At 71.7% G+C, this 56,823-nt stretch carries 54 protein-coding genes (2 of these 54 running past the window's edge); 22 read left to right on the top strand and 32 right to left on the bottom strand.

The annotated features are described in order from the left end of the window. The 3 genes in view from LDL48_RS11655 to LDL48_RS11645 are tightly spaced (at most 31 nt apart) and all read right to left on the bottom strand, a layout consistent with a single transcriptional unit that may run on beyond the window. Positions 1–199, bottom strand: partial view of a nuclear transport factor 2 family protein gene (locus LDL48_RS11655; RefSeq protein ID WP_225255068.1) — the start only. 209 nt of this gene lie to the left of the window's left edge; the window shows 199 of its 408 coding nt (coding positions 1–199); the start codon lies at positions 197–199; its stop codon lies beyond the left edge, outside the window. Beyond that, positions 184–1,476, bottom strand: coding sequence for an O-antigen ligase family protein (locus LDL48_RS11650; protein ID WP_225255067.1), 1,293 nt, complete (start codon positions 1,474–1,476; stop codon positions 184–186). The genes LDL48_RS11655 and LDL48_RS11650 overlap by 16 nt, the downstream gene beginning before the upstream one ends. Before the next feature lie 31 nt (positions 1,477–1,507). Then, entirely contained in the window at positions 1,508–2,122 is a 615-nt protein-coding gene (locus tag LDL48_RS11645) for a GNAT family N-acetyltransferase (protein WP_225255066.1), read from the bottom strand. Between the two features lie 76 nt (positions 2,123–2,198). Here LDL48_RS11645 and LDL48_RS11640 point away from each other — a divergent pair, with 76 nt between their 5' ends. Both LDL48_RS11640 and LDL48_RS11635 read left to right on the top strand, forming a co-directional pair. Continuing rightward, positions 2,199–2,786, top strand: coding sequence for a TetR/AcrR family transcriptional regulator (locus LDL48_RS11640; protein ID WP_225255065.1), 588 nt, complete (start codon positions 2,199–2,201; stop codon positions 2,784–2,786). Between the two features lie 10 nt (positions 2,787–2,796). Further along, positions 2,797–3,468 carry a lysophospholipid acyltransferase family protein gene (locus tag LDL48_RS11635; protein WP_225255064.1) on the top strand — a complete coding sequence of 224 codons (672 nt, stop codon included), beginning with the start codon at positions 2,797–2,799 and terminating at the stop codon, positions 3,466–3,468. 81 nt (positions 3,469–3,549) lie between these two features. Here the strand turns inward: LDL48_RS11635 and LDL48_RS11630 are convergent, their stop codons facing one another. Continuing rightward, complete coding sequence (locus LDL48_RS11630; protein ID WP_225255063.1) at positions 3,550–4,212, bottom strand: response regulator; 663 nt, start codon at positions 4,210–4,212, stop codon at positions 3,550–3,552. Then, entirely contained in the window at positions 4,209–5,324 is a 1,116-nt protein-coding gene (locus LDL48_RS11625) for a sensor histidine kinase (RefSeq protein WP_225255062.1), read from the bottom strand. The genes LDL48_RS11630 and LDL48_RS11625 overlap by 4 nt, the downstream gene beginning before the upstream one ends. Before the next feature lie 215 nt (positions 5,325–5,539). Between LDL48_RS11625 and LDL48_RS11620 the strand changes: the two genes are divergently transcribed. After that, a complete protein-coding gene (locus LDL48_RS11620; protein WP_225255061.1) occupies positions 5,540–5,959 on the top strand; it encodes a DUF6223 family protein in 420 nt (139 codons plus the stop codon). A gap of 14 nt (positions 5,960–5,973) precedes the next feature. On the opposite strand, the gene LDL48_RS11615 is transcribed toward LDL48_RS11620, so the two are convergent. After that, entirely contained in the window at positions 5,974–7,683 is a 1,710-nt protein-coding gene (locus LDL48_RS11615) for a serine/threonine-protein kinase (RefSeq protein ID WP_225255060.1), read from the bottom strand. Between the two features lie 133 nt (positions 7,684–7,816). Beyond that, positions 7,817–8,608: a DUF6010 family protein gene (locus tag LDL48_RS11610; protein WP_225255059.1), complete on the bottom strand. Its 792-nt coding sequence runs from the start codon at positions 8,606–8,608 to the stop codon at positions 7,817–7,819. A 109-nt stretch (positions 8,609–8,717) separates the two neighbouring features. On the opposite strand from LDL48_RS11610, the gene LDL48_RS11605 reads away from it, so the two are divergent. Next, positions 8,718–9,863: a sensor histidine kinase gene (locus LDL48_RS11605; protein WP_225255058.1), complete on the top strand. Its 1,146-nt coding sequence runs from the start codon at positions 8,718–8,720 to the stop codon at positions 9,861–9,863. Beyond that, positions 9,860–10,465, top strand: a complete 606-nt coding sequence (locus LDL48_RS11600; RefSeq protein WP_225255057.1) for a response regulator transcription factor — start codon at positions 9,860–9,862, stop codon at positions 10,463–10,465. Before LDL48_RS11605 ends, LDL48_RS11600 begins: the two co-directional genes overlap by 4 nt. A gap of 54 nt (positions 10,466–10,519) precedes the next feature. On the opposite strand, the gene LDL48_RS11595 is transcribed toward LDL48_RS11600, so the two are convergent. Both LDL48_RS11595 and LDL48_RS11590 read right to left on the bottom strand, forming a co-directional pair. Next, on the bottom strand, positions 10,520–10,882 hold the full coding sequence (locus LDL48_RS11595) for a YybH family protein (RefSeq protein WP_225255056.1): 363 nt from the start codon (positions 10,880–10,882) through the stop codon (positions 10,520–10,522). Continuing rightward, complete coding sequence (locus LDL48_RS11590; RefSeq protein ID WP_225255055.1) at positions 10,879–12,078, bottom strand: serine hydrolase domain-containing protein; 1,200 nt, start codon at positions 12,076–12,078, stop codon at positions 10,879–10,881. The genes LDL48_RS11595 and LDL48_RS11590 overlap by 4 nt, the downstream gene beginning before the upstream one ends. A 152-nt stretch (positions 12,079–12,230) precedes the next feature. Here LDL48_RS11590 and LDL48_RS11585 point away from each other — a divergent pair, with 152 nt between their 5' ends. The 4 genes from LDL48_RS11585 (at position 12,231) to LDL48_RS11570 (ending at position 13,895) form a co-directional block, all read left to right on the top strand. Further along, positions 12,231–12,701, top strand: coding sequence for a hypothetical protein (locus tag LDL48_RS11585; protein ID WP_225255054.1), 471 nt, complete (start codon positions 12,231–12,233; stop codon positions 12,699–12,701). Between the two features lie 76 nt (positions 12,702–12,777). Further along, entirely contained in the window at positions 12,778–13,191 is a 414-nt protein-coding gene (locus LDL48_RS11580; protein WP_225255053.1) for a hypothetical protein, read from the top strand. A 1-nt stretch (position 13,192) separates the two neighbouring features. Then, complete coding sequence (locus tag LDL48_RS11575) at positions 13,193–13,468, top strand: DUF3817 domain-containing protein (protein ID WP_225255052.1); 276 nt, start codon at positions 13,193–13,195, stop codon at positions 13,466–13,468. 49 nt (positions 13,469–13,517) lie between these two features. Then, a complete protein-coding gene (locus tag LDL48_RS11570) occupies positions 13,518–13,895 on the top strand; it encodes a VOC family protein (RefSeq protein ID WP_225255051.1) in 378 nt (125 codons plus the stop codon). On the opposite strand, the gene LDL48_RS11565 is transcribed toward LDL48_RS11570, so the two are convergent. Beyond that, a complete protein-coding gene (locus LDL48_RS11565) occupies positions 13,864–14,355 on the bottom strand; it encodes a VanZ family protein (protein ID WP_225255050.1) in 492 nt (163 codons plus the stop codon). The two genes, LDL48_RS11570 and LDL48_RS11565, sit on opposite strands and share 32 nt — an antisense overlap. A 74-nt stretch (positions 14,356–14,429) precedes the next feature. Between LDL48_RS11565 and LDL48_RS11560 the strand changes: the two genes are divergently transcribed. Next, complete coding sequence (locus tag LDL48_RS11560; protein WP_225255049.1) at positions 14,430–15,176, top strand: class I SAM-dependent methyltransferase; 747 nt, start codon at positions 14,430–14,432, stop codon at positions 15,174–15,176. A gap of 7 nt (positions 15,177–15,183) precedes the next feature. Here LDL48_RS11560 and LDL48_RS11555 read toward each other — a convergent pair whose 3' ends face one another. Continuing rightward, the gene (locus LDL48_RS11555) at positions 15,184–15,540 is read right to left on the bottom strand and encodes an STAS domain-containing protein (RefSeq protein WP_225255048.1); all 357 of its coding nucleotides are present in this window, start codon (positions 15,538–15,540) and stop codon (positions 15,184–15,186) included. A 284-nt stretch (positions 15,541–15,824) separates the two neighbouring features. On the opposite strand from LDL48_RS11555, the gene LDL48_RS11550 reads away from it, so the two are divergent. Continuing rightward, positions 15,825–16,820, top strand: coding sequence for an AraC family transcriptional regulator (locus LDL48_RS11550; RefSeq protein WP_225255047.1), 996 nt, complete (start codon positions 15,825–15,827; stop codon positions 16,818–16,820). A 29-nt stretch (positions 16,821–16,849) separates the two neighbouring features. Here LDL48_RS11550 and LDL48_RS11545 read toward each other — a convergent pair whose 3' ends face one another. Beyond that, positions 16,850–17,218, bottom strand: a complete 369-nt coding sequence (locus tag LDL48_RS11545) for a hypothetical protein (RefSeq protein WP_225255046.1) — start codon at positions 17,216–17,218, stop codon at positions 16,850–16,852. A 318-nt stretch (positions 17,219–17,536) separates the two neighbouring features. Here LDL48_RS11545 and LDL48_RS11540 point away from each other — a divergent pair, with 318 nt between their 5' ends. Further along, positions 17,537–17,827: a hypothetical protein gene (locus LDL48_RS11540; protein ID WP_225255045.1), complete on the top strand. Its 291-nt coding sequence runs from the start codon at positions 17,537–17,539 to the stop codon at positions 17,825–17,827. Between the two features lie 18 nt (positions 17,828–17,845). Here LDL48_RS11540 and LDL48_RS11535 read toward each other — a convergent pair whose 3' ends face one another. Next, on the bottom strand, positions 17,846–18,328 hold the full coding sequence (locus LDL48_RS11535; protein WP_225255044.1) for a GNAT family N-acetyltransferase: 483 nt from the start codon (positions 18,326–18,328) through the stop codon (positions 17,846–17,848). Between the two features lie 49 nt (positions 18,329–18,377). Here LDL48_RS11535 and LDL48_RS11530 point away from each other — a divergent pair, with 49 nt between their 5' ends. Then, a complete protein-coding gene (locus LDL48_RS11530; protein ID WP_225255043.1) occupies positions 18,378–18,959 on the top strand; it encodes a TetR/AcrR family transcriptional regulator in 582 nt (193 codons plus the stop codon). Here the strand turns inward: LDL48_RS11530 and LDL48_RS11525 are convergent. The 5 genes from LDL48_RS11525 to LDL48_RS11505 form a co-directional block, all read right to left on the bottom strand. Beyond that, positions 18,946–20,511: a molybdopterin-dependent oxidoreductase gene (locus LDL48_RS11525; RefSeq protein WP_225255042.1), complete on the bottom strand. Its 1,566-nt coding sequence runs from the start codon at positions 20,509–20,511 to the stop codon at positions 18,946–18,948. The two genes, LDL48_RS11530 and LDL48_RS11525, sit on opposite strands and share 14 nt — an antisense overlap. A 1-nt stretch (position 20,512) precedes the next feature. Then, positions 20,513–21,148, bottom strand: a complete 636-nt coding sequence (locus LDL48_RS11520) for a fasciclin domain-containing protein (RefSeq protein WP_225255041.1) — start codon at positions 21,146–21,148, stop codon at positions 20,513–20,515. A 68-nt stretch (positions 21,149–21,216) separates the two neighbouring features. Continuing rightward, positions 21,217–21,960: an anti-sigma factor gene (locus LDL48_RS11515; protein ID WP_225255040.1), complete on the bottom strand. Its 744-nt coding sequence runs from the start codon at positions 21,958–21,960 to the stop codon at positions 21,217–21,219. Beyond that, positions 21,957–22,568: an ECF RNA polymerase sigma factor SigK gene (gene sigK / locus LDL48_RS11510; protein WP_225255039.1), complete on the bottom strand. Its 612-nt coding sequence runs from the start codon at positions 22,566–22,568 to the stop codon at positions 21,957–21,959. Before sigK ends, LDL48_RS11515 begins: the two co-directional genes overlap by 4 nt. Before the next feature lie 119 nt (positions 22,569–22,687). Beyond that, positions 22,688–23,584, bottom strand: a complete 897-nt coding sequence (locus tag LDL48_RS11505) for a Gfo/Idh/MocA family protein (protein WP_225255038.1) — start codon at positions 23,582–23,584, stop codon at positions 22,688–22,690. 77 nt (positions 23,585–23,661) lie between these two features. On the opposite strand from LDL48_RS11505, the gene LDL48_RS11500 reads away from it, so the two are divergent. Beyond that, positions 23,662–24,027 carry a hypothetical protein gene (locus LDL48_RS11500; protein ID WP_225255037.1) on the top strand — a complete coding sequence of 122 codons (366 nt, stop codon included), beginning with the start codon at positions 23,662–23,664 and terminating at the stop codon, positions 24,025–24,027. Further along, positions 24,020–24,442, top strand: a complete 423-nt coding sequence (locus LDL48_RS11495) for a hypothetical protein (protein WP_225255036.1) — start codon at positions 24,020–24,022, stop codon at positions 24,440–24,442. The genes LDL48_RS11500 and LDL48_RS11495 overlap by 8 nt, the downstream gene beginning before the upstream one ends. Here the strand turns inward: LDL48_RS11495 and LDL48_RS11490 are convergent, their stop codons facing one another. The 8 genes from LDL48_RS11490 to LDL48_RS11455 form a co-directional block, all read right to left on the bottom strand. Continuing rightward, complete coding sequence (locus LDL48_RS11490; protein ID WP_225255035.1) at positions 24,443–25,897, bottom strand: glutathionylspermidine synthase family protein; 1,455 nt, start codon at positions 25,895–25,897, stop codon at positions 24,443–24,445. A gap of 4 nt (positions 25,898–25,901) precedes the next feature. Next, the gene (locus LDL48_RS11485; RefSeq protein ID WP_225255034.1) at positions 25,902–26,315 is read right to left on the bottom strand and encodes a hypothetical protein; all 414 of its coding nucleotides are present in this window, start codon (positions 26,313–26,315) and stop codon (positions 25,902–25,904) included. A 70-nt stretch (positions 26,316–26,385) separates the two neighbouring features. Continuing rightward, the gene (gene fabG / locus LDL48_RS11480) at positions 26,386–27,144 is read right to left on the bottom strand and encodes a 3-oxoacyl-ACP reductase FabG (RefSeq protein ID WP_225255033.1); all 759 of its coding nucleotides are present in this window, start codon (positions 27,142–27,144) and stop codon (positions 26,386–26,388) included. Positions 27,145–27,190: 46 nt separating this feature from the next. Then, complete coding sequence (locus LDL48_RS11475; RefSeq protein ID WP_225255032.1) at positions 27,191–28,837, bottom strand: alpha-amylase family protein; 1,647 nt, start codon at positions 28,835–28,837, stop codon at positions 27,191–27,193. Further along, positions 28,818–29,681: an MFS transporter permease gene (locus LDL48_RS11470; RefSeq protein ID WP_225255103.1), complete on the bottom strand. Its 864-nt coding sequence runs from the start codon at positions 29,679–29,681 to the stop codon at positions 28,818–28,820. Before LDL48_RS11470 ends, LDL48_RS11475 begins: the two co-directional genes overlap by 20 nt. A gap of 143 nt (positions 29,682–29,824) precedes the next feature. Then, on the bottom strand, positions 29,825–30,262 hold the full coding sequence (locus LDL48_RS11465) for a hypothetical protein (protein ID WP_225255031.1): 438 nt from the start codon (positions 30,260–30,262) through the stop codon (positions 29,825–29,827). Positions 30,263–30,311: 49 nt separating this feature from the next. Then, entirely contained in the window at positions 30,312–31,337 is a 1,026-nt protein-coding gene (locus tag LDL48_RS11460; RefSeq protein WP_225255030.1) for a hypothetical protein, read from the bottom strand. Further along, entirely contained in the window at positions 31,334–31,681 is a 348-nt protein-coding gene (locus LDL48_RS11455; RefSeq protein ID WP_225255029.1) for a PadR family transcriptional regulator, read from the bottom strand. The genes LDL48_RS11460 and LDL48_RS11455 overlap by 4 nt, the downstream gene beginning before the upstream one ends. A gap of 97 nt (positions 31,682–31,778) precedes the next feature. Here LDL48_RS11455 and LDL48_RS11450 point away from each other — a divergent pair, with 97 nt between their 5' ends. Beyond that, on the top strand, positions 31,779–32,435 hold the full coding sequence (locus tag LDL48_RS11450; protein ID WP_225255028.1) for a DedA family protein: 657 nt from the start codon (positions 31,779–31,781) through the stop codon (positions 32,433–32,435). A gap of 1,136 nt (positions 32,436–33,571) precedes the next feature. Here the strand turns inward: LDL48_RS11450 and LDL48_RS11445 are convergent. Next, positions 33,572–34,825 (bottom strand): chitinase, encoded by a 1,254-nt coding sequence (locus LDL48_RS11445; RefSeq protein ID WP_225255027.1) that lies wholly within the window; start codon positions 34,823–34,825, stop codon positions 33,572–33,574. Positions 34,826–34,966: 141 nt separating this feature from the next. Then, positions 34,967–36,361, bottom strand: a complete 1,395-nt coding sequence (locus LDL48_RS11440; RefSeq protein ID WP_225255026.1) for a carbohydrate-binding protein — start codon at positions 36,359–36,361, stop codon at positions 34,967–34,969. A 158-nt stretch (positions 36,362–36,519) separates the two neighbouring features. Here LDL48_RS11440 and LDL48_RS11435 point away from each other — a divergent pair, with 158 nt between their 5' ends. Then, complete coding sequence (locus tag LDL48_RS11435) at positions 36,520–37,677, top strand: carboxylate-amine ligase (protein ID WP_225255025.1); 1,158 nt, start codon at positions 36,520–36,522, stop codon at positions 37,675–37,677. 32 nt (positions 37,678–37,709) lie between these two features. Next, positions 37,710–39,053, top strand: a complete 1,344-nt coding sequence (locus tag LDL48_RS11430) for an FAD-dependent oxidoreductase (protein ID WP_372472098.1) — start codon at positions 37,710–37,712, stop codon at positions 39,051–39,053. 45 nt (positions 39,054–39,098) lie between these two features. On the opposite strand, the gene LDL48_RS11425 is transcribed toward LDL48_RS11430, so the two are convergent. From LDL48_RS11425 to LDL48_RS11415, 3 genes are all read right to left on the bottom strand, one after another. After that, positions 39,099–40,775 carry an RICIN domain-containing protein gene (locus tag LDL48_RS11425; protein ID WP_225255023.1) on the bottom strand — a complete coding sequence of 559 codons (1,677 nt, stop codon included), beginning with the start codon at positions 40,773–40,775 and terminating at the stop codon, positions 39,099–39,101. Between the two features lie 114 nt (positions 40,776–40,889). Continuing rightward, entirely contained in the window at positions 40,890–41,306 is a 417-nt protein-coding gene (locus LDL48_RS11420) for a hypothetical protein (protein ID WP_225255022.1), read from the bottom strand. Between the two features lie 42 nt (positions 41,307–41,348). Further along, the gene (locus tag LDL48_RS11415) at positions 41,349–51,314 is read right to left on the bottom strand and encodes an RHS repeat-associated core domain-containing protein (RefSeq protein WP_225255021.1); all 9,966 of its coding nucleotides are present in this window, start codon (positions 51,312–51,314) and stop codon (positions 41,349–41,351) included. A gap of 276 nt (positions 51,315–51,590) precedes the next feature. Between LDL48_RS11415 and LDL48_RS11410 the strand changes: the two genes are divergently transcribed. Beyond that, complete coding sequence (locus tag LDL48_RS11410; RefSeq protein WP_225255020.1) at positions 51,591–53,693, top strand: polysaccharide deacetylase family protein; 2,103 nt, start codon at positions 51,591–51,593, stop codon at positions 53,691–53,693. Here the strand turns inward: LDL48_RS11410 and LDL48_RS11405 are convergent. After that, a complete protein-coding gene (locus LDL48_RS11405) occupies positions 53,662–54,498 on the bottom strand; it encodes an Fpg/Nei family DNA glycosylase (protein ID WP_225255019.1) in 837 nt (278 codons plus the stop codon). The two genes, LDL48_RS11410 and LDL48_RS11405, sit on opposite strands and share 32 nt — an antisense overlap. A 130-nt stretch (positions 54,499–54,628) precedes the next feature. On the opposite strand from LDL48_RS11405, the gene LDL48_RS11400 reads away from it, so the two are divergent. The 3 genes from LDL48_RS11400 to ddaH form a co-directional block, all read left to right on the top strand. After that, on the top strand, positions 54,629–55,243 hold the full coding sequence (locus LDL48_RS11400; RefSeq protein WP_225255018.1) for an ATP-dependent Clp protease proteolytic subunit: 615 nt from the start codon (positions 54,629–54,631) through the stop codon (positions 55,241–55,243). Positions 55,244–55,350: 107 nt separating this feature from the next. Next, positions 55,351–56,013 (top strand): hypothetical protein, encoded by a 663-nt coding sequence (locus LDL48_RS11395; protein WP_225255017.1) that lies wholly within the window; start codon positions 55,351–55,353, stop codon positions 56,011–56,013. Between the two features lie 303 nt (positions 56,014–56,316). Then, positions 56,317–56,823, top strand: partial view of a dimethylargininase gene (gene ddaH, locus LDL48_RS11390; protein WP_225255016.1) — the 5' portion only. The gene runs 300 nt beyond the window's last position; only the first 507 of its 807 coding nucleotides appear in the window; its start codon is at positions 56,317–56,319; its stop codon lies beyond the right edge, outside the window.

Below are 56,823 nucleotides of genomic sequence, written 5' to 3'. Positions count from 1 at the left end.
CGGTCACCTCGATGTGGATGTCCGGGAAGCGGGCGAAGATCATCGCCCAGTTGCGGCGCACCGCGTCCGCGCCGTGCACCGAGCGGGCCGGATGCGCGGGCCACCCGCTCACCACGTCGTCGGCGAACGTGCGGACCACGGCGTCGAGGTCGTGCGCGTTGATCGCGTCGATCAGCTGCTTGATCACCGGCCGTTCCATGCCGACGACGCTAGCGGCGCGGCGGCGCCCGGAACTGGGCCAGTTTGTACCACCTGGCGGTCCCGGTTGACCGGTCCGTCGATGGCGGCGACGGCGAGCCCGATGCTGAAGAACATCAGCGACAGGTTGACGTCGGTGAAGCCGTAGAACGGGGTGATCACCAACGCGATCACCGGCACCACGCTCAACCACCGGCCCGGCGCACTGACCGCCGCGGCCAGGCGCCAGGCGATCACCGAGAAGAAGGCCAGGAAGATCAGCAGGGCGGGGAGGCCGTAGCTGTACATCATCAGCCAGACCTGCCCCTGGGTGCCCAGCGGCTCGGCGGCGTGCGTGGTGTCGGCCATCCGCGGCCCGCCATATCCCAGCAGCGGCGACTGCTGGACCGCCTGGATCGTCTGCACGTAGAGGTCGGCCCGGTCCCGGGTGGAGTCGGTGTTCTCCACCCGGTTGGAGATCAGATCACCGACCGGGATGACCAGCGTGGCGACCCACACCAGGGCGCCCACTGCGCCGATCGAGGCGATCAGCCGTACGTCACCGCGCAGCAGGGCGCGGAGGCCGAGATAGACCAGTCCGGCACCGAGTCCGATGAACATCCCGCGGTTGAGCGTCCAGAACGCCGGGACCAGGGCGAACGGCAGCGAGACGAGAAGCGCGACCCGCAGTACGCCGGTGCGCACCGAACTGAGGTAGGCGACGACGCACGGCACCAGGACGGCGAACCCGGTGCCCCAGTTGTTGGTGTACGGATACGGCGCGGCGGTCCGGTAGTACGGGTTGCGGCTCATCGGGTTGTACTCCGTGGCGTGGCTGTGCACCAACGCCCGGATGCCCCGGTTCTCGGTCATCGACTCGGGGAGCAGGATCTCCACCGGCGTCGTGATCGCGAAGGTCGGCTTGAACACGCCGATCCAGCCCAGCGCGACCATGCCCAGCCAGTAGAAGCAGAGCGGCCCGAGCAGCCGCCGCCACCGGGCACCGTCCCGGGCGGCGTTGTAGACGTACAGGTAGATGACGAACGCGGTGCCCAGGAAACCGAGCCGGAGCGAGAACATGAACAGCTCGCTCGCCTGTTCCAGCCGGGTCACGCTGATCACCACGATGGCCAGCAGGGTCAGCCACAGTGCCGAGCCGGTCGGCAGGCTGATCCGCCCGCGGCTCAACAGCAGCGCTGCGAGCAGCAACCCGAACAGCGGCCAGCCCAGCTGCAGTCCACCCAGGACCCACCACAGTGGCAACCCGCCGAAGATCAGGTACAGCGGCCAGAGTGGCAATGCCGCCTCTCGACCGCCCCGAAGCATTCGGTCAGTTTAGGGAAGCGGGCTCCAAGACCACATCGTCGCTGCGAATACGGGCATGCAGGTGCATGTCGTGCCGGCCGTCGGTGTGCACGGCGGAACATCGCTTGGTCCCCTCCAGGCGGAAGCCGGACGTCTCGGCGACCCGGCAGGAGGCCACGTTGCGGGTGGAGTGTTCCAGCTCCAGGCGGTGGAAGCCGGCCACGCCGAGGCCCCAGTCGCTCAGGGCGGTGAGCGCCCGGGCGCCCACCCGGGCCCCGCGGGCGGCCGGAAGCACCCAGTACGCACACCCGGCGACGCCGTCGTCGAAGTCCATGCCGCGCATCGCGATGCGCCCCAGCACCTCCCCGCCGCCGCGGGTCACCGCCCAGTGCCCGCCCCGCTCCTCGGCCCAGTCCCGGCGGTACTGCTCGAACCAGGCGCGGACGCGGTCCTCGGACGCGGGTTGACGGGTGTGCCAGTGCCGGATCTCCGGGTCCCGGTAGGCGGCCAGGAAGACCGGGGCGTCGGCCGCTTCCCATGGCCGCAGCAGCAGGCCACCGTCGGCGGAGAGGAGCGGCTGCGGGCCGGCGGCGAGGGTGCCGGCCGCGATGGCGGGAGGCGTCGAGAGGGGTGACGTCATCACCCATCCTCTGCTCGGGACGGTCCCGGTCGTCAAGTTGGTAGACACTGTCTACGGAGCCTGGTAGACAGTGTCTATGGTCGGCGACACCGGGTTGCGGGCCCGGCTGGTGCAGGTAGGGGTGGACCTCGTGCGCTCGGACGGGGCGGCGACACTCACCCTGCGGGAGATCGCCAGACGGGCCGGCGTCTCGCACGGCGCCCCCCGCCGCTACTTCCCGACCCACCTGGCCCTGCTGTCCGAGATCGCCCGCACCGGGTTCGCCGACCTGACCGCGCAGATCACCCAGACACTGGCCGACTGCCCGGACGATCCGCGTGCCCGGCTGGCGGCGCTGGCCCGGCGGTATGTCGACTTCGGCTGCCGCGACCGGGGCATGTTCGAGCTGATGTTCCGGCACGACCTGCTGGAGAGCAACCACCTGGGGCTGCGCGACAGCAGCCTGCCCCTGTTCGAGATGGCGGTGGACCTGATCTCGCGCGCCCGGCCCGGCACCGGGACGCCGCCCACCGTGCTGGCCGGTGCACTGTGGACGAACCTGCACGGCATCGTCGAGCTGCGGAACTGGGGCAGCCTCCGGCTGGCCACCGGCACCGACGACGTGGAGCCGCTGCTGCACGCGGCCCTCGAAGCCCACCTCGGTCCGATGCGACCGTCACCCTGAGGAGAACCGCGTGCCGCCGCTGTACACCCTGAGCCACCGCACCGTCGGAAGCATCCTCCGGCGGTGCTGGCGGCCGGCCGTCCACGGCCTGGAGCACGTACCCCGCACCGGAGCGGCGATCCTGGCCGGGAACCACCTCTCGGTGGCCGACGAGTTGTTCCTGGCGGCGGTGGTGCCCCGGCACGTCGCGTTCTGGGCGAAGGCGGAGTACTTCTCGGGGCGCGGCGTCCGCGGCCGGTTCACCCACGCCCTGGTGACCGGTCTGGGCGCGATCAAGGTGGAGCGGGGCGGCGGGCGGGCCGCGCTGACCGCGTTCGACGCCGCAATCCCGGTCCTCGGCGGCGGCGGGCTGATCGCCCTCTACCCCGAGGGCACGCGCTCCCCCGACGGGCGGCTCTACCGCGGCCGCACCGGCATGGTCCGCCTGGCCCAGCGGGCCGAGGTGCCGATCATCCCGGTCGGCGTGCTCGGCACCGACCGGGTCCTGCCCATCGACGCCCGCGTCCCGCGCCCGGGCCGCGTCACCGTCCGGTTCGGCGAGCCGGTGCCGGTCGCCGGCCGGATCGACGGTCCGGCCGACATCCGGGCGGTGACCGACGAGGTGATGGCGCGGATCCGGGCGCTGACCGGCCAGCAGTACGTGCCGCAGTACGCGCCACGCCGTGCGCCCGCACCCCGGTAGCTGTCGAGGGGGGGCTCGACCGTGGTGTACCGCCGAGGCGGGTGGTGGCAGCCGGCCGTCACCTCGGTCGGACACCACGGGTCAGCGGCTGCGCGGCGCCACCAGCCCGGACTCGTACGCGAGGATGACGAGCTGGGCGCGGTCCCGGGCGTGCAGCTTGGCCATCGCCCGGTTCACGTGGGTCTTGGCGGTCAACGGGCTGATCACCATGCGGGCCGCGATCTGCTCGTTGGACAGCCCCTGCGCGACCAGCACCACGGTCTCGCGTTCCCGGTTGGTCAGCCCGGCCAGCCCCGGACCGGCGCCGGTGGGCGACGGCTCGGTGACGTACCGGTCGATCAGCTTGCGGGTGATCGACGGCGCCAGCAGGGCGTCGCCCCGCGCGGCCACGCGGACGGCGTGCAGGAAGTCCTCCGGCACGATGTCCTTCACCAGGAAACCCGCGGCGCCGGCCCGCAGCGCGTTGAAGACGTACTCGTCCAGGCCGTAGTTGGTCAGGATGACCACGTGCACGCCGGCCAGCGCCGGGTCCGCCGCGATGCGCCGGGTCGTCTCGATGCCGTCCAGGACCGGCATCTGGATGTCGATCAGCGCGATGTCCGGCAGGTGTTCCCGGGCGAGCGCCAGACCCTCCCGGCCGTCGGCGGCCTCGGCCACCACCTCGATGTCGTCCTCCACGTCGAGCAGGGCGCGGAAGCCGCTGCGCAGCAACGGCTGATCGTCCACCAACAGGACCCGGATCATGGGGTACGGCCCACCGGCAGTTCGGCCTGGACGGTGAAACCGCCCTCGCCGCGCGGCTCGGCGCGCAGCCGGCCGCCCAGCGCGGCGACCCGTTCCCGCATCCCGAGCAGTCCGACCCCGGGCACCGGCGCGGCATCCGGCGTACCGGTGCCGTCGTCGTCGACCCGGATCGCGAGAGCGTCCGGACCGTAGTCGATCCGCACCGACGCCGTCGCGGCGGAGGCGTGCCGGGCGATGTTGGTGAGCGACTCCTGCACGATCCGGTACGCCGTCCGGTCCACCGCCGCCGGCACCTCGGGCCGCTGTCCCGCGATGGTCAGCGTCGCGTCGAGGCCGGTCGCGCGGACCCGTTCCACCAGTTCCGGCACGTGGTCGAGCCCGTGCGGCGGGGTGCGGTCGTCGCGCAGCGCCTCCAGGGTCGCCCGCAGTTCCCGGGACGCCTCCCGGCCGGCCTCGCGGATCGCCAGCAGCGCGTCGGGCACCGGTTCGCCACGCTTGCGGGCCACGTGGACGGCGGCCTCGGCCTGCACCTTGATGACCGAGATCTGGTGGGTGAGCGAGTCGTGCAGCTCCCGCGCGATGTGCAGCCGCTCCTCGTCGGCGCGCCGCCGCGCGGTCTCCTCCCGGGTGCGCTCGGCCTCGTCGGCCCGCCGCTCGGCCTGGCGCAGCGCCTCCCCCGCGGCACCCGCGGCGATCAGCCAGGCCACTTCCAGGGCGCCCCGGGCCTGCGCGAACGCCTCCGCCACCGGCCAGTCGTGCGGCGACGCCAGCGCGGCCAGCGGGAGGGCGGCCAGCATGGCCACGGACACCGCCACGGTGATCAGGCGGTGTCCCGCCCGGACGGCGGCGTACACCGCGAACAGGAACGCGACGGCGGGCACGTCGAAACCGATCGCCTGGTAGCCCACGGCGCACACCCCGGTCACCGCGAGAACCGTGACCGGAGCCCGGCGGCGCGCCACCAGGGCCAGGCCGGCGGCCGCCAGCAGCAGGTGGCCGAGCAGGTCGAGATCCGGGACCGCGTGGTTCTCGGACCGCCCGGCGATCAGCGTGGTCGCCGCCACGCAGAGGGCGATCACCCCGTCCCGGACACCGGCCCGCCCTGTGCGCATGCGCGCACCTTAGCCCGGATGCCGCCGCCGGCGATTCCTCCCGCCGGACGAGTGGTGGACTGCTGCGTACGCAGTACTTTCCCGATTTCTGCCGCGCCCGCAGCAGCGCGAAGTGCGTCCGTGTGCGGGACGCCCGGCGGTGCGTCCGGCGACATGATCTGACGAAACCACCATGCACGGAACGGGAGAGGGACATGCGAGGGTCACACGCTTCGATGTCGGTCCGACTGCTGGTCGCGGTGGGCGGAGCCGGCCTGCTCGGGGTCGGGCCGGCCGCACCGGCGTCCGCGTACGTCCCGGTCGAGCCGGTCGCCGCCGACGTCCTGGCGATGAGTTCCGGCCGGCTCGGCGCCGGCGCGGCGGGCGTACTCGGGTTGTTCGGCGTGGTCGTCGGCGTTCTGGCGCTGGTCCGTCCGGCGGGTCGTTTCGGCACCGGCTCGGGGCGGCTCGGCGCCGCCGTGGCCCTGCCGGCCGGGCTGATCGCGATGGCCCTCGGCGGGTTGGTCGCGACCACCGCGGAGGGCGGCGTCGGCACCGGGAACGGGCTGGGCGGGGCCGTCGTGGCGCTCGTGGTGGGCCTGATCGCCATCGTCCTGGGTGGGCTGGCGCTGGCCCGTTCCCGCCGTACCGGCTGACCGCCGGTGGGACCTCACAACGGCAGGACCACCGCCGTGGGTACGCCGCCGACACACGTCACGGTCATCCGGATCCGGCCGCCGGTCTTCCGGAACACGATCGCGGCACTCAGCGCGGGCCCGGCGTTCACCCGGTCGACCTGGTACGGATCGCTCGCCGTCCACGACGCCAGCTGCGCCCGGCCGCCCTCGACGCAGCGGGCGATCACCGAGCCGCCGTCGGACGACAGTTCCCGTCCACCCGCCGGCGGCCGGGTCGGCACCACCGGGGCGGTGGTGATCGACGGCTCGGCCGGCGGCCGGATCGTCCCGCCCTCCGGGGCGCCGTCCGGTGACCCGGTGGTGGCGGCGGACGTCCCGGCCCGCGGCGTGCGGTCCGGCCGGTCACCGTCCGGCACCGGCAGCGGCGTCTCCTGCGCCGCCGGGGCCGGCACCCCACCGAACGAGCCGGAACCGTCGGGCTCGCCGGTCGGCTGGCGCGGCACCGTGGGCACGACCGCGGCGCGGTTCCGGTGGTCGCCGGAGTCCACCGGTACGAGCGTCCAGAGCAGCAGTGCCACCACCAGGGCCAGGGCGGATCCGGCCACCGCGAGCACGATCGGCCGCCGCCGTCGCGGGACGGCCGGGACGGCGTCCGGGATCGGGCCGCCCGGCGTCGCGGCGCCGCCGGTCGCCGGGGCGTCCGGCTCCTCGCCGGCCGCGGCCGGAACGGCCGCCAGGTCACCCGCGCTGCGCGGTGCGGCGGCGTCCCCGGCGGCGGGTCCCCGCTCCAGGTTGCCGTCACCACGCCACAGGCTGCGATGGCCGTCGCCGCCACCGTCGGCCGGCGCCACCGCGCCCTGGGCCGGTTCCGCCGGTGTGGCGGTGCGCTCGGCGGGGCTGTCCGCCGGCGCACCGTGCAGTGCCGGTGCGCGGGCCACCCGGGCCAGCACCGCGGACACCTGCGCGGCGCTGGGCCGGCCGCCCGGGTCCTTGCGCAGGCAGCGGTGCACCAGGTCGGTGACGGCCGGTGGCACGCCCGCGAGCTGCGGCAACGGTGCCGGTTCGACGTACACGTGGGCGTCCAGCATCTGGGTGGTGCTCTCGACGCTCCACGGCGACTCGTTCGCGAGCAGCCGGTAGAGCAGCACCCCGAGCGCGTAGACGTCCGAGGCCGGCTCGACCGCGGCGCCCTTCAGCCGCTCCGGGGCCAGGTAGGCGGGCGTACCCAGCAGCACCTCGTCCGGCACCGCCGGTCCGGCCGCCGCGGCGATGCCGAAGTCGACCACCTTCGCCCCGGTCGGCGTGACCATGACGTTCGCCGGTTTGATGTCGCGGTGCACCAGGCCGTCGGCGTGGGCGGCGGCGAGCGCGGACGCGACCTCACCGCAGATCCGGAACACGGCGCGCGGCGGTAGCGGTCCGAAGGCCACCCGCTGGGCCAGGGTGGGGCCGTTGACCAGCTCCATCACGACGTACGGGCGGCAGGCGCCGCTCTCGTTCGACTCGCCGAAGTCGTACACCTGCGCGATGTTCGGATGGGACAGCGTCGCCGCGGCCCGCGCCTCGTCCCGGATGCGGGCCCGCGACTGCGGGTCGCCGGCGAACCGGCCGGCCAGCAGCTTCACCGCGACCGACCGGCCCAGCACCTCGTCCCGGGCACGCCACACCACGGCCATGCCGCCGCTGCCCAGTTCGTTCAACAGCTTGTAGCGGCCGCCGAGCGTCTGCTGCTGCACGTCCACCCGAGGCAGTCTGCCGGTTACCGCGCGAATTCGCACACCCCCATCTCAGCAACCGCGGGACGGGACGGTGAACAGGGCAAATCGCTACCGACATCAATCACCGAACGGGTGACGACCGGACATCCGGCCCCACTCAGGCGACCGCGACGGCCAGCACGCTGATGCCGATCACCGCATCCACCACGGCGCACCACTCCGCGAAACCGCGCGGCACCACGGCGTCGCGCCGGTGATGCCAGACGTCCCAACCGGCGTGCGCCAGCCAGCCCGCGCCGATCAGCGACAGGGCGAGATCGCCGGAGGCGACCGTCGCGGCAAGAACCAACAGGAGGTACGCGCCCAGCCCGCCGAGTTGCGTGATCAGCACCCGGCGCGGGCGCAGCGTGCCCCGGACGGCGCCGATGCTCAGGTAACCGAACGGCAGGACGAGCATCGCGTACGCCGGCACCGGCCGCGGATCCACCATCTGATCCACCGTGACCAGCAGCGCGAACGCGGTCGGCCACCGGTTCAGCACCGCCGCCGCCCCGGACCGGACCGGGCGCGCCCGGTGGGCGGAGTACTCCGCGGCGCGGTGCCACATCGCCAGCAGCATGGCCGGCAGCATCAGCAGATGCCCGGCCGGCAGCACCGCGCCGGCCGGCAGCAGCCCGGCCCACCAGGGCACCAGCAGCACCAGGAACGGCAGGTACATGGCCGCGGTCATCTCCGCCACCGCCCCGCCGCGGTGCCCGCGATGCCACATCCAAACGGCCATCGCGACCGCCATGCCGGTCGCCATGGTGCCGGCCGCGACGTCCGGCCGGGCCAGCAGATCACCGGGTACGAGGTACGCCCACACCGGACCGATCAGCAGCATGCCGAGGACCATCGCGAGCAGCATCTCGCCGGCGTGGCGCAGGAACGTTCGAGTCGAGGTCGTCATGCCCCGAGCGTCGGCCGGTTCCGGCGCAACCGGCACCGGCACACCGTCACGACGGCACCGTGACGATGTCATGGCCGGACCGTGGCCCCGGCACGCCTAGCATCGGGCGATGCAGGCTGAGGAGGGCACCCGGAGGCTGCGCCGGGCGCGGGTGGTCACGCTGGCCGCGCTGACCGCGAACGCCGCCATGGCACTGTTCCTGCCGGCCATCGGCCTGTGGCGCGAACCGGACCCGCGGCGGGTGGCACTCGGCGCCGTGGGCATCACGCTCTTCGTGGCGGCCCAGGCGGCCGTCCTGCACGTCCTGGTCACACCGTGGCTGGGCGCGGGCGCGCGGCGGCGGGCGATCATCGGGCTGGTGGCCGCGTCCGTGCTGTCCGTACCCCTGGTCGGTCCGGTCGGCGGCAGCTGGCCCACCTGGGCCTGGCTGGCCAGCTGCCTGATCGGGGTGCTGCCGGTGCTGGCCCGGCGGCCGGTCGCGGCGCTGGCGTCCGCACTCGTCGCGGCGGTCACCGCGGCGATCGCCGCGGCCAACGGCGACGATCCGGCCGGGCCGGTGCTGATCGCGGTCGGCATCGGCCTGAGCATCGCCCTCCTGAACGCGCTGCCGGTGTGGTTCTGGGACCTGCTGGTGCAGGCCGACCAGGCCCGCGACGCCCAGGCCCGGCTGGCCGCCTCCGAGGAGCGGCTGCGCTTCGCCCGCGACGTGCACGACCTGCTCGGACACCGCCTGTCGGTGATCGCGCTGAAGGCCGAGCTGGCCGAACGGCTCGCGCCGGTGGACGCCGACCGGGCCGGGCGGGAAGCGGCGGAGGTACGCCGGATGGCCGCGTCCGCACTGGCCGAGGTGCGCGAGGTGGTGCACGGCTACCGTCAGGTCGACCTGCGGGCGGAGCTGTCCGCGATCGAACAGGTGCTGCGGTCCTCGGGCGTACGCTGCACGGTCACCGCCCCGGACGGCGACCTCCCGGAACAGGTCGCGGTGCCGCTGGCCGCGGTGCTGCGCGAGGCCACCACGAACGTGTTGCGGCACAGCCGCGCGACCTGGTGCACCATCGGCGTCCGGCACGGCGGGCCCGCGGGCGCGGTGACGATGACCGTGGTCAACGACGGCGTCCTCGCCGGCGGGCCGGACCGGCACAGCTACGGGCTGACCGGACTGGCCGAACGTCTCGCCGAGGCCGGCGGAAACCTGCGCACCACCGCCGGCGACGGCCGGTTCACGGTCGAGGCCGTCGTACGCTCGGACCCGTGATCAGGGTCCTGCTCGCCGACGACGAGGAACTCATCCGGGTGGCGGTGGCCGCGTTGCTCGACCTCGAACCCGACATCGAGGTGGTGGCGCAGGCCCCCGACGGCCACGCCGCGGTCACCGCCGCGCTGGCCCACCGGCCCGACGTCGCGGTGGTGGACCTGCAGATGCCCGCGCTGGACGGCCTGGCGGTGGCCGCCGAACTGGCCCGCGTGCTGCCGTCCTGCGCCGTGGTGATCCTGACCGGTCGCGGGCGGCCCGCGCAGGTGCCGCGGGCGCTGGCCGCCGGCGCACGTGGTTTCCTGCCGAAGGGCTCCCCCGGCGGCGCGCTGGCCGACGTGATCCGTCGCGTCCACGCCGGCGGCCGGTACGTCGACCCGGCCCTCGCGGCGGACGCCCTGAGCCTGCCGGAGTGCCCGCTCAGCCCCCGCGAACTGGACGTGCTCCGGCACGCCGACCCGGACGTCCCGGTGTCCATGGTGGCGCGGCGCCTGCACCTGTCGCCCGGCACGGTGCGCAACCACCTCACCGCCATCGTCACCAAGCTGGGCGTGCACAACCGCGCGGAGGCCGTCGCCCGGGCCCGCGACCACGGCTGGCTCTGACATCGCGGTCCCGCCACCCGGTCGAGCGACCGAGGAGGTGGAACAGCACCCGCGCTAACTCGGCTTGGACTGGTCCATCCACCACTCGGTGAACTGGCGTGCCTGGCCGAGCTGGTCCAGCCGCAGCACCCACATGTTGCTGTACCGCCGGTCCGGATACACCGTCTCGCCCTCGATGACCGCCAGGTCGTCGGTGACGATCAGCGGATGCCACTCGAACGTCCAGGTGCCGGCCTGATCCTTGCGCGCCAGCCACTTGGCCACGATCTCGTCGCGGCCGCGCCACGGGGTGGTGAACGGCTCGGGGAAGTAGGCCGCGTCCTCGGTGAACAGGTCGGCGATCAGCTGTGGGTCGTTGGTGGCCCAGGCCTGCCGGTAGTTGTCGATCCAGGCGGTCACGGCGTCGAGGCTGGTCACTGCTCACCTCCGGGGCGGGACGGGTGGACGTGGTAGGAGAGTTGCTGGAACTCGGTCAGCGCGCCGTTCCAGAGGAAGTCGCTCACCTGGGTCAGCGCGATGCCGATGAGACGTTCGTGCGGGTCGTTGAACCAGTTCGAGCCGTAGCCCCCGGACCAGCCGTACCGGCCGGGGACCGGGGTGACCTCGTCGGGCCGGATCGCGACGCCCATGCCGAGGCCCCAACCGTGACCGCCGAGGAAGTGGCGCCCGCCCTCGACCTGCTCCGGAGTGAGGTGGTTGGTGGTCATCGCCTCGACCGACTTCTCGGACAGCAGGCGGGTGCCGCCGTGCACGCCGCGGTGCAGCAGCATCCGGGCGAAGGCCAGGAACTCGTCCACCGTGGTCACCAGACCGCCGGCGCCGGACGGGAAGGCGGGCGGGCTGCTCCACACCTCGGGCACGGTGTGCGCGTTTTCCACGAGGGTGCCGGTGGCCGGATCGGACATGTACTGCGCGGGTAGCTCGCGGGCGCGCTCGGCGGGCAGCCAGAACCCGGTCTCGCGCATGCCGAGCGGATCGAACAGGCGCTCGCGCAGCACGTCGCCCAGCGGCCGGCCGGCGGCACGGGCCACCAGCACACCGAGCACCAGGCTGCCGGCGTTGTAGTTCCACCGCTCGCCGGGCTGGTAGATCAGCGGCAGCGTGCCGAACCGGCGCATCCACTCGTCGGGATCGTGCGGGGTCCGGGGCTCGGGCGGGCCCAGCGCGAGCCCGAGCTCGTCGGCCCGGAGGTTGACCGGCACCGGCGGATCGACCTCCGGCTCGGTGATCAGGCCGAAGCCGAGCCGGAACGTCAGCAGGTCGTCGACCGTGACCGGGCGGTGCGCCGGGACGGTCTGGTCCAGCGGTGCGCCGGAGCTGACCAGCACGCGCCGGCCGGCCAGCTCGGGGAGCAGGCGCTGCACCGGCTCCTCCAGGTCGAGCAGGTCGTCCTCGACCAGCATCATGGTGACCGCCGCGAGGATCGGCTTGGTCATCGACGTGACGCGGAACGGCGTGTCCCGCCGCATCGGCACGTCCCCGCCCAGCCGGGTCACGCCGATCGCGTCGACCGTCACCTCCTCGTCGCGCGCCACCAGCGTGACGATGCCGGGGAACTCGCCACGGTCCACGCGGGCGGCCATGGCGTCGTGCAGCGATCCGGGAGCAGCCATGGACACAGACTGCCAGCACCCACCGACATTTTCCGACCGGCGCCGCCGGGCCTCCGGACGCTCGCCGGCTACCCGGATCCCCCGGCGGCACGGCCCGGCGACGGTGTCGGTGCCGGCGGCTAAGGTCCGCTCATGACCCGAGAAGGTTCGCCATGACCGACGACTGGCGGCATCTGCCGGCCGCGGCCCGGCCGATCGCCGCGGCCACCGACGCCGCCGTCGCCGCGGCGCTGGCCCACGACTCCGCGGCGCTGGCCGGGGCGGCCGGTGATCTGGCGGCGCTCGATCAGGCGCAGGTGGGCCTGATCCTCGGCACGACGGTGCGGCTGATGCTCGAGGACCGGCACCCCGACGGTCTGGACGGCGACGACGTGCGTGCGGTGCTGACCCACTGCGTGCGGGAGTCGGCGACCTGGGCGCCCGACGTCGACCCGCACGTGCTGCTCTTCCTGCTGGCCGGTGCGCTCGGCGTGCTGGAGGAGGACGGCGAGCCCCCGCCCAAGCCGGACACCCTGGCCCGGCATGCCGCGCTGCTGCTCGCCGACCTGCGCGGGTGGCGGTCGACGCGGGACCACCTCGACCGGGCGCTGGGCGAGATCGAGCGGGCCCAGCTGAACGACTGACCGGGTGGCGAGAATCCGTCGCTGTGTGGCGTTCCGGCCACTGTCCGGCCGGTCGGCGCGCGCCTAGCGTCGGCGCGTGACAAAAGTGCTCCTCTCCCTGCATGTGCTGGCGGCGATCGTGGCGGTCGGGCCGGTCACCGTGGCGGCCAGCATGTTCCCGGCCGTGGTGCGCCGGGGCGACGCGGCGGGGCTGCGTACCCTGCACCGGATCTGCCGCGTCTATGCCACGGTCGGCGTCGTGGTGCCGGTCTTCGGACTGGCCACCGCGACCAGCCTGGGCGTGCTCACCGACGCCTGGCTGCTCACCTCGATCGGGTTGACCGTCGCCGCGGCGGCCGTACTGGGCCTCGCGGTCCTGCCCGGCCAGGCCACCGTGCTGGGCGGCGGGACGGCGGCCCGGCTGAGCCTGGCGACCGGCGTCTTCAACCTGCTCTGGGCCACCGTGGTGGTGCTGATGATCGTCCGCCCGGGCTCCACCACGGGGGTGTGACGTGCTGCTCCGGATCGCCGCCCGGGTCGAGCTGGCCACGCTCGCCCTGCTCCTGCTCAACCTCGTGACCGTGCACCGGGCGGCGGTGTCGTCGCTGCTCGGCCCGACGCACGGCGCCGCGTACCTCGTCGTCATCCTGGCGACCTGGCAGGCCACGTCGCGGCGCGGGCTGCGGCTGCTCGCGTTCGTCCCGGGCGTCGGCGGTGTCCTGGTGCTCCGGCGGACTCCGCGGCCGAGTCGGCCACAGACACAATCGATGCCGGGTACCACTCGTTAGGCCTGTCGGCGCCCGAACCGTGCGCCGACCGACCCGACAGGAGCCCGTCATGGCCGACCAACCGCCGGTGACCTCCCCCGGTCTCCATCTGCAGCCACTCGTGCACGTCCGCGACATGCCCGCGTCCGTGGAGTTCTACCGCCGCCTCGGCGGCGAGATCATCCACGGCACCGAGGACGCCGACTGGGTGCTGATGCAGGTGGGTACCGTCCAGATCGGCCTGGTCCGCAGGCCGGCCGACCCGATCCGCGGCGAGTCCGCGGTCGACCTGGTCTTCGGCGCCACCGCACCGCTCGAACAGCTCCGGCAGCGGTTGCCGGGTGCGGAGATCGCCGAACACCGTGACTTCGGCGAGCAGCTCGAGGTGCGCAGCCCGGACGGCCTGCTCATCCGGATCAATCAGTGGGAGCCCGATCCGCTGACCTGACCGCGGCGACGGTGCGCGGGCCGGCCGGTGCCAGCCCGGCCCGGTGTGCCGCGTGCGGCAGGGCCAGGTGCAACACCAGCAGTCCGAGCAGGGCTCCGGCCGTGTTGGCGATGAGGTCGTTCACGTCGACGGTACGCCGGGAGCCGAGCGTCATGCCCAGGACGAACTGGGTCGACTCGATCGCCAGGCTGGCGCAGGCGGCGCGGAGCGCTATCCGGCGTACCGTGTCGGCGGCCGGCCACAGCGACGGCACCAGGATTCCGAACGGGACGAACATGATCACGTTCAAGGTGAAGCTGGGCATGTCGACGTCGAACGGCACCCAGCGGAACATCGTCCACCACGGCTCGCCGGCCCAGTATTCGGGGGATCGCGGGACGATCGGCAGCAGCGTGACCGCGGCGACTCCGGCCGTGTAACAGAGCAGGAGCAGGATGGTCAGGAGCCGGCGCCGAGTCACCCGCCCACGCTAAGCGACCGGGGGTAGGCCGGAATTCGCTGGACAGCGCGGCACGCGGTGGCGATCGTGTGCCGATGGAGGAGCAACCGGACATCTGGACCGCCGACGCGGCCCGCGACTACGACACGCCGGGCACCGGCATGTTCGCGGCCGAGCTGCTGGGGCCGACCGTGGACCGCCTCGCCGAGCTCGCCGAGGGCGGACGGGCGCTGGAGTTCGCCGTGGGAACCGGCCGGGTGGCCGTGCCGCTGGCCGAACGCGGCGTGCCGGTCACCGGCATCGAGCTGTCCGAGCCGATGATCGACCAGCTCCGCACGAAGGTCGACGAGGCGACCGTCCCGGTGATCGCCGGCGACATGAGCACCGCGGTCGCCCCGGGGACGTACACCCTGGTCTATCTGGTCTACAACACGATCGCCAACCTGCTCACCCAGGCCGGGCAGGTGGCCTGCTTCCGCAACGCCGCCCGGCACCTCACCCCGGGCGGCCGGTTCGTGATCGAACTCTGGGTCCCGGAGCTGCGCAAGCTGCCGCCGGGTCAGCAGGCCACGGTCTGGCACAGCGAGGCCGGCTATCTCGGCCTGGACACCTACGACCTGCTCCGGCAGCGCGTCGTGTCGCACCACTTCCGGTTCGGCGACGGCACCGAGGCCCGGCTGTTCCGCACCCCGCACCGCTACATCTGGCCGGCCGAACTCGATCTCATGGCCCAGCTGGCCGGGTTCGAGCTGGAGAGCCGGCACGCGGACTGGGCCGGAGCCGAGTTCACCGCGGAATCCCGGTCGCACGTCTCGGTCTACCGGCTTCCGCTCGCCGGCTGACCGGGCGTCAGGACGGGCGCAGGCCCACCGAGGTACGCGGCGACGGCGGCTCCGCGCAGCCGAGCAGCCCGACCAGGCCGGACACCCAGAGCTGGCGGTACACCGTGGGGCTGGGATGGCTCACCACGAGCTTCACCCCGCTGGCGGCCGCGGTGTGGAAGCAGGCGACCAGGATGCCGATGCCGATGCTGTCGATCAGCATCACCCGTTGCAGGTCGAGGCAGATCTTGCCCGGCGTGGTGGAGGTCAGCACGTCGTTGACGGCGTCCCGCATCACGTGGGCATTGTCCAGGTCGATCTCCCCACAGGGGGCGATCTCGACGGTGCCGTCGGCCAACTGACGGGTGGTGATCGGCAGATACACGGCTGCCCTCTTCCTGGCGTCATGACGAACGACGCCGACCTTCCGCGGGGGGTGAATGCGCCGACCAGCTGCGCATTGTCTTCGGAGCCTCGCCCGGGGCCACCGACCTTCGGACCGCGTGCCAACAACATTCCGCTGGTCTGCAAGTTACGCCACGTAGGCGCGGAACGCCAGAGTAGTTCATATGGCCGGAATGTGCTGGAACGGTCACTCCGAGCCCCCCGGATTGACGCTAGGGTACATCGACCAAAATACTCACGGTATGCAGCGGACTGCGCTCTGACATGAATCGAGTACCCCCCGATGCCGCACCGGTCGACCGGAATCCCACGGTCGTCAGGTTCAGCAGTCACGATCCCGATCATGCGCATTCCGTCCTCAGCGGACCGTTCTACCCGGTCACGTTCCGCCCGGACGGTGGTGAGCGCTTCGGCATCGACCTGGAGATGATCCAACTCGGACCGATCACGGTCGGGACCGTGCGCTACGCCGGGTCGATGGCGGTTACGGCGGAGATGAACGCCTATCACGTGAGCCTGCCGCTGCGGGGCCGCACGGTGATCCGGCATGCCGGCCGCGAGACGGTGGCGCAGGCGTGCACCGCGGCGGTCTTCGGTCCGCACGGCACGATCTGTGCGCTGACCGAGGCCGACCTCACCGAACTCGAGATCAAGTTCGACCGGTCCGCGCTGGAGTCGGAGCTGGCCGCGCTGCTGGACCGGCCGGTACCCGGGCCGATCGACCTCGCGCCGGTGATGGACGTCGCCGACGGGCCCGGACAGAGTTGGTGCCGGCTGCTGCGGCTGCTGCACACCGAGGCGCGCCAGCCGGAGGGCCTGCTGCGGCAACCGCTGATCGCCGCCCGGATGCGGCAGACGCTGATGACCGGCCTGCTGCTCAGCGTCGCGCACCAGTACCGCGACGAGCTGGTGACGCCGCGCCGGCCGGGTCCGCCGCGGGCCATCCGCCGCGCCCTGGACGCGATCCACGACGAGCCGGAACGCCCCTTCTCGGTCGCCGACCTGGCCGGCATCGCCGGCACGAGCGTGCGCTCGTTGCAGGACGGATTCCGCCAGCACGTGGGCCGCGCCCCGATGACCTACCTGCAGGAGGTACGCCTGGCGCGGGTGCACGAGGACCTCGGGCTAGCCGATCCCGCCCAGGTCACCGTGGCCGCGGTGGCACACCGGTGGGGGTTCGCCCACCTGGGCCGGTTCGCGTCCGCGTACCGGGCGCGGTTCGGCATGCCGCCGTCCGCCCGGCTGCGAGGTTCACTCTGACGAGCGTCACCCGAACCGGTGAACGCCTGTCACTCGCCCGGGTCGCAGCGGCGTGGATGCGGCAGATGCCCGAGCCGCCGGGCACCGCCCGGGTCCCCGAACAGGTGACCACGCGACGGGGTCCAGTCCCGCCACGGCCCCAGCCGGGGCTGGACCGCGGCCGAGGCGCCGTCGCCCGGCCCACGGAGCAGGCGCAGGTACGCCAGCACCCGCCCCGCCGCCGCGCCGCCGTCCTCGGCCAGCGCCTGCAGTAGGTGCCGCGCCTCGATCAGGGTCGGATCGTCCGCTCCGGCGGCGTCCGGCGGATCCAGGCCCGGCGTCCGGAGCAGGGCGGCCAGCCCGGCCAGCGCCTGGACCACGTCACAGGCATCCCGTTCCGCATCCGGCAGGCCGCTCACTTCTGCCGCCCAGTGGGTTCGGTCATGTTGGTCTCCTAGCCCCGCGTGCCACGCCACACGGCCGCCGCGCACGGCGACGCGCGACGTCGAGCGATCCCCGCCGGAGCACCCGCACGCGCAGGGACAGAAATGTATTCGTCTCACTACTGAGCGTCCATCCGATGAGCGCGATTGCTGTCCGGATTGCGCTTGATTCGGACTTGGACCGACCGGCCGTCCGTTCCGGTCGTCGCTCATGCTCGTCGGCGGTGGTAATGGGTGCATCGGCGGGGTAAGGGTAACGAGAGCGGTACCGAGAGCGACGCCTGGGGAGGCACCATGACCGAGCCGTATCAGCAGCCGTTGGAGGAGACACAGCAGGTCGCGGACGCCGTGGCGGACGACGTGGCGGTGCCCGCGTTCGTCACCGGCGGCGGGCCGGACGCCGACACCCCGGAGTTCCGGGAGCCGGGGCCGGCGCCGGAGATCCGCACCGGCGCGGACCAGCCGTGGGAGCCGGCCGACCTCGCCGTGGCGCAGGGCAAGGACCCGACACCGGAGAACATCGAGCGGGCCCGCGCCGAACTCGAGCGCGACGGCGCCGCGGCGGTCGAACGCACGGTCCCCTGACCACCGGCCGGGGCCGCATCACAGCCGGCGGGACCAGGTCTGTCCGACCAGATCCGCACCGAAGCTGCGATGCGGCTGTTCCTCGTCGAGCGTGAAGCCGGCCGCCTGGTAGATGCGACGCGCCGAGGCCAGCACGTCGTTGGTCCAGAGCACGATCCGCCGGAAGCCGGCGGCGCGGGCGTGGTTCAGGCACTCGTCCACCAGCCGGGCACCCAGGCCGTGGCCGCGCGCCGCCGGTTCGACCAGCAGAATCCGGAGCTGCGCGGTGTCCCGGTCGGCGGCCACACAGAACACCGAGCCCACCCGGGCGCCGTCCACCTCGGCGATCCAGGCCGCTTCCCGCGCCGGGTCGTGCTTCTCGGCGTAGTCGGCGACGATGCGCGCCACCAGCGCCTCGAAGTCGGCGTCCCAGCCGAACTGCGCGGCGTACGTCTCCCCGTGCGCCATGATCACCCAGCCCAGGTCGCCGGGACGACCCAACGGACGCACCACCGCAGGCATGTCGACCTCCTCGCTACTGAAACGACTGTTTCAGTGCCAGAATGCCCGGATGGAAGCTGCGAAGGCAAGCCCGCGCCGGGAGGAACTCCTCGAGGCCGCCTACCGGTACGTGCTCGACCACGGCCTCGGCGACCTGTCGCTGCGCCCGCTCGCCGCCGCGGTGGGCTCCAGCCCACGGGTGCTGCTGTACCTGTTCGGTTCCAAGGACGGCCTGGTCCGCGCGTTGCTGATCCGGGCACGGGCGGACGAACGCGAGCTGCTCCGGCAGACGCCGACCGGCGACCTCACCGAGGCCGCCGGCCTGATCTGGGACTGGCTCGCCGCGCCCGCACACCGGGCGGTGCTCACGCTGTGGGTCGAGGCGTACGCCCGCTCCCTGATCGAGCCGGACGGTCCGTGGGCCGGCTTCGCCCGGGACAGCGTGCGGGAATGGCTGGCCCTGCTCGCCTCGGCGCAGCCACCGGGCGACCGCGACACCGAGGGCGGTGCCGCCCGGCGTACCGCGGTCCTCGCGGTGCTCCGCGGCGCGCTGCTCGACCTGCTGGCCACCGGCGACACCGCCCGGACGACCGCCGCGGTCCGGCACCAGCTCGCCGCGCTCGCCGGGAGCGCGCCGCTCAGGCGACCGTGACGGTGATGCCGTGCTGGCCGGTGGCGCCGTCCGGGAACGGGGTGGCGCGCTGCTCGACCTGGACCGCGCCGGTGCCGTCCGTGGCCCGGACCGTGAGCACGTGCGGACCCGCGCCGGCCGGCCACTCGTACCGCCACTGCACCCAGGTGTCCACCGACGGCACCGGAAGCAGCTCGGCCGCCGCCCAGTCACCGTCGTCCACCCGGATCTCCACCTTGGCGATCCCCCGGCCCTGCGCCCAGGCGACGCCGGCCACGGTGGTCCGGCCGGCGGTCAGCCGCGCGAACGGTCGCGGGCGGTCGATCCGGGACGCCGTCTTCACCGGGCCCCGGGCACCCCAGCCGCGCCGCACCCAGTACGCGTCGAAGTCCGCGAACGTGGTCAGCTCCAGCTCGGCCAGCCACTTGCAGGCACCGGCGTAGCCGTACAGGCCGGGAGTCAGCATCCGCACCGGGAAGCCGTGCACGATCGGCAACGGCTCGCCGTTCATGCCCACGCACAGCATGGTGTCGCGGCCGTCCAGCACGGTGCTGACCGGCGTACCGATGGTCATGCCCTCGGTCGAGCGGGCCACCAGCTGGTCCGCACCGGGCCGGACGCCGAGTTCCCGCAGCAGCGGCGCCAGCGGCACGCCGAGCCACCGCGCGGTGCCCACGTACGGGCCACCGACCTCGTTGGACACGCAGTTCAACGTGATGTGCCGCTCGATCAGCGGCCGTTCCAGCAGATCGGCGAAGGAGAGTTCGACCGGCTGCTCGACCATGCCGTGCACCCGCAGCGACCACGAGTCGACGTCGATCCGGGGCAGGGCGAGCGCGGTGTCGACGCGGTAGAAGTCGGCGTTCGCGGTGACGAAGCCGGGTCCGGTCCCGGCGGGCAGCGGTGCGGCCGGGTCGGTGGCCGCGGGCAGCCGGACCGCCTCGCGGGAAGCGGCGAGCGCGCCGCCACGCGCCCGCCCGGTCACCGCCGCGCCACCGCCGGCCGCCGCGGCACCCGCCGCGACCAGCGAGGCCGCCTGCAGGAACGCCCGCCGGTCCACCAGCACCCGGGTCGGCGCGCCCCGGCCGGGCCGCGCTTCCGGGCCGGCCTGTGCATCCGGATCGGCCTGTGCATCCGGATTGGACGGAGCCAGGGCACGGCGCAGGACCAGCAGCAGGACCGTGCCCGCCACCGCCGCGCCGAAGAGGGAGGGGACCGCGTCGAACGGGGCGGCGGCCGGCCGGGACAGTGCCGCTGTCGCACCGGCCGCCCCGAAGATCACCGCACCGGCCACCGCGGCCACCCGGCGGCCGGTCGCGAGCATGCCGACCACCGCGGTGAACACCACGAGCACCAGCACGATCGAGCCGAGCAGCACCGGCTTGTCGTACGTGCCGAGCTGCCGTACCGCGAACTCCTTGACCGGCGTCGGCGTGGCGTCGATGACCGCACCGCCGACCGCGACCAGCGGTCCGGCCTCGGGCCGGACGGCGGCCGCGAGCAGTTCCGCAGCCGCCGTACCGAACGCCGCCGACAGCACACCGGCAGCCGCGCCTACACCGAGACGTCGCATGTCAGCTCTTCGGCATCAGCACGGAGTCGACGATGTAGACGGTGGCGTTGGCGGTCTGCACGTTGCCGCAGACCACCGAGGACGCGCCGTCCACCTTGAACTCCTCGCCGCTGCCGGCCACGGTCAGCGAGTCGCCCTGCAGCGTCTTGTGGGTGCCGGCCACCTGCTCCGGCGACAGCTTGCCCGGCACCACGTGGTAGGTGAGGATGCTGGTCAGCGTCTTCTTGTCGGCCAGCACCTTCTTCAGGTCCGCCTCCGGGATCTTGCCGAACGCGTCGTTGGTCGGCGCGAACACGGTGACCTCGGACGCGGTGTTCAGCGAGTCGACCAGCCCGGCCGTCTTGACCGCCGTGACCAGCGTGCTGAGCAGCGGGTTGCCGGAGGCCGCGGTGGCCACCGGCACCTGGGCCATGGCCTGGAAGCTGCCCGGGTTCGAGGCGTCGGCCGGCACGGCCGCACACCCGGCACCGAACGTGGCCATCATGTCCGAGGCCGGCATGCTGGGCGCGGCACTCGTCATGGTCGGTGCCGGGGCGGCCGTGTCGGCGTCGCCGGCGGTGTCGTCCGAACCGCACGCGCTGAGTGAGACGGTGAACAGGGCCGCAGCGGCGAGGGCGGAAGCCTTGGTGAGTCGCATGGGTCTTTCCTCTTCTCGGTAGTGGATCCTCACTACCGATTCGGTGCGGACCGACCCGAGGATGGGTGTCAGATCGGGGAAACCTGACCGACCACAGTGGTCGGTGTGACGGACCCGCCCGCCGGTTCCAGCGACACCGCAACGGCATCGACGTCCGGCAGCCCGTCCACGATCTCCACGCCGACGGCCGACCCGGCCGCGAGCACGCCGTCCGGCACCGCCACCGGTGCCCCGCCGCCACGCACCGTCCAGAGCTGGAACGCCTGGTCCGCGGCGGGTGCCTGGTCGGCGCCGACCAGGACCACGCCGGCGTCCCGCAGGGCCGAGGACGCGACCGTGACCTTGCCGCCGCCGGACATCGGGGCGGTACGGACCACCACGTCCGGCGCCGCCAGGATGGACCGGGTCCGGGCCTCGCGCAGCTGCGCCTCGGCGGCCAGCGTCCCGTTCTCGCGTACCCGCTGCTCCTGCACCGCGTAGACGGCCGCGCCGGTCCCGCCGGCCAGCGCCACCGCGGCCGCCGCGGCGACCAGGCGGCGACGCCAGCCGGACTGCTCCGGGCGGGCCGCCGCCGTGGTCACCGGCGGCAGCTGCCGGGTCCGGCCGATCGCCGCCAGCACCTCGCCCCGCAGCCGCGGGGGCGGCACCGACCAGGTGTCGCCGGCCAGCCGGGCCGCGGTCTCCCGCAACTCGTCGGCGTCGGCGCGGCAGGCCGGACAGTCCGCGAGATGCCGCTCGAACGCGGCCCGCTCCAAATCGTCGACCGCGTTCAGCGCGTACGCGCCGACCAGCGCGTGAATGTCGTCCGTCATCTGGTCGCCACCTCCACACCCAGGCAGTCGCGCAACCGGATCAGTCCGTCGCGCATCCGGCTCTTCACCGTCGGCAGCGGCGTGGCGAGCAGATCCGCCACCTCGGCGTACGAATGGCCCTGGTAGTAGGCCAGGGTCACGGCCTGCCGCTGCAGCTCGGTGAGGTCGTCCAGGCAGTGGCGCACCTGCTGGCGTTCCAGCCGGCCGGTCACCTCGTCCACCACCTCGTCGTACGGCGTGTCCACGGACGCCGCGCCGACCTTCATCGTGCGGTTCGCGGACGCCTGCTCGGCGCGGACCCGGTCCACCGCCCGCCGGTGCGCGATGGTGAACACCCACGCGGTGGCGGAACCCCGGGCCGGGTCGAACCGGTTGGCGGTACGCCACACCTCGACCATGACCTCCTGGGCGACCTCCTCGGCCTGCGCGGGGTCCCGGAGCACCCGGCGGATCAGCCCGAAGACCCGCGGCGCGACCAGGTCGTAGAGCCGGCCGAACGCCGCCTCGTCGCCCCGGGCCACGGCGCGCACCAGATCGGCGGCGTCCGGTGGCGGCGGGGGTACCGACGCGAGATGGTCCGCCCGGCGGGCCTCGCCGCGGTCCGTCATGCTGGTCCTCCCGGATCGGTGCTCACGAAAGTCATGCTCTGCATCAACGATTCGGAGCACCGGACCGCCCGGATGGGCTCATTCAAGGAACTTGCATAGGTTTTCCGCCGCGGGTGGGCTCAGCCGACCGGTACGGTGCGGCCGGTCCGGGCCGCGGTGTCCGCGGCGGCCAGGATCGCGGTGACCTCGGCGCCGAACCGGACGTCCAGCTCCGGACTCGGGCCGCCGGACGCGGCGGCGAGCAGGTCGTCGAGCGCATGACGGTACGCGGTGACCGGCTCCCAGGGCGGCGCCGGCACGGTACGCAGACCCGCCTCCCCGGCCAGCACCGCCTCCTCCCGGGCCGCGGCCGGCGGCACGTCCACCGACAGGGTCAGCGTGCTCACCGCGCCGGACGCATGCCGCAGCAGCACGTGGCTCATGTCCCGCGGCGCGGTCATCGCCGCCACCTCGGTCACCGGCCCCAGCACCGGCAGCAGCAGCGCCACCGCGTGCGGGCCGACATCCCACAGCCCGCCGCTCTCCCGGCGCCACGGCGACGCACCGAACGGGTTCCCCTCGTCGTAGATGGTCCCGACGTGGTCCACCCGGGCCTCGGTCCAGCCGCCGGTCGCCGCCGCCTCGGCCAGGAAGTCGCGCAGCTGCGGCATGAACCGGCGGGTGAAGAACACCACCGAGGCGACGCCCCGCTCCCGGGCGGCGGCCAGGATCTCCTGCGCCTCGGCGACCGTGAACGCGACCGGCTTGTCCAGCAGCAGGTGCCGGCCGGCCCGCGCCGCCCGCAACGCGACCGGCGCCTGCACGTCCGGCGGCAGCGCGATCGCGACCGCGTCCACCGCCTCGATCAGCGCCACCACGCTGGGGTACGGAGTGGCGCCGTACTCCTCGGCGAGCGCCGCCGCCTTGGCACCGTCCCGGCCCCAGACGCCGGCGAACTCGACGCCGTCGTGGGCGGCGAGGCCGGGCGCGTGTGCGATCCGCGCCCACGGTCCCGTACCCAGAAGTCCGAACCGCATCCGACCGCCCACCCTCCACCGAGCCGACCACCCGGCCGAAAGCTAACACGGGTCCGCTGATCAGTACGCTGTGCCGGGTGAACGGTCCCCTGTCGGTCGCCACCATCGTGGTGTCGCTGGTCCTGGCGGTCTGGTACCTGGTCCGGTGCGCGCTGGACCGGGCGCCGATCCGCGCCGACCTGCTGGCCACCGCGGTGCTCGGCGGCCTGGTCGCGGTGCTGGCGGTGGTGGCGGTGATCGGCCTCTTCGACGGCAGCCGCCCCGCCGAGACGGCCACCTTCGCCGGTTATCTGATCACCACGGTCGGGTTCCCGCCCACCGCCATCGTGCTGGCCCGGATGGAACCCACCCGGTGGGGCAACCTCATCCTCGGCATCGCCTGCCTGGTGCTGCCGGTGCTGGTGCTGCGGCTGCAGCAGATCGCGTCGGTGACCGGTGGCTGAGCGGACCCCCACGACCCGCCCGTCGGACGCCGCGATCGGCACCGGCGCGGGCCGGGTGCTGCTGCTGGTGTACGGCATCTTCGCGCTGTCCGCCGGGGCCCGGGCCGGCGTGCAGATCGCCACCCGCTTCGACGAGGCGCCGCTGGCGTACCTGCTGTCCGCGGGCGCGGCGCTGGTCTACCTGGCGGCGACGGTCGGCCTCGCGGTCGGCGGCGCCCGGGGCCGGCTGATCGCCCTGGCCGGTTGCACGGTCGAGCTGCTCGGTGTGCTGGTGGTGGGCACGCTGAGCGTCGCCGACGCGGTGGCGTTCCCGGACGACACGGTCTGGTCGCGCTACGGCAGCGGCTACGGCTACGTGCCGCTGATCCTGCCGTTCATCGGCCTCTGGTGGCTGTGGCGGCACCGCGCCCGCTGATCAGACGATCACATGCGGGACGAAGTTGCAGCGATCCTTGGTGATCAGGCCGTCCGTGCCCAGTCCCTCGCGGATGCCGAGACCGGCCGGCTCGCCGTCCACCAGCCAGGCGCCCAGCACCGGGTGGACCGTGCCCTCCAGCCCCTCGAACGGCGGTAGCTCGCACAGCTCCTGCACCACGTACCGCCCGTCCGTGCCGTACTCGGACGGGTTGTCGGTGATCGGCGCGCCGTCGCGCACCAGCGTGACCGAGCCACCTTCGCGACCCCAGACCGGCTTCTTGGCGTACGACGTGAGCTGGGCCGCGCCCGAGGACTCCGCGAAGTACGACGGCAGCAGGTACCTACCACGCTCCGGATCGTCGCCGAACAGCTTCCACAGCACCGGCAGCAGCGCCTTGTTGCCCAGCAGCGCGGCGGAGTACGGCGGCTCGATCCACACCGTGCCCCGCTTGGTCGGGTCGGCCATGTTCCGGAAGAAGGCCTTGCCGCCCTCCTCGTTCCAGAACCACTCCCACGGATAGAGCATGAAGATGATGTCGATCGGCTCGGCCCTGTGCTCCTGGCCCGGCGCCGGCACATACACCACCCGGTCGCCGGCCACGTCCCAGCCGATCTGGCTCATCGCGATCAGCTCGACCGGGTAACCGGCCTCCTCGGCCGTGGACATCAGGTACGCCACGTTCATCCGGTCCTCGCCGGACGTCTCCGAGGTCTCGTACGCGAAATAGATCTTGGGCTTCTCCGGCAGCCAGGTCCGCGCCTCGCGCAACTTGGCGATGTTGCGCCGCCACGCACCCGGATCGGCCGGCTCGCCGTCCGCGGCCTCCCAGCCGACCAGCCGGTCGTGGATCGAGTTCCACTGCCGCCACGGGTGCTGGGTCAGGTTGGTCTGGTCGGCCCAGTGCCACTGCACCACCGCGGCCTCGACCAGCGACGTCGGCGTCTGCGCGTTGTACTCGAGCAGCCGCGGCGTGCTGCCGGCACCGTTGTACCAGAGGTCGAACCGGCCGTAGATGCTCGGCGAGTAGTCCGGCGTCTCCATCGGGAGCCGCATCTCCGGATCCTTGTCGTAGTGCGTCCAGGTGTCCGCGTCGCCGTCGAACCAGGTCCGGATGATCTGCTCGTGGGCGTACTCGGGGATGCCGATCCGCGCCAGGTAGCAGCTCTCCGGGGCGCAGACGGACTGGAAGTAGCCCTGCCGGCGGCCCTCCACCGTGCGCCGGGGGCACTGCTGCACCATCCAGTCGCCGGCCTCGATGCACATCGCCCGCAGCGTGGCCGTGGCCGCCTCGAGTTCCTCGATCTCGTCCTGGGTGAACTCGTAGTACGGCCCCTCCTGCCAGTACGAGATCATCGTCCCGTCGGGCAGCTCGGTGTCGTTGTAGGTCAGCCCGAGGCTGTAGTTGGTCAGCCGCCAGCCGTCGCGGACCGGCCCGTGCGGAACCCGGCGCACGGCGTCAGCTGCCGGACTTGGAGGACTTGCCGGTGGAGCCGCCGCCCTTGCCGACCACGCTGCTCTTGATCGTGCCGTTGGCGATCCGGCCGGTGGCGGGCAGGCCGAACCGCTGGCGCGCCGCCCGGTCGTTGTAGGCGAACCGGTTGCCGCCCGGCGGAAGTTTCTGGCCGATGCCGTAGCCGGGGCGGTAGCTGCTCGAGTGCCAGATGAAGAAGGGGATCAGACCCACGCCGCCACTACGACCGTCGTCGTCGTCGCAGTTGTCCTCGTCGACGATCACGCCGTTCTCGTCGGCGCAGTAGAAGCCCTCGTCCTGGTAGTCGTCGTCGTTGTCGCACGCCGCCACGCCGCCCGCGGCGAGCAGCAGGAACGTGCTGGTCAACGAGACACTCCGGGAGGCCATCCGTCGTTTCACAGTCCGCTTCTCCACCCTTTCGCACTCGGCCGCACACTCTCAGTTGTAGCGCGGCCGGGCAACCACCCGGTCAGGTGCGGGGGCCGCCGGCCACGTAGATCACCTGACCGGAGACAAAACCGGCCCCCTCACTGACCAGGAAGGATACGGTGTTCGCGACGTCTTCGGGGCGGCCCGCGCGGCCGACCGGGATCTGGCTGATCGCCGCCTTCTGAAAGTCGGCGAAGTCGACACCCACCCGCGCCGCGGTGGCCGCGGTCATGTCGGTGACGATGAAGCCGGGCGCGACCGCGTTCGCGGTGACACCGAAGCGGCCCAGCTCGATCGCCAGCGTCTTCGTGAAGCCCTGCAGTCCGGCCTTCGCCGCGGCGTAGTTGGCCTGGCCGCGGTTGCCCAGCGCCGAGGTGCTGGAGAGGCAGACGATGCGGCCCCAGCCGGCGTCGACCATGTGCTTCTGCACCGCCCGGCTGAACAGGAACGCCCCGCGCAGGTGGACCGCCATGACGGTCTCCCAGTCGTCGTCGCTCATCTTGAACAGCAGGTTGTCGCGCAGCACGCCGGCGTTGTTGACCAGAACCGTGGGCGGGCCCAACTCGGCGACCACCCGCTCCACGGCCGCGGTGACCTGCGCCGGGTCGGCGACGTCGGCGCCCACGGCGAGCGCCGACCCGCCCGCGTCGTGGATCGCCGTGACGGTACTCGCGCAGGCCGCCTCGTCGAGGTCGACGACGGCCACGGCGAGGCCGTCGGCGGCGAGTTTCCGCGCGGTCGCCTCGCCGATGCCGCGCGCGGCTCCGGTCACGATCGCTACCCGACTCGGCTGGGTCATTGCACGCCTCCGCAGTTCTACCGGTGTGGTCGGCTGACTCTAGCCGTCACGGATTCCGGCACAGACGGATCCACCGGTATCCGTAGCCGGCCACCGCCACCTTCTCGAACGTGCCCAGGTCCGGGTACTCCTGGTCGGCCAGCACGTCGTTCGGGAAGTCCGCCTCCTCGCGCACGGTGCTCAGGTCCAGGACCGCGTCCTCGCCGGCCAGGTTGTGCACGAACAGCATGGTGCCGGTGCGGTCGTCGGCGCGGTGCACCAGCACACCCGAGGGGACCGGCACGTCCACGTGCGTGCAGCTGCCGCTGCCCACCTCCGGCGCCTCCCGCAGCGTCCGGATCATCCGCTCGAACCAGGACAGCAGCGAGTTCGGGTCGTGCCGCTGGGCGGTGACGTTGACCTTCTCGTAGCCGTACTCGTCGGTCGAGACGACCGGGCGGACCAGCTGCGCGGCCGGTGCGGTGGAGAACCCGCCGTTGGACTTCGAGGACCACTGCATCGGGGTACGGATCGCGTTCCGGCCGTCCTGGGAGAGGTCGTCGCCCATCCCGATCTCCTCGCCGTACCGCAGCACCGGCGTGCCGCGCAGGGAGAACTGCAGCGCGTACGCCAGCTCGATGCGCCGCCGGTCGCCGTCCAGCATCGGGGCCAGCCGGCGCCGGATGCCGCGCCCGTACAGCTGCATGTTCTCGTCCGGGCCGAACTTCGCGAACACCTCGTTGCGCTGCTCGGCGGTGAGCCGGGACAGGTCCACCTCGTCGTGGTTGCGCAGGAACGTCGCCCACTGCGCGCCCTCGGGCAGCTTCGGCGTGTCGCGCAGCGCGTCGACGATGCCCTCGGTGTTCTCCCGGGCCAGCGCCAGCATCAGCCGGCCGTTCAGCATGAAGTCGAACAGCATGTGGATCCGGTTCGCCGAGTTGCCGCCGTCGGCGAAGAACACCTTGAGCTGGTCCGGTTCCACATTCGCCTCAGCCAGCAGCACCGCGTCGCCCTTGCGCCACTGCACGTGCTGCCGCAGTTCGGTGAGGAACTCCATGTCCTTCGGCGAGTTCGGGTTGCCCGGTTCGGTGGCCTCGATGATGAACGGGACCGCGTCCATCCGGAACCCGGAGACGCCCAGCTGCAGCCAGAACGAGCAGATCCGCTTGATCTCCTCGCGTACCTCCGGGTTGGTGATGTTGAGGTCCGGCTGGAACTTGTAGAACCGGTGGTAGTACCAGGCCTTCGCGGTGCGGTCGTAGGTCCAGGTGGCGTCCTGCTCGCCCGGGAAGACCATGCCCTGGTGACGGTCCGCGGGCTGGGTCTCGGACCAGACATACCACTCGCGGTACGGCGACTTCGGGTCCGAGCGCGCCGACTGGAACCACGGGTGCTGGTCGGAGGTGTGGTTCACCACCAGGTCGATGATCACCTTGATGCCCCGGTTGCCGGCCTCGTGCAGCAGTTCCGCGAAGTCGCCGAGCGTGCCGAACCGGGGGTCGACGTTGTAGAAGTCCTGCACGTCGTAGCCGTCGTCGCGGTCCGGCGACGGGTGGATCGGGTTCAGCCACAGGCAGGTGATCCCCAGCCGGGCCAGATAGTCCAGGCGGCCGATCAGGCCCCGGATGTCCCCGACGCCGTCACCGTTCGCGTCGGCGAACGTGTCGATGTCGAGGCAATAGATGACGGCCTTCTCATACCACCGGTCGCTCATGCTCCCTAACATGACCACGTCGCCGTGCCGCGAAACCGCGCGCCCACTCGACGGGACGAACCCGCTCCAGCGGCAGGAAGCCGGCCAGGGCGACCAGGTGCGGGGCGAACGAGATCGTGATGGTCGAGAACGTGGCCAGGTGGAACGAGTAGAAGAACGCCACCATCCGCTGTCGCCAGCGTTCGGTGAGCACGAAAATCACCGGGCTGGCCAGCTCGAACGCCACGATGCCGAACTGCGCCACGATCAGCAGGTAGGGCACGTCGGCGATCAGGTCGGCGAGGTCGGTGCCGCGCCGCACGATCGCCCGGGCCAGCACCGAACTGGTCACCCAGTCGAGTCCGCCGAACCGCAGCTTGGCCCAGGCCGCCAGGAAGTACGTGCAGATGGCCGCGATCTGGGTGACCCGCAACGCCCAGCCGCCCGCCTCGGTCGGCTCCGGGTCGCCGTGCCGGGCCCGCCCGACGGTCGCCAGCGCGGCCAGCGCGACGAGCAGCCCGACCCGGTCGTGGTCGACCTTGCCATAGCTCATCGCGATGATCATCCACTCGAAGTACAGCGCGAAGACGGTCCAGCCGAGCAGCCGCGGCGCGCGCCCGGTGGCCGCGGCGAGCGCGGTGACCAGCAGCAGGCCGAAGATCGTGTGGACCAGCACCGCGCCGGGCGTGGGCAGCGGCAGCAGCCGGCCCACCAGCAGCGGCTGGTACAGCTCGGCGGGCGTGTCGGCGTGGTGCCGCACCCAGGGGGTGAACACCACCAGGTCGGCGGCGACGAAGAGATACACCAGCGTGCGGAAGGCGGCGACCCGGCCCTTCGGCACCGGCGCGGTGAGCCAGCCGAGCAGGCGTCCGACCCCGCGCCCCGCCGCCCCGTCCTGCCGGGGCGGGGCCGCATCCGGCCGCGGCGGGGTGGCATCCGGCCGGGGCGGGCCCGGATCTGGGCGGGACGGGGTCGGGTCCGGGTGGGGCGGGGTCGCGTCCGGCCGGCTCATTGGGCGGTCCAGGTGGCGATGATCTCGTCGCGGGTGGTCCCGGTGGGCCGGGAGTCCTCGATGCCGACCCACCGGATCACGATCCGGACCTCGGTCAGTGGCGCCCCGCCGGGGTTGCGTTCGGCATAGGCCACTGCCACCTGCCGAAGCCGCGCCGGGTCGTCCACGTACGCCTGCTGCTGGCCCTCGATCTCGGCCCGCCGCAGCCCGCTGTTGGCCTCGTTGAGCACCACCGTGCGGCCGGTGGCGTCGACGCCCTCCACGCGGGTGTCCGGGGCGTCCGCGTCCGGCTCGGGCGCGGTCGAATACATCCGGAACGGCCCGAACGGGAAGTGGTCGTCCTGCCCCCAGAGCGTGCCGGCGAGCAGGAGCGCGGCCCCGAGGACGGTGGCCGCGACCCGGACCGCGCGCCCCCGGCGAGTTAACGTGTCCATCGCGCGGCGACCCTACCGCCGTCGCACCACCCCGGCCATCCCGGCACGCTTACTCGGGGTTGCCATCCACCCGGCGAGCGACCACGAACGTATAGCTCTCGGTCACATGCAGCACCACCAGCGCGACCGCGAACGCCGCCAGCGGCACGCCCACCAGCACCGAAGCCAGCCCCAGCAGCGCCCCCGGCGTGATCGGCTCTGCCGGCACCATCGTTTCCACCTCCGCCAGCGCGTGTGCCACTAGCGCGGCCGCGATCGGGGCGAGCAGCACGGCCACCCGCTCGACCGTGCGGCGGCCCAGCGACCGGAGCGACCACAGCACCAGCACCACGGCGACCAGCACCACCGCGTCCGGCACCGTGATCAGGCCGAGCACCTGCGGCGGCAGGATCCACCAGCGGTCGGCACCGGCGGCCGCCACGGCCACCAGCACACCGGTCACCGCGAGCGCCGCGCCGCGGCGGCCCAGAACCGCCGTGACCGGCCGGGTCCGACGGGCCGCGAACAGCAACGGCACGGTGATCAGGGCGGCGGTCAGCACCTCCGACATCCAGAACGGCCGCAGACTCTGCTCCGGCAGCCAGACCGCCACCGCGGCCAACTCCACCAGGACCGCGCCGGCGCCGAGCACGACCGCGGTGCGCCGGGCGCCGGCCAGCAGGGCGACGACCACCGTCAGCCACGCCACCGCGCGCACCGCCACGTCGAGAAGCAGCCCACCGTCCAGGCCGAAGCCGTGCATGGGGTCGCCGAACTGCCAGTGAGCCCGCGCCCCGAACACCAGCGAACGGGCCGGGACCGCCAGCAGCACGACGGCACCGAGCAGGGCGACCACCGCAGCCGCATCGCGCCAGCCGGTGCCGCGCTGGCGAACCGGCATCGACCGCAGCCGGGCCGCCAGCCCCGCCCGGAGCAGGTCGGCAGTCTCGGCGAAGGAGGGGAACCGCCGGCCCGGCTCGGCCTGGTGCATCAGGACGCCGACCATCTCCGGCCCGTAGAACCGCCGATGCTCCGCCGGGTAGACCCGGAGCAACCGCCGGTACCAGCCTTCCAGCACGCTCGCGCGGTCGGTCATGCCGGCGCTCCCCCGATCTCGGTCTGCCGCGAGCGCAACCGGCGTTCCGCGATCGTGGCCTGAGAGCGCAACCGCACCGTCTCCTCCGCCAGCCGCCGCTCCCCGACCCCGGTGAGCCGGTAGTAGCGCCGCAGCCGGGACTGCACCACCTCCTCCCGGTCGACCTCGATCAGGCCGTCCACGCGGAGCCGGTCGAGCGCGGCATAGAGCGTGCCGGCCCGCAGGCGCACCCGACCGTCGGTCATCCGCGCCACATCTTCGAGCACTGCGTAGCCGTGCTGCGGCTCGGCGGCGAGCGCGGTGAGCACCAGGAACGTCGGTTCCCGCAGGGGTGGTTCGGTCATGGTGGAAGTATATACCGATGACAGGTATATGCGGAAGCCGGTTCGTACTCTCGATGGTGGGTAGGGACAACGGAACGGATTTCGGGAGGGATCACGCATGGCGGAGACCGACCTTGCTCAACTCGGCGGACTGACCGGGTGGGTGGCGTCCGTCATCCAGTCGCTCGGCGAGGTGGGCGTCGGCCTGCTGGTGGCGCTGGAGAACCTGATCCCACCCATTCCCAGCGAGATCGTGCTGTCCATGGGGGGCTACCTCGCGAGCGAGGGCGCCGTCAACGTGGTCGGCGTGTGGGTGGCCGCGACGCTCGGCTCGGTGCTCGGCGCCCTCGCGCTCTACGGCCTGGGCTACGGTCTCGGCGAGGACCGGCTGCGCCGCTGGCTCGACCGCATCCCGCTGGTCGACTCCGACGACCTGGACACCGCGGACAACTGGTTCGAGCGGCACGCCAAGAGCGCGGTGCTGTTCGGCCGGATGGCGCCGGTGGTGCGCAGCCTGGTGTCCATTCCGGCCGGCGCCAACCACATGCGGGTCGGCCTCTTCACGCTGCTCACCGCGATCGGCAGCGGAGTCTGGAACCTGCTCTTCGTCGGTGGTGGGTACGCCCTCGGCAGCCAGTGGCAGCAGGTGGAGCAGTACAGCCGGTACTTCGACTACGCCATCTGGGCGTTCTTCGCGATCGCCATCGGCAGCTGGGTGGTCAAGAAGCTCCGTAAGCGCCGGGCCCGGCGCGTGCGGGAGCCCGCGGACCAGTAGATTCGCGGGCTCCGTGCCATCGGGTACGCGGCCCGCGGCGGACCGGAGACGGTCGGTCGAGTCGGTTCGGCGTCCGCCCGGCGGCGCTGGGACGCACATCCTGGACGCCGAGTCGAATTCCGGCGCCGATCGCCCCCGGCGGTGAGGTCGATACGTGGCTGCATCACTGTCGATGGATCTGGTGGGTGGGGGCGGCTTCGGCTTCGGCTTCGCGAACGAACTAACGAGCGAGCGGGCGGGCCGACCGCGTTATCAGCGCATCATCGGGCCGCTCACCAGCCGATAGCGGCGATAACCGACCCCTCGCACGACGGCGCCGCGGGTGCGGTCTACGGCGACGGGCACAGCCCGGTCACCCTCGAGGCCGGCGCCAGCGCCGCCGACCTACCTTGTGGACCTGTGATCGCATGAGTGGGTGTGGAATTTGGGTGCGGTAGTTGCCCGAGTTCCACACACCGGAACGGACCAGCGAGCACGCGTGAAGTTCGGGCGCGGCAGTTGCCCGAGTTCCACACGTCGGAACGAACCAGCGAGCACGCGTGAAGTTCGGGCGCGGCAGTTACCCGAGCTCCACACACCGGAACGGACCAGCCAGCGCGCGTGAAGTTCGGGCGCGGCAGTTACCCGAGCTCCACACACCGGAACGGACAGCCAGCGCGCGTGAAGTTCGGGCGCAGTGCGCGCCATCAATGCACACGCCCGGCCGGCTCACAGGTGTCGGATGCCGCGAAGTCGTGCAGCTATGGCCCACATGCCGACCCCAGCTCAACAACCTCGACCCGCGCCGCGAGACCACCCGCACCGCCGCGGCAATCAGGGCGCCCTGCGCACCGCGATTCACCACACCACCGCCACCCCCGCCCGACGTGCGGACATAGGGCGCACACCGCACCACGATTCACCACACCACCGCCGCCCCCGCCCCGCGTGTGGAAATGGGGCGGGCCCCCGCATCCCACAGCGCCACCGGCCCGGCACACCCCGGCGATCCCGGAGATGGGCGCAACCGAGCTTCCGGGCAATGCGGCTCCGGTCACCAAGATCCGCGTGAAGGCTGCGTAACCGGCCGCCGACGCGGCGACCGGGCCGACCCGGTTCGAGTCGGCCCGGTCGCCCGGTCGCCCGGTCGGCAGGGATCAGGGGAGCGTGTTGAGGTGCGGGCGGACCGTGTTGGCGAACCCGTTGCCGGCGGTGACGTCCCAGTTGATCGACCAGGTCATCGCGCCGCGGATGCCGGGGTAGGTGCGCGGCGGCCGGAACGAGCCGCAGTTGATTCCCCGGGCCAGGCAGTCCAGCGCCTGGTTCACCACGGCCGGCGCGACGTACCCGCCGCCGGCCGCGCTGGTGGTGGCCGGCAGGCCGACCGCCACCTGGTCCGGGCGCAGGCCGGCCTCCAGCTGGATGCAGGTCAGCGCGACGATGAAGTTGACCGAGCCCTGCCCGTACGCGGCGTTCTGGTCGCAACCGAGCATCGCGCCGGAGTTGTAGTACTGGGTGAAGACGACGGTCAGGATGTCCTTGATGTCCAGTGCCAGCTTGAAGTACGACGACTGCGGGTTCTGCATGTCGATGGTCTGCGGCGCCATCGTGATGATCGTGCCGGCGCCGGCCCGGTTGCGGATTGTGCGCAGCGCCTGGGCCATGTAGGTGGGGTTGAGCCCGTTCTCCAGGTCGATGTCGACGCCGTCGAAGCCGTACTCCTGCATGAGCGCGTACACCGAGTTGGCGAAGTTGGTCGCGGCGGTCGGGTCGTTGACGCTGACCGTGCCCTTCTCGCCGCCGACCGAGAGGATCACCTTCTTGCCACGGGCGTGCAGGGTGGCGACGTCCGCCTTGAAGTCGGCGTTGGTGTAGCCGCCGACGCTCGCGCTGAGCCCGGCGTCGATGCCGAACGAGACGGCGCCCGGGGTGCCGGTGGCGTCCGCGAACGCGACCGCGATCAGGTCGTAGGTGCCGGGTACGTCGCGCAGTTTGATCTCGCGGGCCGGGTTGTCGAAGTTCTGCCAGTACCCGGTGAGGAAGTGCGCCGGCAGCCGGCCGTCGCCCGGGTCGGTGGGCGGGTCGGTGGGCGGGTCGGTGGGCGGGTCGACGGGCGGGTCGCTCGGGGGCGTGCTCGGCGGGTTGCTCGGGGGCGGGCCGTCGCCGCAGGCGCCCTTGTCCGTCCAGACCTGCCATGGGCCGCTGCTGGTCGCCGGGTTCTCGTTCTGCGACCACCAGTTCGCGGTGTAGTTCTTGCCCTGGTGGGAGGCGTTGTCGTTCTTGAGGTACACGGTCGACGCGGTCCAGGCCGGCGCGCAGGGTGTGGCCGCGGAGGCGGAGGGGGCGAGGTGGACGGCGGCTCCACCGGCCAGGAGCGACGCGGCCAGGGCGATCGGGAGGGAACGGCGCATGGGGGTGGCCTTCCGGCGGGGGACGGGATGGCCAAATTATTAGGACGGTTAACAGAAGATGTAAAGCGGTGACGACCTTAAATATCTTTAAATGCCATTCCGGGCCGGCGGCGCTTCCACGCCACCGGCCCGGATGCCTCGTCAACGGCGGAACTGGAACCAGTTCACGTTCACGAAGTCGTTCGGCTGCCCGCTGGAGAAGGTCAGGAACACGGTGTGCCGGCCGGACACGCTGGACACGTTGCCGGGCACCGAGCGCCAGTTGAACCAGCCGCCGGTGTCACCGATCGCGAAGCTGCCGATCGGCGCGTTGCTCCGGCTGTCGATCCGCACCTCGACGAGGCCGCTGACCCCACCTCCGGCACCGGACGCCACCCGGGCCAGGAAGTCGCGCACCCCGCCGGTGCCGAAGTCCACGTTGTCGAACTGGGCCCACTCCCCGTTGCGGATCGCGCCGATGCTCTGACCACCCTCGCGGGAGTCCTCGGTGATCACCCCGGACTGGGCGTTGTACGACTCGGCCTCGATGGTCGCGTACGCGTTGCGCACCCCACCCGGCGGCGGCGTGGTCGGCGGGGTGGTCGGCGGCGGCGAGGTGTCGTCCCCGCCCCGGGTGTAGACGGCGACGTAGTCGACCAGCATCGGACGGCCCGGCACGGTCGCCGCGGTGGGCGTCGCGGAGCCGGCGACCCCGTTCGGGAACGCGCCGCCCATCGCCACGTTCAGCAGGATGTGGTAGCCGGCGTGCGAGGTCATGTTGGTCCAGTGCGGCTCACCGATCTGGCTCTGGCTGACCGAGTGGTACTGCTGACCGTCCACGTACCAGCGCAACTGGTTCGGCGAGACACTGCGGTCCCACTCGAACCGGTACGTGTGGAAGGCCGACTGACAGGTGCTGCCGGGGCAGGCCCGGCTGGTGCCGATGCCCAGCGTCTCGTTGCACGGCCCGCCCGGGTTGACGCCGCAGTGCAGCACGCCCCACACCGCGTTGGCGCCGTTGACGTTCTCCATCACGTCGAACTCGCCGATGGCCGGCCAGCTGTACCGGTCGTTGCGGTAGGGCGCACCCAGCGCCCAGAACGCCGGCCAGTAGCCGGAAGCCTCGGCCCCGGTCACGTTCGGCATCTGGATCCGGCCCTCGATCCGCAGGATGCCGCCCGCCGGCGCCTTGAAGTCGGTGCGCTGGGTCTCGATCCGAGCCGAGGTCCACTGGCCGGCACTGTTGCGCAACGGGGTGATCCGCAGATTGCCGGAACCGTCGTGGGCCACGTTGCTGGTGCTGTTCGTGTACGTCTGGATCTCGCCGGTGCCCCACTGCGGCGGGCCGCCCGGGTAGCTGGTGCCGGTGTCGATGATCCAGTTACCGGACGACGGCAACGTGTTGGCCCCGCCCGTGAAGTCGTCGGCCCAGACCTGGGTCCAGCCGGACGGTGGGGATGGCAGGGCGGCGTCGGCGGAGACCGCGTAACCGCCCAGGACGACGGCGACGGCGGACGCGGCGAGGAGGCGGAGACGGAGGCGACGGGGTCGGGTCATGGACGGGGCCCTTCTCTCGGACTGGAGCTGAGCGAGAGAGCGCTCTCAGAAAGTTTCAATCCCGTTACAAGAAATTGTCAATATGTACGTGAGTCGATCAGTCCCGGACCGCCGCCGGCGCCGTTTCCGGGAACCGCCATCCGGGTAACTCCGGGCGCATGGACGCTGCGACCGGCCCCACCACCCTGTCCCCGGAGCTGGCCGAGGAGGCCGAGGCCAAGGACCTGCTGACGCTCGGCGTCGAAGAGGAGTACCTCCTGGTCGAGGCGGACTCACCGCGCGGCGCCGAAGCCGTCGAGGACGTCTTCGACCGGCTGCCGCCGGACCTGCAACAGTCCGTGCAGCACGAGTTCCAGCGCACCCAGATCGAGGTGGCCAGCCCGCCCCAGCTGGAGCTGCGCGGGCTCTGGGAATCCATGACCCGGTTGCGGACCGGGCTGGCCGACGCCGCCGAACGGGCCGGGGTACGCCTGGTGGCGGTCGGTGCCGGGCCCGCGGCCGGACCGTCCGCCGCGATCGTCGACGCCCCGCGCTACCACCGGATGCGGGAACGCTTCGGCGACCTCTCCCCCGGCCCCGGCTCCAACGGCATGCACGTCCACGTCAGCATCCCCGACCCGGAGACCGGCGTGCAGGTGCTCAACCACCTGCGCCCCTGGCTGCCGGTGCTGCAGGCGGCCACCGCGAACTCACCGTTCTTCGACGACCACGACACCGGGTACGCCAGCTGGCGCTCGATGCTCTGGGAACGCTGGCCCACCGTCGGCCCCACGCCGCACCTGGAGTCGTACGAGCACTACGAGTCGGTCATCGCCGATCTGATCACCACCGGCGCGGCGCTCGACGAGGGGATGCTCTACTGGTACGCCCGCCTCTCCGCGAACTACCCGACCGTGGAGATCCGGATGGGCGACGTGTGCCCCACGCTCGACGACGCGCTGCTGCTCGCGGCGCTGGCCCGGGGCCTGGTGGCGACGCTCCTGCGCGAGGTGGAGGCCGGCACGCCCGCACCCGTCGTGTCCCAGCCGCTGCTCGCCGCGGCACACTGGCGCGCCGCGCACGACGGCCTCGAGGGACTCAACGTCGACCTGGACACCCGCGAGGCCCGCCCGGCGTGGCGGATCATGCGGCGGCTGTTCGACTACGTACGCCCGGAACTGCAACGCCACGGCGACCTGGAGATGGCCACCGTGCTGATGGGCCGGCTCCGTGCGCGCGGCACCGGCGCGGCGCGGCAGCGCGCCGTCTACGCCCGGCGCGGTAGCGTCGCAGACGTGGTGGACTGGCTGGCCGCGACGACCCGCGGCACCGAGTGAAACTCGTCGTCATCGGCGGCGACGCAGCCGGCATGTCGGCCGCGTCGCAGGCCCGCAAGCGGCTCGGCCCGGACCGGCTGCAGATCGTGGTGTTCGAGCGCGGGCACTTCACGTCGTACTCGGCCTGCGGCATCCCGTACTGGATCGGCGGTGCCGTGAAGGAGCGTGACGCGCTGGTGGCGCGCGACCCCGACGCGCACCGCGCCGCCGGAATCGACGTCCGCCTGCGCCACGAGGCGGTCGGAATCGACCTGGACCGCCGCGCGGTGGTTGCCCACGACCACGCCACCGGCGACGAGGTACGCGAACCCTTCGACCAGCTGATGTACGCGGCCGGCGCGGTACCCGTAACGCCCGGCTGGGCCCGGATCCCGGCCGGCGGCGTCTTCGGCGTGCAGACCCTCGACGACGGCGACGCCATCCACCGTTGGCTGGACGCCGACCCGCGGCCACAACGGGCCGTGGTGATCGGCGGCGGCTACATCGGCGTGGAGATGGCCGAGGCGATGGTCAACCGCGGCCTCGCCGTCACGCTGCTGGAGAAGTCGCCGCAGCCGATGTCCACGGTGGACCCGGACATGGGCGAACGCGTGCACCACGCGATCGCCGCGCTGGGCATCGACGTCCGGGTGAACGCCCACGTGGAAGGCATCGAGAGCGACGGCGGACGGGTCCGCGCGGTGGTCACCCGGGACGAGGAGTTCCCCGCCGACGTCGTGGTCCTGGGCCTCGGGGTCCGGCCGAACACCACGCTCGCCGCGGACGCCGGCATCCCGCTGGGCGTGACCGGCGGTCTGCGTACCGACCTGCGGATGCGGGTGACCGGACCGGACGGCCCGCTGGACGGGATCTGGGCCGCCGGCGACTGCGTGCAGACCACCCACCTGATCAGCGGGCAGCCGATCCACGTGCCGCTCGGCACCCACGCCAACAAGCAGGGCCGGGTGGCCGGCATCAACCTCGGCGGCGGCTACGCCACCTTCCCCGGCGTCATCGGCACGGCCGTCACCAAGGTGTGCGAGCTCGAGGTGGCCCGGACCGGCCTCACCGAGAAGGAGGCCACCGCGGCCGGGTACGCGTACGTCACCGCGTCGGTCGAGTCGACCAGCCGGGCCGGCTACTACCCGGGCGCCGCCACCATGGCCATCAAAATGATCGCCGAGAAGCGCACCGGCCTGCTGCTGGGCGCCCAGATCGTCGGCCGCGAGGAGGCCGCGAAGCGCATCGACGCGCTCGCCGTGGCGATGTGGAACCGGATGACGGTGGAAGAGATGACGGCGCTGGATCTCAGTTACGCGCCGCCGTTCTCGCCGGTGTGGGATCCGGTGCTGATCGCGGCCCGCAAGGCCACCGACGCGGTGCACGCGGCCGGTTGACGTCCGAACCGCGGCGCCGGCCGGAGCCGGCGCCGCAGTCGTCGGTCAGTCCTGCGGCGGGCGCGGAAGAGCGTGCTCGGTGAAGGCCCCGCCCTCCGACTGTGCCCGGCCGGCCGCAGCACGCGCAGCGGAGGCAGAGCGCTCCATCCGGTAGAGGAACGGCGCGTTGTTCTCGTCGATGACGAGGTACGCCCACGTCGGCCCGTTGGACCGGTTGTAGGCGAAGACCGTCGGGTCGCTCTTCACCGCCCGCGGGTGGGCGAGAACCCAGGAGCCGAAGACGTCGACCTCGTCAACCTTCTCCCCCACCCAGTACACGAGGTTGTCGGTACCGCGGGCCACGATCGACACGGCGCCGGACACCGGGTCCTGTACCGCGGCCGGCGGTCCGGCCGCGACGAAGTCGCCGAGCTGCGCCCACTCCGCGTCGAACGTGCCGTCGGCCTTCTCGGCCTTGGTGAAGACCAGTCCGTCGGCACTGCGCACCACCACCCGGGCGCGGAACCCGGGCAGGACCGTGGCGGCGATCCGCCCGGTGAACTGCTCGGAGCCCAGGCTGACCCAGTCGGACAGCGCGCCACCGACGTAGGTCGCCGTCTGCACCGCGCCGCTGGTGTCCAGAGCGAACAGCCGCAGCCCCTCGCGGGTCGTCACCACGGACGGCTCACCCGTCAGGTTCGCACCACCGACCAGCCGCCACTCGCCGTACGGCATGTTCCGGCCGTCCTGCGGCAGGTGCCACATGGCACCGTTCACCACGGCGAACGTGACGAGCCTGCCGTCCGGGAGCTTCCCCACCGCAGGCTGCTGCGCGCCCGCGCCGCCGACGTCCTGCCCGGCGCCGAACGCCGATTGACCGGCGGTCGTCTGCGTGGTCAGCCAGAGGTCACCCTCCTTGGTGTTGCGCACCCCGGTCTGCACCCGCCCGTCCGCCTGCACACCGATCTGCGGATGCCCGGCGAAGGTCTCCCCGTCCGGGACCGCAGCCCACTGCAAGCCCGCGACGTCGTCCGGCTGCTGCTGATACCCCCGGACCATCCGGCCACGAACGTCGATCCACGCGTAGACCAACGGCCCGAACGCACCGCCCGTCTGTGCACCACCCTGCACACCGGCGATCGTCGTCTGCGGCACGATCGCCAGGGGTGTCGGGTCCGGTGCGGCTGCCGGCGGGAAGTAGAACTGGTCATTGAGGACCGCATTCGTGGTCCCGCAGGTGAAGATCACCAGCGGTGCCTCGTTCTGTATGCCGCCACCCTTGATGGCGAGGCACTTGCCGCTGTCGGCCGAGACGATCCGGAACGTCGGCCGGCCCGGCACCGGCACGAACCGCCAGAGATTCTGCTTCGCGGTGTCCACACAGCCGTACTGGATGATCGGCGTGTTGTCCACCTTCAACGCCTGACTGACGTGCATGCATCTCCGCGACGAGTTCGACACGAAGATGTGGTAGTCGCCCGCAGTGCCGATGGGCCGCACCCGCCACTTGTCGTTGGGAGCCGCATCGACGCAGGTGTACTGGAAGATCGGTACGCCGTTCTCCTGCCGGTCGTGGTCGACGTTGAGGCACAGCCTGCTGTGTGCCGCCTTGATCTGAACGCCGGACGCCGGAGTGATCGCGGCCGTCGCGGTCTGCGGTACCCCGAGAGCCACCGCAGCCAACGTCAGCGTCACCACCGTCGAAATTCGCCGGACGCTCAGCCCTGCATGCCATCTAGTCATGCTCCCCCTTCAGGTCTCCAAGCACAGCGATCGCCCCTTATCCGAGTAGCCTTTTCAGGCGAACCATCCCACGGGCACCCGGCCGGGACGCCCGCCCCTCCGATCGACGCGCAGTCAGCCTTCTTCTACCGTTCCGTCGCGCGTTCGGAGGAATGTATCCGCAGCTCGCTCCAACGCGATGACAATTTCCGCAGTCGCCACAGTCCGGCGCTCGCGCAATTCACTGTTCGGCAGGTTCAACGTGTCAAGGTCCTCGAGCCTCTTCCACACCTCATAGACATCCCGCGTCTGTTCCATCGGGACCTCTCGGAGCAGCGCCAGCTTCCTGTCATCCCAGCCAGCGCTGGCCGCATTTTTGAGGTACCAGATATCGTATTGTGCCTCTTCCCTGACGAACCGTCCGACTGCTACCCGGACCTCGAAGCCGAGAAAGTCGCAAGAGAGCAACTTGATGGCGATGTTGACCTCGGGATACGGCGTGGGAGTCTGCAAATCGATTGGAGCCTCCCATTCATCCGGGATGTCATCCAATCTCTCCCACCCTGGCGGCCTGTTCACGAATCACTCCACCGTTCAGCCATGCTGTTCGAAGAACCAGTCCTGGGCCGCCCTCGGAGTATTCGGCACGTCCTTGACTCCGCCCGCACGAAGCACGTTCGCACAATATGTCACGCAACTCTGAGACCGCAGGCTGTATGCGGGGTAGGTCCCCCTCGCCGTCTTTTCCATCATCACCTCAGAATACGCCATAGCCGCATCGGCGTTAGGTAGCTTAATTTTAATATTGAACGTCGTCGCCGGGTCCAGCTTCGTCGAATCGAAGGTTTCGACGCCGGCTTTAGGATTCGCCACACTTCCGAATTGGTGCGTAGACATAACCTCACCGGAGTCGCTGCGAACGGTGATCAGCGCGTGTTTATTCGCAGGATCGCTGTAGTCCAGGTGCACGGTGGCCTCGCCACCGCAGTTGTGTACGAGTACCGGCGTCTTGCCAGCCACCACATAGTACGTGTGGAGGCCGTCCACAGTGAGGTTGTGGACGCGCTGCCGGGCCGTCCATCGCTTGACCGCCTCGACCTTGACGTACGTTCCTGCGCCGGTCTGCAGCATCGAGCGGGATGCCAACTCGGCCGCATCGACCCACTCGCGTAGATCCGGCGCCCAGAACGGGTGGCCCTCGGTCGCCGTGATCGTCTCGGTCCGGTCGCCCTTCGCGCCGTCCACGTCGACGGTCAGCTCGACCATCTTCTTCTCGCCCACGCCGACGATCAGCGCGGTGACCGCCCTCTTCTCCGTCTTGCCGGTGGTCGGATCGGTGGCCAGCACCACGTCGCCGACCTTCACGTCCTCGATCTTCTTCGTCGTACCGTCGGCCATCAGGACCGCGGTCGCCGGCGCGAAGCTGTTCGGGCAGCCTGCCGAAGCGACCCGGCCCGAGCCGGCCGCCTCAACCGCGTCCCGGCCCGCCGACGTGGAACCGCGGTTCGCCAGCGCCCGGCCCGCGATTCCGCCGACCTGCCCGCTGCCGAATGACCGGAACGAGCTGGCCGCGGACGCCCCGCCCATGCTGATCGCCTTGCTCAGCCCGCCGCCGACCAGGCCGCGGACCGCGCCGCCGATGGCCGCGCCGCCGACCGACGACAGTGGACCGAGAATCGCGCCGATCGTGCCGCCCAGCACCGCGTTGGCGGCCATCTCCTTCCAGCCCTTGCCGCCCTCGACCAGGTCCGTCACGAACGAGCCGACCGCACCACCGGCCGCCGCGCACGCGACCGCGCCGACGCCGGTCACCCCGATCAGCGCGCCACAACCGATGCCCACCACCGCGCCGGCGATACCGCCGATGATCTGCGCCTTGTGGTCGACCACCCAGTCGCCGGCCTGTTGCAGACCGTCGGCCACCGCCCCACCGGCCGCGATCGCCTTCTTGTACAAGACGTTCGCCGCGCTGTTCATGTCCTGCACGACCGAGTTGAAGGTCTGTACCAGTTTCGCCGGCAGGGCCGCGGAGACCGTCAGCTTCAGCGACGCCAGGCCCGCCACGACCGCGCGGCCGATGCGCTTGAGCGAGACGTGCTTCACGGCATGCTTGACCGCCGCCTTGGCCTTGTCCCGCACCTTCACCGCGGCGCGATGGATCTCGGCCGCCTTGCGCTGGGCGTAGTCCCTCGCCTGTCGCAGAGTCGGCGCGATGTAGCGGTCATAGCCAGATCGGATCGCCCGCGTGGTGTTCTTCCAGACCGACTTCGCCTTGTTCACCGCGCTGGTATAGACGCGCTTGATCCCGTGATACGCCGCCCGCGCATGCTGGCCGATCCAGGAGCCCACCGCGCGCACCTTCGACACACCGTAGTGGTAGCCCCGACTGACCTGGTGCGCGACGTAGTTGTAGCCCTGGCTCACCTTGCCAGCGACGTAGTTGTAGCCCTGGCTGAACTTGGCCTTGGCTTTCCGGCACAGGCTGCAGGACGGCCAGTTCCCGGTCGGGTCGTTGAACGACATCGGGTCGCCGGCGCCGTACGTGTACTTGTTCGCCAGGATCGAGTCGCCGCTGCTGTACTCGACGGTGTCACGGGACATGAAACCGCCGGTGCCGGGCTCGTACCAGCGGGCGCCCATGTTGACCTGGCCGGTGTCCGGGTCGGTCCAGTCACCCTGGTAACCGACGTTGGACTGCTCTCCGGCCTGCGCGACTCGCTGGCCGTACGGGTCGAACGCGGTGGAGCCGGCCAACCCGGTGAGCGTGCTGTCTGCGTCGAACGCGGCGATCACGTCGTCGTGCTCGTCGGAGACGGTGATCCGGGTGCCGTCCGTGGCGTCCTCGACGGCGAGCAGTTCGCCGTCCGGGCCGCGGGCGTACGACTCGGTGCCGTCGTTCACCGGGTCCGGCTCGAAGCCGGCGTACTGGAAGGTGCGCCCGCCGCGGTTGAGCACCCGGTTCAGGCCGTCGTAGAGGTAGCTCTGCCCCTCGGCGCTGACCATCCGGTCGAACGCGTCGAACGAGTAGGTCTCGGTGAGCCCGGAACTGGTACGGCTCGCCATGGTGCCGCGCGGCGTGTAGGCGTACGTGTAGTCGCCGTCGCTGAGCAGGCGGTTGCGTTCGTCGTAGGTGGCTGTCTTGGGCCCGGCCCGGGTGCGGTTGCCGGAGTCGTCCCAGGCGTACTCCACCGTGCCGGAGGCCGACGTCCACGAGGTGAGCCGGCCCGCGTCGTCGTACCCGTAGGTGTTGGTGCCGGCGCCCGCGGTGCCGGCGGTGTCCTTGCCGATCAGGTGGTCGTCCGCGTTGTACCGGTAGGCAATCTTGGTGACCTCGGTGCCGGCGTTGTTCTTGAGTACGTCGGTGGCGAGCCGGCCGAAGTCGTCGTAGGTGAACCCGCGGACCCGGCCGACGCCGTAGTCGACCTTCTCCAGCAGTCCGGCGTTGTTGTATCCGAGCGTCTGGGTGACGCCGGACGCCGCGTCCTTCATGGTGTGGATCCGGCCGTACTTGTAGCCGAACGCGGCCGTGCCGACCGCATCGGTCCGCGTCAGCACCTGGCTGTCGTCGTCGTAGCCGAAGCTGGACGTGCCGGACTGCCCGGCCGCGCGCAGCAGGTTGCCCCGGTCGTCGTACTCGAAGGTGTTCGAGCCACCGCCCCCGCTGACCACGGTGACCCGGTTGTCCAGGTCGTAGGTGATCCCGCGGTTCACGGTCACACCGGCGCCGGTCCCGGTCTCGCCGATCATCCGGTTCGCCGCGTCGTACTGGCGGGTCCGGGTGACGCCGCCCGGCGCGGTGAGCCGCTCGGCGTTGCCGTTCAGGTCGTAGCCGACCGACCAGGTGCGGTCGCCGGCCGCCGGATGCGCCTTGGTGGACGGCTCGATCACCGTCTCCGGCAGACCCAGGCTGTTGACCCCGTAGTAGGTGGAGAGCTGCCGCCCGTCGGTGTAGCGGGTGCGGTTGCCCGCCGCGTCGTAACCGAACGAGGTGGTGATCGAGGCGGTGGCGCTCTTCGGTTCCACCTGCTTGACCAGGCGGTCCAGTGCGTCGTACTCGAACGACACGGTCTTGTCGAGCGGGTTGACCCGGCTCGTGACGTTGCCGTTGTCGTCGTAGGTGAACTTCTCCCGCCGCAGTTCGGTGCCGTCCGGCCGCAGGTCGATCTCCGCGGTGACCTGCCCGAAGCCGTCGTAGTCGCGGCGGGTGGTGCGGCCCGCGCCGTCGGAGTCCCGGACCAGGTTGCCGAAGCCGTCGTAGCCGTACCGGCTCGTCACCCCGGCCGGATCGGTCCGGGTGAGCAGGTCACCGACCTTGTCGTAGGTCATCGTGGTGGGCAGGTCGCCCGGCGACCGGGTCTCTACCACGTTGCCGGAGTCGTCGTACTTCATCGTGGTGGTGTAGGTGTCGGCGACCGGCTTGCGTTCGAACGTCGTGAGCGTCACCTGGCGGTCGAGGTCGTCGTAGGTCGCCTCGGTCCGGACGCCAGTGGGGCTGACCGTGGACAGCACCATGCCGCTGCGCGTGTAGGTGTACCGGGTGACCGCACGCTCGTCGTTGGTGGCGCCCGGCAGGTCCCTCGCGACCACCCGGTTCAGCCGGTCGTAGGTGTACCGGCTGACGTTGCCGCGGGCGTCGGTGGTCTCCACCACGTTGCTGAGAGCGTCGTAGGACGTCTTGGTGATCGGCGACGCCCCGGCGCCGGGGCTGCCGGCCGGCGTGTACAGCGGTCCGGTCACCTCGACGACGCGGCCCAGCCGGTCGTATCTGGTCCGGGCCACGTTGCCCAGCGCGTCGCGGATCGCCACGGCCTCGCCGAACGCGTTGTACCCGGTGGTCACGGTCGGGTTCACCAGAGCGGCCGGCTGGCCGTCGCGTTCGGCGTTCACCCGCGGCGCGACGGAATGCGTCCGGTCGCCGTTCTCGTCGTACCGGAAGGTGGTGGTGAACGCGGCCTTGTCGGCGCCCGCCGCGTTGCCGCGCGGCTCGGTGGTGGCCAGCACCAAACCCCGCTGATCGTACGTGTACGACGTGCTGCGGGTCCGGTTGCCGTTGATCACCTGGTCCTGTTCCAGCTGACCCTTGCTGTTGTAGACACTGGCGGTCTGCAGCCGTGCGTTCGTCTCGACGAACCACGGCACGTTGATCGCCTGGCCGACCTGCGCGGTGCCCTTGACGTTGCCGAGGCTGTCGTAGGTGAACAGCGTGGTCCGGGCCACCCCGTCCGGGTCGTACGTAGTGCGTTCGGCGCGGCCGAGCGGGTCGAACGTGTTCGTCACGACCTCGCGGCCGTTGCTCTCGGCCTGCCGGGTCAGGTTGCCCGCGGCGTCGTACTGGTTCTCCTGCACCACGTAGTCGCGGGTGGTGCCGTCCGGGTTGTGGAAGTTCTTCAGCACGATCTTCTCGAGCAGATCGTCGTCGAAGTAGGTGTACTCCAGCCGGCGGCCCATCGAGTCGACCTGCACCGCCATCCGGCCGCCCAGGTCGTACGCGTAGGAGTTCAGCACGACGTACCCGAGCTTCTCGTCCTGGGGTTTGCCCCCGTCCGGGTCGCCGTTCCAGTCGTAGAGGCGGACCTCGGCCACGTCGTTGCGGGCGGTGTAGGCGTACCCGTAGTGGTTGCCGTTGCCGTCCACCACCGAGGTGCGGTTGCCGAACTGGTCCCAGCCCTCGGTCTGCTCGTCGCCCTCGGGGTTGACCGTGCGGGTCGGCCGGTTGAACTCGTCGTACTCGATGGTGGTGACGCGTTCCGGCTCGTTCGGGTCGAGCGCGTCCCGGACCACGGTCTTCACCACGTTGCCGTCGACGTCGTAGGTGTTCGTGGTGACGGCCTGGTGTTTCGTGCCGTCGACCGCGTTGGTGGTCACCGGGCCGGTGGTGGTGAGGACGCGGCCCATGTCGTCGTACGTGTAGGTGGTGACCACGCCGTCCGGGTAGGTGTCGGACTTCTCCCGGTCCTGGATCCGCCGGCCGAGCGCGTCGTACGTCGACTCGGTCACCAGCCCGGACGGCGTCGTGACCATGGTCAGATCGCCGGCCCAGCTGTACTGGAACCGGGTGACCCGCTTCTCCGTGTCACTCACCAGAAGCGGCAGTCCGGACGGCGGATAGTCGCGTTCCGGGAACGAGAACTCGGTGCCGTCCGTGTACTCCGTCTTGGTCACGGCGCCGTCCGGACCGGTCTCGGTGTACACCTCGCCGGCGCCGGTGTACGCCGTCGTGGTCCGGAACCGGTTGTCCGTCTCGCTCGACGACCGCGCATCGCGCACCTCGACCGGCAGATCGTTCGTCGGGCTCAGACCGGCGACGGGCGTGGTGTGACTGGTGTACGAGGTCTGGCAGTTGCCGGGCGTCCGGCAGGTGGTGCGGGACCGGACGTTGCCCCGGGCGTCGAACTTCATGGTGATCCGGTCACCGTTCTCGGTGACGATCAGATCCTGGTTGCCGTTGGCGTCGTAGCCGAAGGACCGGACCACCATGCCGGCCAGTTCTTCCTCGACGAAGACCGGGCCGCCGGCGTTACCCGGGATGGTGGTGCAGAAGTGCGGTTCGTTCGGGTCCGGGGCGTGGCACTCCTCGGTCGGCGGCGGCGTCGACGGCGAGGGCGTCGGCGGGCGGTCCTCCGGCCGGGTGCTGATGCCCAGCGGCGATCCGGACCGCAGCAGCCGGTCGGTGAGCCCGTCGTACTCGTAGAGGTAGGGCCGGTCCGCCGGGTCCAGCACCTGCACGGTGCGGCGCAGGTCATCGTCGCCGCCGGAAACCGTCGGCAAGCCGATCTTCCAGGTGCCGCCGTTGCCGTCGGTGTACTCCTTGACCCGGTCGGCCGAGGTGTCGTACACCGCCTCCGACGCGATCTTGCCGCTCGGCAGGGTGACGACGGCCAGCTGGTCGGCCTTGTGCTTGCCCATCTGCCAGTGGGTGGCGACGCTGCGGTCGTTGAGCGCGTGACCGTACACCGCGGCCTCGTCCAGCATGCCGCCGAAGGTGCGCTTCGCGTTCGTACCCCAGGCCGGCCAGGCGGTGGGCGTGGTGGCCCATCCCGCACCCGCCTGATTGAACGTGAGCAGGGCCTGGTCGAGTACGCCGTCGCTGACCGGCTTGCTGTCCACCTTGGCGCCGTCGAGGTAGAGCGTCTGCACGTCCGCCGCGACGGAGAGGACGGCGTGGTGCCACTTGTTGTCCCGCAGGTCGCCCGGCGCCACGATCGGATCGGGCGTGGCGGTCGTGTTCTTGAACTGGCCGCGCAGGATTCCGTCGATGCCCACGTAGAGCAGCGGTACGCCGATTCCGGGCGTGCTGTCGACGGGCTTGTCCTGGTAGCCGATGAGCGGGCCACCGCTCTGCACCGAGTCGACCTTGAACCACACCTCGACCGCGGTGTCCCGGCTCCGCTTGACGATGCCCTTGGGCAGCTCGATCACCGAGGAGGAACCGTTGAACAGCGCGGCGGTGTTGTCCGTGCCGGCCAGCGCACCGGCCTGCTCGTACGTGACGTTGCGCGCCACGCCGGCGTCCTTGCCGAGGTTGGTGAGCACCTCGCTGCCGGCGCCGTCGGCACCCGTCGGCTCGCCGAACCGCCAGTAGGAGTCCGGATTGCTGTCCAGCACGGCGCTTCGGTAATGCGATCCGTCGGTGTAGGAGTAGCTGGTGCACGACACGTTGCCCGGCGAACAGACCTTGGTGAGCCGGTCGCCGTCGTAGGCGTACGTCCAGGTCAGCGAACGACCGCCGACCGGATCGGTGGACACGCTGGTGATGTGCGTCCCGGCGGGGTTCCAGCCGAACGTCAGGGCGCGTCCCGGCTTGGTGCTCAACCGGTTGTACTTCGACTGGATCCGGGTCAGCAGTCCGTTGTTGCCGTACCCGAATTCGATCGAGCGGCTGGACTTGTCGACGATCTTGTGAATCCGGCCGCGGCCACCGCCCGCGAACTGGTACGTGGTTCCGGCCCGGTCCTTGAGCACGTAGACGCCGTTCGCCGTGTCCAGGGTCAACTCGGCAGACCGGCCGGGAGGGGCCGCCCAGGTGTTGTCGGCGTTGCGGCCGAATCGGACCTGCTGGCCGTCCGCATACGTCACCAGCAGGTTGCCGGAACCGTCCTGGTCCAGTTCGGCGCGCATGTCCAGCTGCGACATCCAGCCGGTGCCGAACGCCAGGTCGGTACGCGGGTCCAGGCTGTTGTAGGTCCGCGTGATCTTCAACGGCGGCCCGACGGTGGCGATGTTGGCGTCCACCGCGCCGGTGGTCACGTTGCCGAGGTCGGGCTCGAAGTCGCGTTCCTGGTCGCCGAACGGCGTGTTCGCCAGCCGGGACGTGATCTCGGGTTGCGGGGCCGAGGTGACCAGCCGGGAGTACCCCGTGACGACCTCGTCCGCGTTGTCCTTGATGTACGCGCGCCACAGGTACGGCTTGCTCCAGAGCAGTTTCCCGGCCGGGATCGTGAAATAGTGCTTGGCCTGGTACGCCGTGGTGGTGCAGCCGGTGGGCTTGCCGTCCGTGCCGACCGCGCAGTACTCGAACTTGTACTGCAGCGTCGACTTCGGCGGCGCGTCCAGGTCCACGGCCTGCGCCCACAGCTGCGGGCTCAGCGTCGGCGACTGGTAGTCGTTCGGCGGGAACAGGTCGCGGACCGTGGGCTCGATGTTCTGCACCCGCAGCGCGATCCGGGCCGGCGGCACCATCTCGTCGGTGAAGACCAGGTTTCCGTTGGCCATGCTGAAGTCGATCAGGTATTCGCCGATGGGCAGCGCCCGGATCGTGGCGTCGAGCGTCACCGAACGGGTGCGGGGCAGGTTCGCCGGCAGGTTGGCGGCGACGTACTGGCCCACCTTGGCGTTGGTGCGGGCGTTGTAGACCCGGTAGATCAGGCGGTAGCTGCTCGCCGTCCAGTCCCGGGCGCTGGTGTTGGTGACGGTCACCTTGACCTTGCCGTCCTGGTTCTGCAGGACGGCCGGCTTCGGGGTGGGCGACGGCACGGCGTACTTGGCGTTGTACGGCGTGTGGGTGACGTACAGCTTCGGCGGGTTCTTCTCGATCGCCGGGCCGGCGATGGTCTTCCACGAGCTGTCGTCGGAGACCGGGGCCCGCAGCGAGAGACCGTGGTTGGGCTTCTTCCCGCTGACCCAGGACTGGACCAGGTCCCGGCCCTTGCTGCCGAGGTTGAGCACGGTGCCGGTGACCGGGCAGGCCGAGCGGGACTGACCGAGTTCGAAGAAGCCCTGCGCGAACGAGGAACTGGTGAGAGCCGACCCGACGTCGGGGCCGGGGAACTTGAGGTTCGTCGCCCCGCTCGTCCAGGACTCGTTCACCGGGTGCACGCTGAGCTTGCGCGGCTTGCAGGACGGCGCCTCGTAGGCGGCGAAGCTGAGCTGCGCGCTGAAGACGGTGTGGTGGGCGAGCCGGGAGACCAGGTCCGGGAACCGGATGTAGGACGCCGCCCGGTTGCCGTTGCGCCGGCCGACCAGCAGCGTCTCGCCGCCGCCCCGCGAGGAGTCCTCCTGCACCACCAGGCTTTCGGTGGCCGCGCCCTCGGCGAGGACCGGCGGGTCGATGCGGACCGGGAATGTCCGGTCGGCCCGCTGGAGCCAGCCGGGGTCCGCCGAGACCTGGAGTGCGGGCGTCCCGGCGTGGCTGATCAGCTGGTACGAGACGTCGTGCGACACCTCGCCGTTCGCGTCCACCATGAATCCGGCGGGAATGGTGGCGCGCCGGACGCCGGCCGGATCGGTGAGGACGACCTGGCGGCCCTCCATCGCCGCGGTGAGGCCGGTGAGCCGGAGCGGGAACACGAACGACCGCCGCGCGTCGGCGGAGCCCAGCACCAGGTTCTCCTTGACGCCGCCCGGCTGGGCCTGGAGTTCCACGTCGACGCCCGGCCAGACCTGCCGGTAGGCGACGGTGTCGCCGGACACCGCACCGGTCACGCCGCGGGCATCCGCCGCGCCGTAGGCCAGCACTCCGCCGCCGGGGAGCGTGGCCCGGACCAGTTCGTCGGCGTCCGCGCGCCCGGCCAGGCGCAGGTCCACCGAGTCCGCGCTGCGCCGCCATCCGGACGCGGCGTCGCCGGTCAACGCGGAGTCGATCGGCGCCCAGGTGCCGTCGGGCTTGCGGAAGTTGAGTGCGCCGGTGGAGAACTCGGTGGTCTGCGTGCCGTCGGCGTTGTCGTACACCCGCTGGTGTTCGGTCCGGGCCGCGGGCACCTCGCGGCTGGTCCGTTCGTCGAAGCCGGCGGCCTTCGCCGGGGGCGCGTCGACCAGCTCGGCGGAGTTGGCCGGCCGCGTCGGCACCTTGACCGCCGGGTACTTCGTGCGCTGCGACGGCGGCCGGTACCGGTTGCGCGGTCCGTCGACCACCGGGTCCAGGCCGGCGGCATTGCCCCAGCGCTGCTTCGGGGCCGGCTTGGCCTTGTGCGGCCGTTCCGCGGTGACCGGGCGGGGGTCCGCCTGCACCGCGGTCGTGCCCTGTTGAGCGGTGCAGGCGCCGAGCAGGAGTGTCAGTCCGAGCGCGACAGTCGTGTGTAGACGGTGGCCGCCGCCGGTGGCCCGTGTGCCGTTTCGCCGCATGTTTCGTCCCCCATGAACGGACCGCCGGCCCATCGATTAGCCAACCCTGCGTAGCCGAACCGCTACGATGCCAGTAGATGCCCGAGGAACGCAATCAACTCCTTGATGGACTGCCGAAAGACACCGCTAAGTCGGCACACTTTCCGGTTTAGGACTTTCGCGCCCCGCGCCTACCGCGCGGCCCCCACCTGGCATTACTACTCATGGTCAAGTGATGATCACGGATGCGGTATCGCGTTTGATCTTGTAACCCGGTAGGCATAGCGGATGCCGCCGATGCCCTCCGACCCGATGGCGCCGGGCCGTGCGCCTCGGCACGCGGCCGAGACGGCATCGCATGCCGCGCGCGAGCGCGCGCGCAACGGCCGGCACCGGCGCCCGGAATCGCTCGCCGACAGCCCGCCCCGGAGCCGGAAATCCCACCGCGGCACGTCACTCGCCGACGCCCCCGCAGCGACCGCCGAAAACCGGCCCACTGCCGAAGCCGCACCGGCCACCGCGGCCTGGCCCACTGCCGAAGCATCACCGGCCACCGAAACCTGGTCGGCCACCGAAACCGCACCGGCCACCGCGGCCTGGCCCACTGCCGAAGCACCACCGGCCACCGAAACCTGGTCGGCCACGGAAACCACACCGGCCACCGAAACCTGGTCAGCCACGGAAACCACACCGGCCACCGAAGTCTGGTCGACCGGCGAGTTCTCGTCGGCCGAGTTCTGGGCGGCCGGCGACTCGTCGCGGTCCGCGGATCTCCCGTCCGCCGAACACTCCTCGACGGACCTCTGGGCAACCGGCGGCTCGTCCCGCTGGGAGATCCTCGGCGAACGCGAACGCGAACGCGAGAGCGGGAACGGGGACGGGAACGGGAACGGGAACGGCGGCGACGGCTCGGCCACCGGCGACCGGCGACCGAACGCCCCCGGCATCCGCGACGCCTGGGCGTTCGAGTCGACCAGCGAGTGGCTGCTCACCGCGCGCCGGTCCCGCGCCGCCGGCAGCCACCGGGCTCCCGACTCGCCCGCCGAGGCGCACCCGGCCGATGCGGCCATCTCCGCGGCCCGGGACGCGGCCAGCCGCCTGCAGCAGGACCGCGAGGCGAACGACCGCGCCGCCGAGCCGACACCCGCGGCGACCGGCCGGCACGCCCGCCGGCACGCGGCCGCGCAGAAGCCGGGCCGGCGCGCCGCGGCCCGGCACGGCAAGCACGCCCGCCCGGCCGATCCGCTGGCCATCACGGTGCGGCCGGTCCCCGCGGTGCGCGACGCCCTGAGTGACCGCCTCCGCGCGGCCGGCGCCGTCCGCGAGTGGGCGCTGTGGACCGGTAGCAGGACGCCGGCCACCGGCGCGCACCGGGCACCCGGCACGCTGCCGATCGAGTCATGGCTGCTCATCGGCAAGTCCCGCCAGCAGGCGTTGCTGGCGGCGCTGGTCGCGGTCGGCCTGGCGCTGGTGATGATCCCGGTGCAGCGCGGCGACGATGTCGACCCGGTCAACACGGCCGGGCGGTCCCCGGTGGTCGCGGACAAGCCGGCGAAGGCGCGCACCGAGGCCCCGCCGGACGCCGCCGAACCGGAACGCCGCAGTTCCCCGGCGAAGCCCGGCAAGCCGGCGGCGGCGAAGCCACCCACGCCGGGGAAGTCCTCGGCGGCGCCGGCCACCCCGGGCCGGCCGGCGGCTCCGGCGGCACCCGAGCCGGCCGTGGCGGTGCCACCGGGCGACGGGCCGGCCAGTTCGCTGCGGGTCACCGGGACCCGGGCGGTGGCGCTGACGTTCGACGACGGGCCGGACCCGGTGCAGACGCCCAGAATCCTGGCGATGCTCAAGGAGCAGGGCGTCAAGGCGACCTTCTGCGTGGTCGGCGCGCAGGCACAGCGGCACCCGGACGTGGTCCGGCAGATCGCCGCGGCCGGGCACACCCTGTGCAACCACTCTTGGGACCACAGCTTCACGCTGGGCCGGGAGAAGCCGGACGCGATCCGGGCCGACCTGGAGCGGACGAACGCGGCGATCCGGGCCGCCGTACCCGATGCCAAGATTCCCTTCTTCCGCGCGCCCGGCGGCAACTTCACCGAGCGGCTGGTGCAGGTGGCCTACGCCGACGGGATGGCCTCGCTCTACTGGGAGGTCGACCCGCGCGACTGGGAGCGCGGGAAGGACACCGACGCCGGGGCGCACGTCCAGAAGATCGTCACGGATGTACGCCGGACCGTGCGCCCAGGCTCGATCATCCTGTCGCACGACTACGACCAGCCGGAGACCGTCACCGCGTACGCGGAACTACTGCCTTGGCTGCGGAACAACTTCGAGCTGGGCGTGCCGACGGTCCCGCCACCGGCCGCGCCCGACGTCAACGCCTCCGCGCCGCCCGTGCTGCCGTGACCGGCTGACAGGTCGGACACCAGTACAGGTTGCGTCCCGCCATCGGGCTGCGGGCGATCTCCGTGCCGCAGACGTAGCACTTCTGGCCGGGGCGGCGGTAGACGTACACCTCGCCGCCGTGCCGGTCCACCCGCGGCGCCCGCTGCATCGCCTCCGGTGTGTGCGCGGTGTGCACGGTGTCGATCCGGCCGCGCGCCACCCCCTCCTTCATCAGCGCGCGCAGGTCCTCCCACATCTCGTGCCAGCCCTGCGCGGAGATGCCGCGTCCCGGCGTGGTGGGCGCCAGGCCGGCCCGGAACAGCACCTCGTTGGCGTAGATCAGACCGCAGCCGGCCACGATCGACTGATCCAGCAGCAACGCGAACACCGCCCGGGTGCTGGTGCCCAGCCGCGCGTAGGCGGCCGCCGGGTCGGCGTCGTCGCGCAGCGGGTCCGCACCGAGCCGGGAGCGCAGCGTCACCACCTGCGGCGGGTCGAACACCTCGCAGGCGGTGGGGCCGCGCAGGTCCAGCCAGTGCCGATCGGTGGTCATCCGCAGGCGGACCTGGCCGACCGGCTCCGGCACCGGCGGCTCGCCGTCCGTGAAGCGCCCGTACAGACCGAGATGGATGTGCAGGGTACGGCCGGTGTCGAAGTGGTGCAGGAGATGCTTGCCGTACGCCTCCGTATCGACCAGCGTGTGCCCGGACAGCGACGCGGCCCCGGCGGTGAAGCGACCTTGCGGACTGCTCACCGCGACCCGGTGCCCGGCGAACAGTTCCCGGTGGCGGACGGCGAGGCGGTGGATCGTATGTCCCTCTGGCACGACACGAACCATATCCGCGAGCGTCACGGTTATGCCCACAGCGGATTCGCCCACAGGAGAATCGCTGGGCGTCCGTCCCGGGCGGGGGGAAGCTGACAGGGACCGGCGAGCCAGGTGAGAGGGTAAGTCCATGAGAGTTGACGAACAGGTGATGCGGACCGGCGGCGCATCCTTTGACGACCAGGTCTTCGAGCGGCTGCTGCGCGAGCGGATCATCTTCCTCGGCAGCGAGGTCAACGACGAGGTCACCAACCGGATCTGTGCCCAGCTGCTGCTGCTGGCCTCGGCCGACAGCGAGAAGGACATCGCCCTCTACATCAATTCACCGGGCGGTTCGATCAGCGCCGGCATGGCGGTGTACGACACGATGCAGTACATCAAGAACGACGTCGCCACGATCGCCATGGGCATGGCGGCCTCGATGGGCCAGTTCCTGCTCTGCGCCGGCACCCCGGGCAAGCGGTACGCCCTGCCGCACGCCCGGATCATGATGCACCAGCTGGCCGGCGGCATCGGCGGCACCGCGGCCGACATCGCCATCCAGGCGGAGAGCATGCTGCACATCAAGAAGACCATGAACGAGCGGATCGCCTTCCACACCGGGCACACCCCGGAGGAGATCGAGCGCGACTCCGACCGCGACCGGTGGTTCACCGCCGAGGACGCCAAGACGTACGGGCTGATCGACCACGTGATCCGCAAGGCCACCGACGTCGGCGCGTCCGCGTCCCCGTCGATGGTCTGATCGCCGGGCCGGGGGCGGGCATCGCCGGCCCGCCCCGGCACCGGTGTCATACCTCCCTCATCGGGGTATAGCGATAGGACATCCCCGAGTGATCAGGAGGTGCTGACGTGAGGCTTCCGACGTTCTCCCGCCAGTCCGGACCGGATAACACCGACCAGGAGCGCCCCACCGTCGCGGTGCGCGACCGTAACCCCGGCGCACACTCGGTGGCCGCCCCGAACGACGCCACCACCACCCGCTTCACCAGCGCGGGCGGGGCCGCCGCCGAACGAGCCTCCGCGGGCCGGGCCGCCGCGCACGCCGAGCGTGCCGCCGCACCCGCACCCGCACCCGCGCACCGCGCCGCCACCGACCGCACCGAGGTCGAGCGCGCCGCCGCCCACCGGGACACGGACCGCACCGAGGAACTGGCCACGGTCGACCAGGACCGGGTCCCCGCCGGTCCCAAGCCCCGGGCCAGCCTGCTCGCCACGCTCGGACTCGTCCTCGCCGTGGCCGCCGCGCTGCTCGTGCTCTCCGGGCCGCTGCTCGGTTACGGCATCGGCGTGGCCGGGCTGGCGCTGGTCGTGTCGCTGGCCGGCCTGCGGGCCACCCGCCGCCGGCACATCGCCGGCAAGACCGACGCGCTGATCGGCACCGTGCTCGCCATCGCCGCCGGCACGGTCGGCGTGCTCGCCCTGATGGGCATGCTCACCTGGCTGGGCACCGACATGCAGCCCGTCAATACCCTGCGAGAGTGGCTTGACGCACAGTTTGTGGACCGCTTCTAGGGGTATCCCCATATTTGCCGAGGGCGATGCGCCCGAAGCGAAATCGGAACCGGGACGGCCATCCGCCGGGCCCGCCCCGAAACCATCCGGCGATGCGCCGGAAAGCGCGGAACGATCCGGCCGGCGAACACCGTCGACCGGCAGGACACGACCGCACACGTCGTCCGGGGGTGGCGCATCAGCGCCGCCCCCGACGCATGCGCAACGAATCATCGCCGGCAGCGCCGAGCACGCAACGTTCGGCGCCCTCGCGCATGGTTGATCCGGCACGTATGCAGGGCTTTCCCGCATACCGTTTCTCCCATGACCACCGACGCCGCGCCGCGCACCTACCTGATGTGCCGGCCGACCCACTTCGCCGTGACGTACCGGATCAATCCGTGGATGGACCCCGCGGCGCCGTACGACAACGCGCTCGCCGTCCGCCAGTGGGAGACCCTGCGGCAGACGTTCCTCGACCTGGGCCACACCGTCGAGCTGATCGAGCCGCTGGCCGGGCTGCCCGACATGGTCTTCGCCGCGAACGGCGCCACCGTCGTCGACGGCACCGTGCTCGCCGTGCAGTTCCGCGACGCCGAGCGGGCCGACGAGGCCCCGGCGTACCGGGCCTGGTTCGAGTCCCGTGGCTTCGAGGTGCACGACGCCAAGCACACCAACGAGGGTGAGGGCGACATCCTGCTGGCCGGGGACGTCCTGCTGGCCGGTACCGGCTTCCGCACCGCGCACGCCGCCCACGCGCAGGCCCAGGAGGTGTTCGGCCGCCCGGTGATCACACTGCAGCTGGTCGACCCGGCCTACTACCACCTGGAC

This window comes from Jidongwangia harbinensis, assembly GCF_020216025.1.
GTDB classification, from domain to species: Bacteria; Actinomycetota; Actinomycetes; order Mycobacteriales; family Micromonosporaceae; genus Actinoplanes; species Actinoplanes harbinensis.
The sequence above is the reverse complement of the archived record's forward strand: the minus strand, read 5'-3'. Positions and strand labels throughout refer to the sequence as shown.

Bases quoted from the DNA above. Each gene is read 5' to 3' on its own strand.
- LDL48_RS11505 (WP_225255038.1), bottom strand. From the start codon at position 23,584: ATGCGGTTCGGACTTCTGGGTACGGGACCGTGGGCGCGGATCGCACAC.
- LDL48_RS11535 (WP_225255044.1), bottom strand. From the start codon at position 18,328: ATGCCTGCGGTGGTGCGTCCGTTGGGTCGTCCCGGCGACCTGGGCTGG.
- LDL48_RS11620 (WP_225255061.1), top strand. From the start codon at position 5,540: ATGTCGGTCCGACTGCTGGTCGCGGTGGGCGGAGCCGGCCTGCTCGGG.
- LDL48_RS11590 (WP_225255055.1), bottom strand. From the start codon at position 12,078: ATGGCTGCTCCCGGATCGCTGCACGACGCCATGGCCGCCCGCGTGGAC.
- LDL48_RS11625 (WP_225255062.1), bottom strand. From the start codon at position 5,324: ATGCGCACAGGGCGGGCCGGTGTCCGGGACGGGGTGATCGCCCTCTGC.
- LDL48_RS11630 (WP_225255063.1), bottom strand. From the start codon at position 4,212: ATGATCCGGGTCCTGTTGGTGGACGATCAGCCGTTGCTGCGCAGCGGC.
- LDL48_RS11645 (WP_225255066.1), bottom strand. From the start codon at position 2,122: ATGACGTCACCCCTCTCGACGCCTCCCGCCATCGCGGCCGGCACCCTC.
- LDL48_RS11585 (WP_225255054.1), top strand. From the start codon at position 12,231: ATGACCGACGACTGGCGGCATCTGCCGGCCGCGGCCCGGCCGATCGCC.
- LDL48_RS11550 (WP_225255047.1), top strand. From the start codon at position 15,825: ATGAATCGAGTACCCCCCGATGCCGCACCGGTCGACCGGAATCCCACG.
- LDL48_RS11525 (WP_225255042.1), bottom strand. From the start codon at position 20,511: ATGCGACGTCTCGGTGTAGGCGCGGCTGCCGGTGTGCTGTCGGCGGCG.
- LDL48_RS11610 (WP_225255059.1), bottom strand. From the start codon at position 8,608: ATGACGACCTCGACTCGAACGTTCCTGCGCCACGCCGGCGAGATGCTG.
- LDL48_RS11540 (WP_225255045.1), top strand. From the start codon at position 17,537: ATGACCGAGCCGTATCAGCAGCCGTTGGAGGAGACACAGCAGGTCGCG.
- LDL48_RS11455 (WP_225255029.1), bottom strand. From the start codon at position 31,681: ATGACCGAACCACCCCTGCGGGAACCGACGTTCCTGGTGCTCACCGCG.
- LDL48_RS11415 (WP_225255021.1), bottom strand. From the start codon at position 51,314: ATGCGGCGAAACGGCACACGGGCCACCGGCGGCGGCCACCGTCTACAC.
- LDL48_RS11465 (WP_225255031.1), bottom strand. From the start codon at position 30,262: ATGGACACGTTAACTCGCCGGGGGCGCGCGGTCCGGGTCGCGGCCACC.
- LDL48_RS11400 (WP_225255018.1), top strand. From the start codon at position 54,629: ATGAGAGTTGACGAACAGGTGATGCGGACCGGCGGCGCATCCTTTGAC.
- LDL48_RS11560 (WP_225255049.1), top strand. From the start codon at position 14,430: ATGGAGGAGCAACCGGACATCTGGACCGCCGACGCGGCCCGCGACTAC.
- LDL48_RS11530 (WP_225255043.1), top strand. From the start codon at position 18,378: ATGGAAGCTGCGAAGGCAAGCCCGCGCCGGGAGGAACTCCTCGAGGCC.
- LDL48_RS11570 (WP_225255051.1), top strand. From the start codon at position 13,518: ATGGCCGACCAACCGCCGGTGACCTCCCCCGGTCTCCATCTGCAGCCA.
- LDL48_RS11460 (WP_225255030.1), bottom strand. From the start codon at position 31,337: ATGACCGACCGCGCGAGCGTGCTGGAAGGCTGGTACCGGCGGTTGCTC.
- LDL48_RS11435 (WP_225255025.1), top strand. From the start codon at position 36,520: ATGGACGCTGCGACCGGCCCCACCACCCTGTCCCCGGAGCTGGCCGAG.
- LDL48_RS11430 (WP_372472098.1), top strand. From the start codon at position 37,710: ATGTCGGCCGCGTCGCAGGCCCGCAAGCGGCTCGGCCCGGACCGGCTG.
- LDL48_RS11640 (WP_225255065.1), top strand. From the start codon at position 2,199: ATGGTCGGCGACACCGGGTTGCGGGCCCGGCTGGTGCAGGTAGGGGTG.
- LDL48_RS11450 (WP_225255028.1), top strand. From the start codon at position 31,779: ATGGCGGAGACCGACCTTGCTCAACTCGGCGGACTGACCGGGTGGGTG.
- LDL48_RS11475 (WP_225255032.1), bottom strand. From the start codon at position 28,837: ATGAGCGACCGGTGGTATGAGAAGGCCGTCATCTATTGCCTCGACATC.
- sigK (WP_225255039.1), bottom strand. From the start codon at position 22,568: ATGACGGACCGCGGCGAGGCCCGCCGGGCGGACCATCTCGCGTCGGTA.
- LDL48_RS11425 (WP_225255023.1), bottom strand. From the start codon at position 40,775: ATGACTAGATGGCATGCAGGGCTGAGCGTCCGGCGAATTTCGACGGTG.
- LDL48_RS11515 (WP_225255040.1), bottom strand. From the start codon at position 21,960: ATGACGGACGACATTCACGCGCTGGTCGGCGCGTACGCGCTGAACGCG.
- LDL48_RS11445 (WP_225255027.1), bottom strand. From the start codon at position 34,825: ATGCGCCGTTCCCTCCCGATCGCCCTGGCCGCGTCGCTCCTGGCCGGT.
- fabG (WP_225255033.1), bottom strand. From the start codon at position 27,144: ATGACCCAGCCGAGTCGGGTAGCGATCGTGACCGGAGCCGCGCGCGGC.
- LDL48_RS11440 (WP_225255026.1), bottom strand. From the start codon at position 36,361: ATGACCCGACCCCGTCGCCTCCGTCTCCGCCTCCTCGCCGCGTCCGCC.
- LDL48_RS11605 (WP_225255058.1), top strand. From the start codon at position 8,718: ATGCAGGCTGAGGAGGGCACCCGGAGGCTGCGCCGGGCGCGGGTGGTC.
- LDL48_RS11410 (WP_225255020.1), top strand. From the start codon at position 51,591: ATGCCCTCCGACCCGATGGCGCCGGGCCGTGCGCCTCGGCACGCGGCC.
- LDL48_RS11520 (WP_225255041.1), bottom strand. From the start codon at position 21,148: ATGCGACTCACCAAGGCTTCCGCCCTCGCCGCTGCGGCCCTGTTCACC.